The following is a 57,671-nucleotide window of genomic DNA, read 5'->3' as shown; positions in this document are numbered from 1 at the left end:
CATTTTGCTTTTATCTTTGCTTTCTTACCTGCAATTATTTTCCCGGTCTTCTTAAATAATTTAAGTTTAGATTGTTTAACGGTAATCGGAACTTTTACTTTTCTTCCGAGAGAAGAATAAACTAAAATATACGTCTTTCCTGCTCTTCTTGCTTTAATTGTTCCTTTTGAACTTACAGTTACGATTTTATTATTATAAGATTTAAACTTAACATATGAAGACGGCTTTGCACTTCCTTTTATACTCGTACCAAAACTTGTATATAAACTTATTTTCTTCTTGGATACCGACAATATCGGTGCTTTTACAGTAACGAGACATTTAGCGATTTTACCCGAAGTCGACTTTGCGTAAACATAACACTTACCTACTTTCTTACCGGTTATGACACCGGAAGAAGAAACTACAGCAATCTTTGTATTACTGCTGGAAAATGTGATTTTATCTGTAGAATAATCGGGAGTTAAACTTGCCTTAATTGTTTTCTTTTCAGAAAGATACATACTAGCAGATGAAGTAACACTAATACCTGTGCTTGGACACTCTGCCTTTTCCTTTGTAACATTAATTCCTTTATCATCAATAGTGACTAAAACACTTCCGTCCCTGTCTGTACGATAAATTTTAGAACCCACTTTTGTTAAATTGTTTATAGTCTCTTTTGTGGGATGTCCGTAACTATTCTTACCTACACCGATGATTGAGAAAGTCGGTTTGACTTTATTCAAAAAGGGAATTGAACTTGAAGTCTTAGCCCCATGATGAGCTACTTTGAGTACATCATAATGTTTGACTAAATTTTCATTTAATAAAATATTTTCTACACTGCTGGTCATATCACCTGTAAGAAGTAAATTTCTGCCTAAATAACTTACATCTAAAACAAGGCTGGCATCATTACCGGCTAAATCCGTCTCACCATATAGAACTTTGTTCTTTATTTCACCTACATTAAAAGCATAATCGGTTTTGACTTTGATAACATCTATGTTTTTATCTTCAAGTAATTTCATCAATTTGCCGTAAGTTTCTTTTGCCTCGGCATTTTCGCCTTCCATAACTGAAGAAATCATTACACCATTCTCGATATTTCCAAAGTGTTCAACGATTTTTATAGCACCGCCCATATGATCTATATCAGGATGAGTGATCACAAGCCTGTCTATTTTACTTACTTTTATTTTATTTAAATAGTTTATTACTTTATCTCCGCCAAGAGAATTACCGGTATCAACGAGCATATTTTCCGAGTTATTTTTAATAAAAATACTGTCGCCCTGACCTACATCAATGAAATGAGCTTTTAAAGAATTATCGTTTTGGGATAATGTTTGTGCCGACACAGAAGGTATTAGTATTAAAAATAAAATCAATATAGTCAATATAACGCTGAATATTTTATTTCTGAATTTCATAATCGTTTCCCTCATTGGTTTTTCGTAATAAAAAAGAGTGGATAAAATATCCACTCAAATTATACAATAATATTTTAATTAATAATTACTATTTTTCGTAAGTATAATATTCTGCACCTTTTTCTTCAAATTCCATTATAGCAGAAGTTGTTAATGGATGATAAATAAGTTGTTCAAATAAGTCACAGCTGATTGTAGCGGCATGAGAACCAACCATAGCTACATTGTATACTTGCTGTGTATTTTTAAAGCTTGCAGCTAAAACTTTTGTATCTTTACCATACATTTCGAATAGGTTTACGATATCACCTACAACACCAATACCGTCAGAAGAGAAGTTATCGATTCTGTTTACGTATGGAGCTACATAGTCAGCACCTGCTGTTGAAGCAAGCAGTGCTTGCTGAGCCGTAAAGATAGCTGTAGCAGTTACGTTAAAGCCTAATTCTTTTAGTACGCTTATAGACTTAAGTCCTTCACCTGTTACCGGAACTTTTACAAAGAAGTTTCCGCCTACTGCATCTCTTAGTCTGATAGCCTCTTTTACTATTTCATCACAAGTTGATTCTAAAACTTGAGCATGAAGTTCAAGGTCGGGACCGATCACGTCTCTGATCGCTTTTATTTTTTTATAAACATTTTCTCCGTTTGCAGCAATAATACTTGGATTGGTTGTTACCCCATGAATTGGAAAATATTGTGTAATAGTTTTGATACTTTCAATATTAGCATCATCAATTAAATATAACATATGTAATTTCTCCTTACTTTTTATAACACTTGTTTTTATGATAAGTGCATTATATATTATACTTTAATTAATTACAAGTAGTTTCGTGTAAAAAAAGAAAAAAAGGTTATGAAAATATAAGTAAATTTTCAAAAGGTAATTATGTTTACCCTATTGTAACCTTTACATTTATATAAATATTATAAAGATTATAATGTTGTCATAGTACTGCTTTGTGAATTTTTAATTTGATTTATTTTTTATGGTTTTAAAATGAAAGCAAATGTTCCGTCAGATTATTTATTATAAAATTTAACTTTTTTATGTAACTTTTACATCATGACATAATGTATATATTGTTAAAACCAAAGATTTAATATATAATAAATATACTAAATTTAAATACAAAGGAAGTATTAAAATGGCTGAACTAATAGAGCTTAAAAACTTATTAGACGATATAGATAAAGAACTTTCGGATATTGCTGGTTCTATAAATATTAAATCATTAAAAGACGAGTTGGTTAAAAAAGAAACTCTTATGAATGATGAAAGCTTTTGGAACGAAAATGATAAAGCGAATAAAATACTTAAGGAAGTAAAATCATTAAAATCTCAAATAAATTCATATTCTTCTCTAGAATATAAAAAAGATGATATAAGTGTACTTGTGGAAATGCTACAGGAAGATTTTTCACAAAATGAAGCGGATAGTGCAATGGAAGAATTATTGGAACTTGAAAAAGAGCTTAAAGTTTTCACCATAGATACATTATTATCGGGAGAATATGATTCAAACAATGCAATATTATCAATTCATCCGGGTGCGGGAGGAACAGAAAGCCAGGATTGGGCTGAAATGCTGCTTAGGATGTTTATAAGATTTGCTGAAAAAAGAAAATTTAAAATAAAAATATTAGAGCAGCTCCCGGGAGATATTGCGGGCATAAAAAGCGTTACACTTTTAATCAGCGGCGATAATGCATACGGATATCTAAAAGGAGAAAAAGGAGTACACAGACTCGTAAGGATATCGCCTTTTGACAGTAACAGCAGAAGGCATACGTCATTTGCATCCGTCGACGTTGAACCCGAAATAAAAGAAGATATAAATCTTGAAATAAACCCAAGTGATTTAAAAATAGATACCTACCGTGCAGGCGGTGCGGGAGGACAGCATGTAAATAAAACCGATTCCGCAGTAAGAATAACACATCTTCCAACAAAAATAGTAGTATCATGTCAAAATGAAAGAAGTCAATTTCAAAATAAAGAAACTGCAATGAAAATCTTAAAAGGAAAACTATATAAAATATTAATGGAAGAACATAAAGAAAAAATAGACGAAATTAAAGGCGACTACGGACAGATCGCATGGGGAAATCAAATAAGGTCATATGTATTTCATCCCTACAGCATGGTAAAAGACCATAGAACAAAAACTGAAACCTCAAATGTACAGTCAGTAATGGACGGAGATATAAATATATTTATAGACGCATTTTTAAAAATGTAATAAAAAAGAGAAATGATTATAGTCTTTAATATCATTTCTCTTTTTTAATATTACTATTCTATGACACTATAATAATACTTTTAAATACGATAATTTTCTATACTATATAACCAACTATCAACTAATGCATTAAATATTTGTGGCTGTTCAATTTGAAGATTATGCCCTGCCATATCTATAACAGAGAAAGAAGCTCTTTTGTAATCTCCCATTAAATTCCATAAATCATTATATCCGACACAATTATCTTGACGTCCGGTAATAAATAAAGCAGGTTTATTATATTTAATCTTATGAATTTCATTATCTACATCAAATGAAAAGTCATAATTTTCTTTTAGTAAATTTATAAAATCCTCATCTGATATTTTTAATCCAGGCTGTATTTCCTTTACATATCTATCATAAACTTTACGATCGACAATTACTCCGTACTCTAAAAAATCATTCTTATATTTATTATCAAGTTCATTTATAAAATTTTCATCTATAAATTTTACTTTTGAATTTGGTAGGTTTCGATTTTTCTCATTTGGTATTACCACAGGACAAAGTAACATAATGCCATCTACCTTTTTATTTAATTTAGACAAAACGCCTCTTGCCAAATAACCGCCGAAAGAATCTCCGATAATCAAGAATTTTTCACTTACTATATTTTCGATAAACGATAGTATGATTTCTAAAATTTTATCGGATGAAGCATATTTCAGTAAATCATCGGATTTACCCATACCAGGCAAATCAATATAAACACGTTTGTGATTTTTATGGTTTTTAAATATAGGTTCCAAGCAGCCTTTCATTTGATTTGAATCACACCCCAGTCCATGAAGTATTATAACAGGCTTACCTTCTCCGATGATTTCATAATGGATTTTTATATTTTTATATATGTAAAACATAATTATTTTCGCCTTTTAATATTTATTGAAATTTTAATATTATAAAAATTTATTTTATGTATTCTTAACTTCGCGCAATACTTTTATGAGAAACATCAGGATGAATTAATTTTTTCTTTTCGTACATTTTCTCATCTGCATGATTTAAAAGAATATCCATGGTATCACCGTCCGAAGGGTATGAAGAATACCCAATACAAAAACCTTTAAACTTCAATCCCTCATAATATTCCTCAAATTCAAATGATTCCAATTTGTTTTTTAGCTCCAAACCATTACCTTGTGCTGCTATTACAACGAATTCATCTCCCGATATCCTATAAGCATTACTGTTAAAGTTATTACATAAATTTGATAGATCATCAGAAAAACCTTTTAGATATTTATCTCCGATTTGATGTCCGAATTTATCATTTACAGTCTTAAAATTATTTAAATCCAAAAAAAGTATTTGAAATTTCTTATTATTTTTTATAAGCTCTTCACCATAAAAGAACAATGCCTCTCTGTTCAATAAACCTGTAAGAGTATCGTAATAAACTTTTTTTCCTAATTTTTTTATGCCGTAATCGGCGTTTATATATTCATATAAAATAATATAACTATTAAAAATCACTATCCCCATACAAATTATCGTAAGTATATAAAATAACTTAAAATTACTTATGATTGATACATTAAATAGATTTATACAAATAAATCCGGATAATGCCGTCCATCCCAAATAGTTATTTTTTTTATTATTTAACTGCCTTAGCAAAAAGATATATTTAGGTACGAACATTTTAGTATAGATAGGTTCACCAACAATAAATAGAGCAGTCTGGATCAATAAGGAGCTAAACACAAAATCAGACGGAAATAACCACAATGAAATTTGAACGGAAAAGAAAAATATCAAACTTGTAAATATCCATGTTGTACACATTATTTCAAGAACTCTGGTAACTGACTCTTTTAATAAAAAATTTAAAGGAATTAAAAATACGAACCCCAGCAAATTAAACATGCCGTTCCCATTTCCATAAAAACTGAATTTAGATAAAATACTTTGAATAATCAAAATAATCAAAATACTGCTTAGAGACATAACTATAAAAAACATTTTTTTAGAAACTTTTAATGTGGTCCATTTATACGTATTATATATATTTAAAAATACGATCTCAAAAACAATAATAAAATGAAAAATCAAAGTATATTTGTCCATAATTTCCTCTATTCTCAATATGTAATCAACATATAAAATATTTTTCTCTAAATAATTACATATATATTATACAACAAAAAAAGTGTACATAAATAGAGTTTTAGATATTAAAAATATAAACTTTAAACTCTTAGTATCAAATATAGTTTATTAAGATCCAAAAAAATAAAATAATATAAAAAAACTTTTTAATCATTGACATAATAAATCCTTGATGATATACTATTTAAGCATGTATCCGCACTGAATAAGGTAAAAAGAAGTTGATGATTCACACCTTGGACGGCGAGACAGGATAGTGGAGGTAAAAGATATGTATGCAATTATTAAAACAGGCGGTAAACAATACCGTGTACAAAAAGGCGACGTTATAAACGTTGAAAAAATCGTTCCAAAAAGAAAAAATCAAAAGAAAGTTACTTTTGATGAAGTATTGTTTGTAAACGAAGACGGAAATATGTTAGTAGGTGCACCTTTAGTAGAAGGCTATAAGGTAGAAGGAAAAATACTTGAACAAGGTAAGAGCGAAAAAGTTATTATCTATAAGTATAAAGCTAAGAAAGACTACAGAAGAAAACAAGGACACCGTCAACCATATACACAAATCGAAATAACCGGTCTTGTAAAAAAAGAAGAAAAAGCAGCTGAATAATGATTGATATCAGCATTGATATAAAATCTGATTTTATTGAAACGATTAAACTCAGCGGACACGCCGAAAGCAATGAAAAAGGAAAAGACTTGATATGCTGCAGTATTTCAACTTTAACTATATCCCTTATAAATGCTTTAACGGAAATAGCTAAGGCAAATATCAAAGCAGATATATCGGAGGGATTTACTTTAATAGAAGTAAATGAAAAAGATAAAGATAAAAGATTAAAATCCGATATACTTACAAAAAGTTTTATGCTTTCAGTTAAAGGAATCGAAGAAGAAAACCCTGAGTTTATAAAACTAAATATCACGGAGGAATAAAAATGATTAAATTTAATTTAGATAACTTACAACTATTCGCTCATAAAAAAGGAATGGGTAGTACAAAGAATGGTAGAGACAGTGAATCAAAAAGACTTGGTACTAAAAAAGGTGACGGTCAATATGTTTTAGCTGGAAATATCATAGTTAGACAAAGAGGAACTAGAATTTATCCAGGAGTTAACGTAGGAATTGGCGGAGATGACACATTATTTGCTAAAGCTGACGGAGTTGTTAAATTCGAAAGAAAAGGCAAAACAAGAAAACAAGTTAGTGTTTACCCTAAGGCTCAATAGAATATTTTAAATAATAAACTCCATACTAAGTGTGTGGAGTTTAATTTTTTATAAAGGAAAATAATTATGTTTGTAGATAAAGTTAGTATAAATGTTAAAAGCGGTAAGGGCGGAGACGGAGCAGTCGCTTTCAGAAGAGAAAAATATGTTCCGAACGGAGGACCTTCAGGCGGAGACGGAGGAAAAGGCGGAAATGTTATTTTTAAAAGTAACTCAGCTTTAAACACACTTGAAGCTTTCCGCTACAAAAGAAAGTTTGCCGCAGAAGCCGGAGAAAACGGCAGCAGGAGCAATATGAGCGGTAAAGACGGAAAAGATATAATAATAGAAGTTCCCGTAGGGACTGTTATTTTTGATTCGGCAACCGGAGCGCTTATATGTGATATGGTAGTAGACAATCAGGAAATAACGGTACTTAACGGAGGAAGAGGCGGCAGAGGTAACCAGCATTTTGCTACTTCGACAAGACAGTCTCCCAAATTCGCAAAACCCGGCGATGAAGCGGAAGAAAAAAATCTTATTCTGGAACTGAAAACAATAGCCGATGTGGGACTTATCGGATTTCCCAATGTTGGAAAATCCACGATTCTCTCTATGGTAACAAATGCCACTCCTAAAATAGCCAATTATCACTTTACAACGTTATCACCTAATTTAGGTATTGTTAAGTATAAAAACAGTGAAGAATTTGTTTTAGCAGATATCCCGGGACTTATAGAAGGTGCAAGTTCGGGGCAGGGGCTCGGACATCAATTTTTAAGACATGTTGAAAGAACAAGACTTCTCGTACATGTTCTCGACGCTTCGGGAGTAGAAGGAAGAGATCCCAAAAAGGATTTTGATATAATAAATAATGAATTATCTCTATATGCAGAGAAACTTAAAGAAAGACCACAAATAATTGTTTTAAATAAAACCGACCTTATTGATATTGACAATAAGGAAGAAATAATTAAAGATTTAACAACTTACTTTGAACAAAAAGGATATAAAGTATTTGACTCAAGTGCGGCAATGAATGACGGACTGGATAAAATAATGAATTATATAGTAGAGATACTGCCAACGATAGAAAGAACACCATTATTCTTTACAACAGAAGAAAAAGTATTATATGCACCAAAAGCAGAAAAAGAATACAAAATCGAAAAAGAAAACGGAACTTATTATGTTGAAGGAAAAATGATGAGAAGGCTTATAAATTCCGTTAATCTGGAAGACTATGAATCAAGTACCTATTTTCAAAGAGTTCTTAAAAACAAAGGTATTTTTGCAGAACTTGAAAAAATGGGTATTTCAGACGGAGACACGGTAAACATCGAAGGATTTGAATTTGAATATTATAAATAGGAAGTAGAAAAATGAATAGCAAAGAAAGAAGTTTATTAAAAAAAGAAGCAAGCAAGATGCAGCCTATAATACACATCGGCAAAGACGGAATGAGTGATAATATTGTCACTCAAGCCGATGATGCTCTAAAAGTAAGAGAATTAGTAAAAGGAAAAATACAACAAAACTCTCTTGAAGATGTAAGAGAATCAGCAGAGTATTTAGCAGAGAAGACAAACAGTGAAGTAGTTATTACAATCGGAAGTACTTTTGTACTTTACAGAAGAAATCCTGATAAGAATAAATATAACATCTAGGAGATAAAATGAAAGTTGGTTTTATCGGCGGAAGTTTCAATCCGATACATAACGGACATATTAACTTGGCGCTTGCGGGAAAAAATGAGTTTGATTTGGATAAAGTCATATTTATACCTAACAGTATAAATCCCATAAAAGAAAACAAAAGTAAAGTTTCTATAGAAGATAGAGTAAAGATGGTAGAACTTGCGATTGAAGATCATAGCGATTTTGAAATCGACACTTATGAAGTTGATAAAAAAGGTATAAGTTATACTATCGATACTGTTGAATATTTAAAAAATAAATATAATGATTTATATTTCATCGGAGGAGCAGACTTAATATTCGAACTTCATAAATGGAAAGATTATGAAAAGCTTTTAAAAGAAGTAGATTTCATTATTGCCGGCAGAAATCCGTATAAATCATCGGAACTTAAAGATAAAGTAAATGAATTAAACAATAAATATGATATAAATATAAACATATTAAAGAACTTCAAGATGATCGATTTGTCTTCCAGTGAAATAAGAAATAATATTTTATCAAATAACTCTTTAAAAATTCCTAAAAAAGTGGCAGAATATATTATAAAGAATAATTTATATTATGATGACTAAGGGAGAAAAAATGAAAGAATATACCAGCATAAAACAAACACTCAAAACACTTTTAAAAGAAGACAGATATATTCATACATTAGCTACACAACGTGAAGCCGTCAAGCTTGCAAAGAACTATGGAGCAGATCCTGAAAAAGCCTCTCTTGCCGCACTTTTACATGACTGTGCCAAAAATATGGAACCGGAAGCAATGATAGATATATTATCTAAACAGTATATCAAATTGGACGATATAGAAAGAAAAAATACTGCATTACTTCACGGAAAAGCCGGAAGAGTAATGGCAAAATTCAAGTTCAACGTAACGGACGAAGATATTTTAAATGCAATTGAATATCATACAACAGGCAAAGAAAATATGACATTATTACAAAAAATAATATTCCTTGCCGATGTGATCGAAGAAACCAGAAACTATGAAGGCGTGGAAGAAGTAAGAGAAGTAGCATATGAAAATCTCGATAAAGCAATCGTCATGTCTCTTAACAGAACTATTTTATCTATTCTTAAAAAGGGATATCTCCTACACCCCAATACCGTTAATGCAAGAAATTATTTAATAATGGAACGAGAAGAAAAAATGAAAGATTAAAAAGCCTTATAATGGCTTTTTTATTTTAAGGAGAATTTATGAGAGAAAACAAATATGACGACGAAAAATTTTTTAATAAATATAAAAACATGGATAGGTCTAAAAAAGGTTTAGCGGGTGCGGGAGAGTGGCATGAGTTAAAAAAAATACTTCCGGATTTAAAAAACAAAACTCTTCTTGATTTAGGATGCGGTTTTGGATGGCACTGTAAATATGCTCATGATAAGGGTGCTAAAAATATCGTAGGTATAGATATATCTTATAATATGCTAAAAGAAGCACAAAAGATAAATAATGCAGATAATATTAAATATGAATGTAAGCCGATTGAAAATATAGATTATGAAAAAGAAAGCTTTGATATCGTATTAAGTTCACTAGCGATTCATTACATAAAATCTTTTAATGATTTAATCAACAATGTTTATAATGTATTAAAAACAGGCGGATATTTTATATTTTCTGTTGAACATCCTATTTTTACTGCAGAAGGAAACGAAGAATGGATTACCGATGAATACGATAATAACTTGCATTGGCCGGTTGATAATTATTTCGATGAAGGAATAAGAACCACAAAATTTTTAGGAGAAGAAGTATCTAAATATCACAGAACAATGACTACCTATTTAAATACTTTAATAAATAAAAATTTTGAAATCATTAATATTATAGAACCGAAACCCGATCCGGATATGTTGAGTATACCCGGAATGAAAGATGAACTTAGAAGACCTATGATGCTCATAATAAAAGCGTTAAAAAAATAAAAGCCCCATAAGGCTTTTATTTTTTGCTTTCAATTACATTTATTAAAACTTTACTTATAAAATCAATATTCTTTTTATCAAAGACAATGTCTTTATTTGTATGTATTTTATCCATATAATATCCGATTATCCTTTTCTTTTTCAGTGCCGCTACACCTATGCTCTTTTTAAAAAGCATTTGGTCCGAAGGATAAAAAGTGTTTTTTGTACTTTCTATCAATACATTCTTTTTATAATGCTCTTTTTCTATATTTAAGTTCTCCTTTAAAACTTCAAATATTTTATCAAATTTTGCTTTTTTAGAGCATACAAACATAATATTATCCCCATCGGATACACAGTCAAAGTTAATTATGAGCTTATCGTCTAAATCCCTATACTTTTTCTTAAATTGCGACGAACCGACAAGTCCCACCTCTTCATTATCAAAAAAAACAAAAGCTACTTTATTTCTATCTTCTGTTTTTATGCCGTGCATTATACTCAATAAAGTTATTACCCCTGATGTATTATCATTTGCGGTATGTTTATTGGACTTCCCGAATATCAATAAATAAATATCTAAGAAAACAACAAACATATAAACAAACCTTGATATAAAAGCTTTATGAAATAAGAGGTTTGAAATAAAGGCACATGCAGATGCGGTGACTACCATTAAAAAAGCCAAAAACAAAGAATATAAGATATATATGAATATATTCTTAGGCGTTATAAAATTAGGGAAAGGAAGCACTGCACAAGTATCATAATGAGCTGTTAGAATGATATCCGCATCACTTATATCCCCTACTGTAATGTTCCTGCTTTTGATTATTTTCCCATGATTATCTATATTAAATTTAATTTCAAATTTATTAAAAATAGTTTTGAGATATTCAATGAATTTACTTTTATCATTATAGCTTTTTCTTATCTGATAATTATTAAAAATTTCTTGAATAATATTATACATAATAGTTCTCCTATGATTTTACTTATTATAACATACCCCAATATATACTTAAAAGATAAAACATATTCAAGCATATTAAAATCACCATTATTAAACATTTTAAATATTATAAAATAAAAGGAGGATTATATATGCAGGTAATTAACGAATTTGTGCCATACAGTAAAGATATAATCGGACAGAGCAGATTAAAAGAAAAAAGCAGTATCAAGCCGATCGTAAGTAATCAAGAAGATATTATAGACGATGTAAGCAAGGTTGCTATCATGGCGATAACATCAATGACGGGAATGGTAAAAATGGTAAGCGAAGCAATAATAAAAAGAATAAATGAATAAATACATATTAAAAAAACTAATAATAAATGATATAATGTATAAGCTGATTAAAATTTAGGAGAAAAATATAAACATGTACTTAATAGTTGGACTTGGAAATATAGGAAGTGAATATAACCTTACAAGACATAACATAGGTTTTGAAACAGTAGATTATATAAGTGACGAATACAATATAAAAATAAATAAAACAAAGTTCAAAGCCGACTATGGAAAAGGCAAGCTGGCAGGTGAAGAAGTGTTTTTGATCAAACCGAGAACATATATGAACTTAAGCGGAGAAAGCGTAAAATTATTTAAAGATTATTTTAAAATACCCGAAGAAAATATATTTGTCATATATGACGATATTGAACTTCCAAAGGGAAAGTTAAGGATAAGGAAAAACGGAGGCCCCGGGACCCATAACGGGATGAAATCCATAGTGAAAGAAATCGGGACAAAAAATTTCCCAAGGTTCAGAATGGGAGTGGGAAGTCCCGAACACGGAGACTTGGTAAACTATGTTCTAGGAAGATTCAGTGCAGAAGAACTTCCGGTTATAAAAGATATGGTTATCATGACAAGTAAGGCTATTTTTACTGCTCTGGATAAAGATTTAGACAAAGCAATGAATATGTACAATAAGAAATAAAATAAAGAAGAAGTGTATTCACTTCTTTTTATTTTTATATGATGAACTCCAATTTTAAATTGACTCTTAGCTAATAACCTTAATCACATATATAGTATCATTAATTTTATAATAAATATTATTTATGTTATAATATAAAAAATGGCATTTAAATCCTTACAAAAAAGATATACTTTAATTATAAGTGAGGTAAATCAAAATGAAAGAAAAATCATTTTCAGTGGACTCAAGTGATGGAAAATTAAAAATATCATGTTATATGAAAATACCGGAAGATAATATCAAGGGTATTGTTCAAATCGCCCACGGCATGGCAGAACATAAGGAAAGATATTATGACTTTATGGACTATCTTACAAATAACGGATATATAACCGTTATCAACGACCACAGAGGTCACGGAGAAAGTATAATCGAAGATAAGGACTTAGGGTATTTTTATGACGACAGCGGAGACATGATCGTCGAAGATTTTCATATCATAACTGAACATATCAAAGAAGAATATAAAGATATACCTTATTATATTTTCTCTCATAGTATGGGTACGTTAGTGGCAAGGAATTATTTGAAAGAACATGACAATGAAATAAATGGGATGATATTATGCGGTGCACCATATAAAAATCCAATGGCAAAAATGGGTCTAGGCATCTCATCGCTAATCGGGAAAATGAAAGGCGAACATCATAGAAGTAAATTTATCAATGGATTGGCTTTCAACTCATTCAATGATAAATTTGAAGAACCCATAATGAATAAATGGCTAAACAGTGACATATCAAAAGTCAAAGAATACAATAAAAACCCGCTTTGCGGATATATTTTTACAATAAACGGATTTAAAAATTTATTTAACCTGGTAGATAAGGCATTTAAAAAAGATGAATATAAAGCCAGAAATAAAAATCTTCCAATATTTTTTATAGCAGGAGAAGACGATCCGGTTATCGGCGGAGAGGAAAAATTTAAAGAAAGTATGGAGTTTTTAAGAAATCTGGGGTATACAAATATCTCAGCCAGATTATACTATGGACTAAGACACGAAATATTAAATGAAAAAAATCATATGGAAGTATACAAAGATGTTTTGGAGTTTTTAAATAATATTGATAATTAATTTTAATAAACAATTTACAAATTTTAAAATTCATGTTATTATATGAACTGAAAATGCTGCTATGGCTCAGGCGGTAGAGCACTTCCTTGGTAAGGAAGAGGTCACGGGTTCAAGTCCCGTTAGTAGCTCCATTTAAAAATCAATCTGTACTGATGTTTCAGTACAGATTTTTTTTACCAAATAAATTTCATACCATTATATGGTATTCGACTGACAAGCGATTGCTTATTTTGTTATTTTCAATTATGATTATCTTAACATAACGGAGGAACATTAATGAATTATAAAAAAATAGGAACATTTATTTGCAGTCTGAGAAAAGAAAAAAACTTAACTCAAAAGGAGCTTGCAGATAAACTCAATATTACAAACAAAGCAATATCAAAATGGGAGCGAGGAATAAGCTGTCCCGATATTTCTTTATTGATACCACTATCTGATATTTTAGATGTAACGACCAATGAAATATTAAACGGCGAAAGAGAAGAAATATCGGATATAAATGAAGATATAGATAGAAAAGTAAAAAAGACACTTACTTATATGGTTAACATATCAAGTGAAAAAAGTAAAAAATATTTAAATTATATATTTTTAGGTATTTCTTTTTCTTTGATTATAAGTATAATAATTTGTTTGATTTGTGACTATGTATTATATAATTCATTTTCATGGTCTCTTGTTGTATGTGCTTCATGTATACTTAGCTGGTTAATTATCCTCTCAATTTTTAAATCCAAAAAAAACAGATTTAAATCGGTTATTATAAGCATAACTCTGTCAATCATCCCTTATTTATTTACATTAAGCATAATACTTGAAAACAATTTAATATTTTCTCTTGGCAGTATTTTTGCTATACTGGGCATAGTATATATTTGGATACTATATTACTTATATATAAAAATGAAACATAAAAAATTCAAAATTACGGGGATAGCATTTTTATTACTGATACCTCTAAGTTTTTCTATAAACCGTATAGCGAATTATTTCTTAGGTCCTGATCCATTTGAGATATTCAACGTAATTTTAAATACATTCAGTGCTATAATAATAGCATTAATATGCTTTAAAATAAGTAGGAAAAGAAATGAAGATTAAAACAGAAAATAATTATAAAATTAGTATTTCTCTCATCCATATAGTATAATATATTAACTAAATCTATATAGGAGAAGGATATGGAAACAGAAAATAAGACGACGATAATAAAGAAAAGTGTTAAATCCGGGATTTCATTCGGCAGTGCCCTTGCAATGGTCATAAGCTATTCTACATGGCATTCTATAGGTTGGGCAATCATTCACGGATTATTAAGCTGGGTATATGTAATTTACTTTTTTATTGTTCATTATTAATTTATAAAATATATACTAATAAATAAAAAAGGAGATAATTTAAATATCTCCTTTTTTATTTATTATTTTGCTTTTACGGGAATCCAAATTTCGCTGTAATAATTGTCATCCTCTACACCCATTTTATACTCTGACGGATCACTGTACATTTCGATATTATATCCTGCAGCAATTTCATAATCTTTGCAATTAGACAACCACTGCGAAAAAATCTTCTTTTGCACATCCGGAATTGACGTAGAGCTTGCACCCTTACAAGAAAATACTGCCCAAGTATGTTTAGGAATAACTTTCGTTACAAATCCCTCAGGAATTTCTTTTATGGGCTCATAATTATCGGCAATAAGATATTCAAACTTATTACCCTCCATATTTTCATCGATAGAAATACCATAAACACTGCATACAATATCATTTTTGCCTTTTTGATAATATTCTGACCATAACTTAGGAACCTCTGTTTGAGCATCATCATACTTAAACACTTGTGATACCCCAATCACGGTAAACTGTTCCTTTTTTACTATTTTATAATCCATAGTATAACCTCCTTCCAAAGTAAAATTGATTTTTAATGAAGCGAAAGATTTTATCATTTTTTCGCCCTTTCTTACAGAAGTAGGCGTTGCACCATGGAAACGAGTAAATGCTTTTGTGAAACTATCCGGAGAATTATAACCATATTTTAAAGCTATATCTATGATTTTTTTATCAGTTGAAATAAGCTCGCTGCCGGCTAGCGAGAGTCTTCGTTTTTTTATATAATCTCCGACAGTAAATCCGCAAAGCATGGTAAATCCTTTTTGGAAATAAAAAGGTGAAATCATTGCTTTCTTTGCAATATCTTCGATTGTAATTTCTTCGGTTATATTATCCTCAATATAATTGATTGCAGTACCGATACATTCAGTCCACTCCATGATAAATACCTCCTGTCTGTATTTATATCTTACTATTATTAGAAAAAGGTCTCCCGATTTTCTGTGCTTTGTTTTGTCTATTAAATAAATAATATAAATATTTTAAATTATAATATATCAAACATACTTTAATTATAAGTCATTTAACGTTTTATTTTTATTAATTGAACAAAATACATTTTATCTTTAGTTATTTTTATAAAAAAAACATCTTTCGATTGAAAGATGTTTAAAATCATACAAATGGTGGGGGAGAATGGATTCGAACCATTGTAGGCTGAGCCAACGGATTTACAGTCCGCCCCCTTTAGCCACTCGGGCACTCCCCCATGAATATGCTATAATATTTTATTATATTATTTCCCTTTTGTCAAGAGATTACTCATTTATATAGCTTTTAATTAAAAAATGCACCTGAAACAGATGCATTTTTATAATATTATTTATTCCCAAGGTTTTAAAATTACCTTAATTGCCTCTCCGGTCCTCGTCATTTCTATTCCTCTTTTTATTTCAGATAAAGGAAGCGTATGAGTAACAAATTTATCAGCAGGTATAGTACCGTCTACTATCAAATCAAGTGCATGCTTAAAGGAATCGGGTGAGAAACTATATCCTCCGCATATTTGAAGTTCTTTATAATGTATTAAATTACTGTCAAAACTTACATGACAGTTATCATGAGGAAGTCCTCCGAATAATAGAACTTTTCCTCTAGGTCTTACATAGTGTGTTGCTTCCTCTTGCACAGCACCCACAGGACAAGCCGTTATAGCTACATCTACCCCATCTCCGTCGGTTTCTCTATTAACTATTTCTTCTAAATTTTCCGTTGTAGGATTTACGAATAAATCTATAAAATCAAATCTTTTAGCTTTATCAAGTCTGGGTTGATTTACTTCCGATAATATAACCTTTTTAGCACCTCTGATCTTAGCCATTGCGCTATGTAAATTACCTAAAGGTCCTGCCCCGATTATAAGGACGATATCACCCTTTGTTATATTGATAAAATCATGAGTGGAATAAACGCTTGCCAATGTTTCGGAAAGCGGTGCTAAATCCAAATTAAAATCGTCCGGAAGTATATGTAAAAATTTCGGATTAGTGCCAACTTCGGGAAGTGCTACATACTGTGCATATCCGCCGTAAAAATCCATTCCCGGTACAACAATATTTTTACACTGGTTGCCTAAATTTTTGTCAGATGTACAAAATTTACATTTTCCGCAAGTAATACCCGGATTTAACATTACTTTCTGACCTTTTTTATAATATTCACTGTCGCTCTCTTCAACTATTCCTGCAATTTCATGCCCAATTACAAAAGGAGGTTTGACCTTGTGATGTCCCGAATTAAAAGTTCTGATATCAGAACCGCAAAGTCCTACCGATATGACTTTGATTAATACACCATTTTTAGGACACGACGGAGTCTCCACTTCTTCATAATCAAAATTTCCGGGTCCTTTATAAAGTATTGCTTTCATTTTCGTCTCCTTACAATTAATTTATCTTATATTAAGTTTAATATTATAATTATATAATCGCAATACTGAAAATATTTTCACTAATTGTAAACGTCATCTGATTTTAAAATAAAAAAGCACGCTCAGAGGGCTATATGAGCATGCTTTTGAGGTGTAAAACCTGTCTGACCGATTATATTTAAAACATAAATATCCAGACAGTATCATTTATTCTTCTTCAGGTTCTTGGAGTGCATCAAAGCCTTCTTCTCCGGTCCTGATTTTAACTACATTATCAAGTCCGTAAATAAAGATCTTTCCATCTCCGATATTTCCTGTATATAAAGCTTTTTTAGCTGCTTCGATAACGGTTCTTACAGGTACAGCCGCAACTACTATTTCGACTTTTAGTTTTGGAAGCAATACCGCATCTACTTCACTGCCACGATAATAGCTTTTTCTTCCCTTTTGAACACCACATCCAAGTACGTTGGTTACCGTCATTCCCGTAACCCCGACTTTTTGCATTGCTGCTTTAAGTGAATTGAACTTGTCTTTATTAATTACGATTGTAATTTTGCTTATACCCGAAGCCGTCTTAGTTACTTTGATTTGACTGTCCTTTTCTTCTACAGGTATATCTTCCATTTTTGCTGCCGGAACAGGTTCACTTGATGAAGCAAGGCTGCCTTCATCTTCCAATGAATAATAGAAATCTCCTGCGGGAGCAAAATCCGCATAAGAACTTACCAATCCGTGTTCGGTTATATCCAATCCTAAGATTTCTTCTTCTTCGCTAGCTCTAAGCCCTACAGTCTTTTGAATAAGCTTGAATGCTATAAACATCGTAACTCCAACATAAATAATGACAGAAACGACTCCGAGTAATTGAATTAAGAACATATGTATACCGCCGCCGTAGAAAAGACCTCCGTCCAATGCGAATAGTCCGGTAAGTAATGTACCCGTAGCACCACAGCATCCATGAACTGCAATTGCACCGACAGGATCATCTATTTTAAGTTTATGATCTATAAATTCAACTGCAAATACTACCAATATACCTGCTATAGCTCCGATAAATAAAGCTCCTGCGGGAGAGACCATATCACAGCCTGCAGTTATTGCAACCAAACCTGCCAAAGCACCGTTCAAAGTCATTGAAACATCCGGTTTTCCATATCTTACCCATGTAACGATTAATGTCATCAATGTAGCTGCAGCAGCTGCCATGTTTGTAGTTACGAATACACTTGAAGCGGATAACATAGCTTCGTCTGTAGACATAGCTACAGTAGAACATCCGTTAAATCCAAACCAACCCATCCAAAGGATAAATACGCCTAAAGCACCGATTGCGATATTATGTCCGGGGATAGCCTTACTTTTTCCGTTTTCATCATATTTACCGATTCTAGGTCCAAGTATCTTAGCTCCTACCAATGCTGCAACACCTCCGACCATATGTACGGCGGTAGAACCTGCGAAATCGTGGAAACCTAATTGACTTAACCAACCGCCTCCCCAAATCCAGTGTCCTGAAATAGGATAAATGATTGCACTTATGACCGCAGAATAAATAAGATAAGAAATGAATTTTGTTCTTTCAGCCATAGCACCCGAAACGATTGTAGCTGCAGTAGCACAAAATACTGTTTGAAAAATCACAAATGCCATTGTGGGAAAAGCACTGTCATAATTTCCTCTGATAAAGAAATCAAACTTCCCTATGACTCCTGCTATATCCGGTCCCATCATGATCCCAAAACCAATAACCCAGTATATGATTGTACCAAGAACAAAGTCCATCAAGTTTTTCATAATGATATTTCCGGCATTTTTAGCTCTGGTAAACCCCGATTCTACCATAGCAAATCCGGCTTGCATCCAAAATACCAGTATAGCTCCTAGCAATACCCAAATGGTATCGAGAGCATTAAATGTTGTCTCCATTTTAATTACCTCCAAATGTTATTTTTTATTTATATAAAAAAGCGTGTAATCATATAGAATATCTATACAATTACACGCCTTCGTGTCATAATTATTAAATTATATTTACTATTAAATTATTTTACACTGAACAAGATTTCTCCGTATGTAGGATATGGCCAGAAATCTCTGTCTACGATAGTTTCCAGTTCATCAGCATATTTTCTTACTTCTTCCATATTTTCAAATACATCTTTTCTGAATGACATCGCTCTTTCTTGTACATCTTCTATATTTTCAGCCTTTTTTAGTCCTTCTTCCAAAGTAGCGATAGCTTTATACAATGAAGAGTTAAGAGAGCTTACTTTCATTACCGTATCTTCTTCAACCGTGCTGTCAGCCGAAGGACAAACATCTTTCTTAACCGCTAGAGTCTCTGCAACTTCTTTTACGTATGATACACATGAAGGTAAAATTGAAGCTTTTGCCATATCCAAACAAGCTTTTGCTTCTATTGAAATTACATTTGAATAATCTTCTAAAAGAACTTCGGTTCTGCTTTCAACTTCTTCTTTTGTAAGAACTTTATGTTTTTCAAATAATGAAATATTTTCTTCTCTCTTATAATATGGGATAGCTTCCGCACAGGTCTTAAGATTAAGTAATTTTCTCTTTTCTGCCTCAACGACCCATTCATCCGAATATCCGTCCCCGTTGAAAATAATTCTTTGATGTTTAGTAAATGTATCTTTAATTAATTTTTTGATTGCTTCATCTGAATTATCCTTTTCAAGTACATCGGCAAATTCACAGAAAGCGTCAGCTACAATAGTATTAAGCATCATGTTTGAACATGCAACCGAATCCTGAGAACCGACCATTCTGAATTCAAACTTATTTCCCGTAAAGGCGAATGGTGAAGTTCTGTTCCTATCCGTTGTATCCTTAGTCAAATCGGGAAGAACCGTAGCACCAAGGTTAAATTTAGTTTTACCTTCGCTCTTATAATCATTATCTGAGATGATTGCATCTACAACACCTTTTAAATCATCTCCCAAGAAAATGGATATAATTGCGGGAGGAGCTTCATTCGCACCTAGTCTATGGTCATTACCTGCACTTGCAACGGAAATCCTAAGCAGATCCTGATGTTCGTCAACAGCTTTAACGACAGCCGCAAGAACTAATAAGAACTGCATATTTTGTTTAGGGTCATTTCCCGGTGATAATAGATTTTCACCTTCTTTTGTCGTAAGTGACCAGTTATTATGTTTACCGCTTCCGTTTATACCTTCAAATGGTTTTTCGTGAAGTAAACATACCAAACCATGTTTTTTTGCAACTTTTTTCATTATTTCCATCATGACTTGATTTTGATCACATGCTATATTCGTAGAAGTATAAACCGGAGCCAATTCGTGCTGAGCGGGAGCAACTTCGTTATGTCTGGTTTTAGCGGTTATGCCAAGTTCCCATAGAGTTTCATCCAAATCCTGCATATATTTCATTATAGGACCTTTTATAGGAGCAAAATAATGGTCATCCATTTCCTGTCCTTTCGGAGTCGGAGCGCCGAATAATGTTCTTCCTGTATAAATTAAGTCAGGTCTGTTTCTATACATTTCTTCGGAGATTATAAAATATTCCTGTTCTGCACCTACAGACGGATCTGCTCCGGAACATTCTTTGCCCAAAAGCTTTAAAAGTCTTACAACTTGATCGCTTATTGCTTCTATGGATTTAAGCAAAGGTGCTTTTTTATCAAGTACTTCGCCGTTATAAGAACAGAATATTGCAGGAATGCAAAGCGTATTATCTTTAATAAAAGCATAGCTTGTAGGATCCCAAACCGTATATCCTCTGGCTTCATTTGTAGCTCTGAGTCCCCCTGAAGGAAATGATGAAGCATCCGGTTCATCTTGAAGCAAATCTTTCCCTGAAAGTCTTATTACCACATTATCCCCTGCCGGCTCTATAAATGCGTCATGCTTTTCGGCAGTTAAACTGGTCATTGGCTGGAACCAATGTGTATAATGCGTACATCCGTTTTCCAGTGCCCATTCTTTCATTGCATGCGCAACCGCATTTGCAATTGTTATATCTAGGGCTTCACCCTCTTCTATAGTTTTCTTCAATATCTTATATGTATCGTTTGGTAGTTTTTCCTGCATGGTATCATCATTAAAAACTTTACACCCGAATAAACTCGCAACTCTATCCATAATTTATACATCCTTTCTCTACGTTAAATTAAATATTTATTAATTTTACAATATGAATTAATTATACATTTTTTTTCATAATCTTTCTACCATATTTTAAATCTTTATATTCCTTTTCACCTTTTTAACCTTTCCATTGAAATTTAATCAAACCTATCTTTATACAATTTTAATTTTAAAAAAGAAAAGGCGCCGTAAGCTTTTTGCCTACAGCGCCGTTGCTGTTATGAATGCATAATACTACGCAAGTTAGTATTTGTCAAGTATTTTTTTCAATTTTTTAAATATTTTGAAAATTCAAATTTATTTACATTTTAAACTTGATTTTTATTTTAAATAAGTGTATACTGTTTTCACTGTAAAATTAAATAACCGGACAAAGGAGTCCAATAAACATGGAGTTATTCTGTGTTTATTGGGCTTTTTATTTTTTCATGGGGGTGTAAAAATGGTATTTGATGAAAGATATAAAGAAGGAAATGTAAGAATTCCATCCGGATGTGCAATAAGCGGGATATTTCATAAAGACGGAAGAAAGACCGACGGAAGAGATATTATAACTTCTATTGAAGTTATGCATGAAAGAAGCAATGGTTTGGGCGGCGGATTTGCGGCATATGGTATTTATCCCGAGTATAAGGATTACTATGCTTTTCATGTGTTCTTTGACGATAATATAGTAAGAAAGGAATGTGAATCTTTCTTAGACACTCATTTTGATGTTATTGACTATGGGATAATCCCAACAAGAAAAATAGATAAAATCACGAACGAACCTTTGATTTACAGATATTTTCTGTTTCCCAAAGAATCAAAATTAAAATCATCACAATTGGATGAAAAAGAATTTGTGGTAAAAAGCGTTATGAATATAAATACAAATATGAATGGATGCTATGTCTTTTCAAGCGGGAAAAATATGGGCTCATTTAAAGCCGTAGGATATCCCGAAGATGTGGGCGAGTTTTATAAACTAGATGATTACAAGGCATATTCATGGACGGCACACGGAAGATACCCTACCAATACACCGGGATGGTGGGGAGGAGCACATCCGTTCAGCCTGCTGGATTATTCTATAGTACATAACGGAGAGATTTCTTCATATGACGCAAACAGAAGATTTATTGAAATGTTCGGATATAAATGTAATCTGCTTACGGATACAGAAGTAATTACATATATGATGGATTATTTATTAAGGAAAAAGGGACTTACATTAGAAGAAACCGCAGAAGTAATCGCAGCTCCTTTTTGGGATACTATAGAAAAAAAAGATAAAGAAGAAAGAGAGCGTCTTACCTATCTAAGAACTATGTTTTCCAGCATGCTTATTACCGGACCTTTTTCTATAATGCTGGGTTTTGACGGAGGAATAATGGCTCTTAACGACAGACTTAAACTTCGTTCAATGGTAGTCGGAGAAAAAGGTGAAGACGTATATATAGCAAGTGAGGAGAGTGCAATAAAAATTGTACAAAAAGATTTTGATAATATCTACTCTCCCGCAGGAGGAGAAGCGGTAATCGTAAAATTAAATGAGGGGGTTGAATAAAATGGGAATAAATTTTATACATCCACAGTTTGAAGTGGTTAGAAATCAGGATAGATGTATTAAATGCAGAGTTTGCGAGCGTCAATGCGCAAATGAAGTTCATTTTTACGATGAAGACAGCAAATTGATGCTCAGCGATGAGACCAACTGTGTTAATTGTCACAGATGTGTTGCGCTTTGTCCTACAAAGGCATTAAAAATAGTAGAGAGCGATCATACTTTCAAACCTCATGCAAACTGGACCGGGGAACATATAGAAAATATATTCAGACAGGCAGACAGTGGAGGTGTCCTTCTTGCATCAATGGGAAATCCAAAAGAATATCCCATTTACTTTGATAAAATGCTTATCAACGCTTCTCAGGTTACAAACCCTTCCATAGACCCTTTAAGGGAGCCTATGGAAACAAAGGTAAGCCTGGGAAAGAAAACAGTTGAAATCAAAAGAGACAGTAACGGAAAAATCATCCCCAATACTCCTCCTCAAATAAAACTTAATGTACCAATAATGTTTTCTGCCATGTCATATGGTTCAATAAGCTATAATGCTCATGAAAGTTTAGCAAGAGCGGCAAGCGAACTTGGAACTATGTATAACACAGGTGAAGGCGGACTTCATGAAGATTTTTATAAATATGGTAAGAATACGATCGTACAGGTAGCCTCAGGAAGATTTGGTGTACATAAGGATTATTTAAACACAGGTTCAGCCATTGAAATAAAAATGGGACAGGGCGCTAAACCGGGTATCGGAGGCCATCTTCCGGGAGAAAAAATAGGCCCGGATATTTCAAAAACCAGAATGATACCCGAGGGAAGCGACGCTATAAGTCCCGCACCTCATCATGATATATATTCCATAGAAGATTTAAGACAGCTTGTATTATCCCTTAAGGAAGCGACAAATTATGAAAAGCCGGTAATCGTAAAAATCGCCGCCGTACATAATGTAGCTGCCATAGCAAGCGGAGTTGCAAGAAGCGGAGCTGATATAATCGCAATAGACGGTTTCAGAGGAGGAACAGGTGCGGCACCTACAAGGATAAGAGATAATGTAGGGATACCGATAGAATTGGCCCTTGCCAGTGTAGACTCAAGACTTAGAAACGAAGGAATAAGAAATAACGTTTCGCTCGTAGTAGGCGGAAGTATAAGAAGCAGTGCAGATGTAGTAAAAGCAATAGCACTCGGTGCCGACTGTGTATACATTGCAACATCGGCTTTAATGGCTCTTGGATGTCATTTATGCAGAAACTGCCACAGCGGTAAATGCAACTGGGGTATCGCCACTCAACGCCCCGATTTAGTAAAAAGATTAAATCCGGATATAGGATATAAAAGAGTAGTTAATTTGGTTACGGCGTGGGAACATGAAATAAAAGAGATGATGGGCGGAATGGGTATTAACTCAATCGAAGCGTTAAAAGGAAACAGGTTAATGCTAAGAGGCGTAGGTCTAAACGAAAAAGAACTTGAAATACTTGGAATAAAACATGCGGGAGAATAGAATTGAAAAGAGTATATGTTAACGAAGAATGGTGCTTAGGCTGTCATTTATGTGAATATAATTGCGCTTTTGCAAACAGCAATGAAGACAGAATGGTCAAAGCACTTAAAGATAAAAACATCAGACCCAATATAAACGTAGAGGAAAATAAAGATATACACTTTGCAGTTTCATGCAGACACTGCGATGATGCGATTTGCTTAAAAAGCTGTATCAGCGGTGCACTTACAAAAAAAGATGGGTTGATAAGCGTAAATAAAGAAAAATGTATTGGTTGTCTAACCTGCGTTTTAGTCTGCCCTTACGGAGCTGTACATCCCGACGAAGAAAATGGTGTGGTAGATAAATGTGAATTTTGTACTAATAATTTAAAAGGCGAACCAAACTGCGTAAAAGGTTGTCCCAATAATGCCATTGTATTCGAAGAAAGGGGTTAAATATGAGCAAATATGTAATTATAGGAGGTTCTATTGCTGCTATAGGAACAATAGAAGGAATAAGAAGTATAGATAAAGACGGTGAAATAACACTTATCAGTGATGAAAATCATTTTATCTATTCTCGCCCTTTAATTTCTTACCTAGTTCAAGGTAAAACAGACTTAAAGAATATGAGATATAGAGATGATGATTTTTATAATAAAAACAATGTCAGTGTGATAAAAGGAGTCAGGGCTTTAAAAATCAATCATCAAGACAAATACATATCCCTTAGTAATAATGAAAGTATCCCTTATGAAAAATTAATGATTGCAACAGGCTCTTCTCCTTTTATCCCTCACATTGAAGGAGAAGAAAAAGTAATAAATAAATTTACTTTTATGTCCCTTGATGATGCACTAAGTTTACAAAAAGCAATAAATAAAGACAGCAAAGTATTGATTTTGGGAGCAGGGCTTATAGGGCTCAAATGTGCCGAAGCGGTAAATGATAAAGTAAAAAGCGTAACAGTAGTGGATCTTGCGGGTAGGATTCTTCCGAGCATACTAGATAATAAAGGATGTAAAATCGTTCAAAAACATATAGAAAAACAAGGCGTTAAATTTGTTTTAAACAATAGCATAACCGGTATAAATGAACATCAGGCGACACTAAAAGATAATACTGTAATTGATTTTGATGTTTTTGTAGTGGCAGTGGGAGTAAGACCGAATATATCATTGGCAAAAGAAATAGGAGCAGAAGTCAACAGGGGCATTATAACAGATAAAAAAGGAATGACAACAATAAAAGACATTTATGCTGCGGGAGACTGCACCGAGAGCTATGATATAACCGGAGAACAAAATATTATTCTAGCGTTACTTCCAAATGCTTACTTTAAAGGGGAAACCGCAGGGATAAATATGGCAGGAGGGAAAAAGTCATACAATAACGCAATGCCAATGAACTCACTCGGATTGTTCGGACTTCATATGGTAACGGCAGGAAATTATGACGGAGAAGAATATATTATTGAAAAGAATAACTATTATAAAAAACTTATATACAAGGACGGACTTTTAAAAGGATATATTATTATTGGAGATGTAAATAAATCCGGAATTTATACATATTTAATAAGGGAAAAAGTAAAATTAAATGATATAGATTTTGATTTAATTAGAGATAATCCCGGGCTTATTGCCTTTTCCAAAGAATACAGAGGGACTACTCTGGGAGGGAAAAAGTTATGATGGAAATAAACGCAAAAGGACTTGAACATAGAGAAATAAATTTGGAAATAAAAGCATGTGCCATAAAAGACAGGGATATTAACATAAAGGAAGTAATGGGACAACGATTTATCGGCTCTGCACTATCAAAAACTAATCTTACAATAAACGGAGTTCCCGGAAATGCAGTCGGAGCATACCTGGACGGTGCAAAAATTATCATAAACGAAAATGCACAGGACGCTACCGGTGATACTATGAACGACGGAGAAATCATAATCCACGGTTCAAGCGGGGATGCTACGGGATATGCAATGAGAGGCGGAACTATATATGTTAAAGGTGACGTCGGTTACAGAGCCGGAATTCATATGAAAGCTTATAAGGATAAAAAACCGACAATAGTAATCGGAGGAAAAACCGGTTCGTTCCTCGGCGAATATCAAGCGGGAGGAAATATAATAATTCTTGGATTAGGATATGAAAAAGGGAATATTCCTTTGGGAAATTTTTGTGCTACGGGAATGCACGGAGGAAAAATATTTTTAAGAACCGAAAATCCTCCCCAAATAGAAACTGATAAATTGATTATTAAAGAAGCGGACACTAAAGATATAAATGAAATAAAAGAATATATAAAAAAATTCAGTTCTTACTTTGACAAAGATTATGATAAAATAATAAAAAGCAAGTATTATGTGATCATACCTAATACAAAAAGCCCTTATAAACAATTATACACTAATCATTAGAAGGAGTAGTATATGAACAGTATAACAAAGGAAGTAATTAACTTTGTCAGAGAAAACGATATAAAGTTCATTAGATTAGCATTCTGTGATATTTTCGGGGTGCAAAAAAATATAGCTATAATGTCAGATGAACTTGAAAATGCCTTTGCAAACGGAATTTCTTTTGACGGATTTTCAATCGATGGATTTTTAAATGACAAAAGCAGTCATCTTTTACTATATCCGGATCCTTCTACACTATCTATCTTACCATGGAGACCTTCGGAAGGAAGAGTTGCAAGATTTTTTTGTGATGTAAAATATCCCACAAGTGAATTATTCGAAAATGATTCAAGATATATTCTAAAAAAAGCAATTAATAAAGCAAAGGATATGGGGTATTTAGCAAAAATCGGAGCGGAATGTGAATTTTATATTTTTGAAACCGATGAAGAAGGACATCCTACTATGATACCTTATGACGAAGGAGGATATTTTGATGTATCTCCTTTGGATAAAGGTGAAAATATACGTAGAGAAATTTGTCTTACACTGGAGCAAATGGGAATCACTCCGATAAGCTCTTACCATGAAAGAGGTCCCGGACAGCATAGGATCAAATTCAGATATGGGGATCCGCTGACGGCAGCAGATGATTTCATTACATTTAAATGGATCGTAAAATCCATAGCAAATAAAAACGGAGGTTATGCGACATTTATGCCTAAACCTTTAAAAGAACTATATGGCAGCGGACTCCATGTAAGCCTTCTATTATTTAAAGACGGTAAAAATATATTATCTGAAGGTCTTCATAAATCAGATGAAGCTAAATCTTTCATAGCTGGCATAATGAATAGAATAAATGAAATAACCGCTATTTTAAACCCGACAAGGAATTCATATAAAAGATTTGGAGAATTTCATGCACCTAAATATATTACTTGGTCAGAAAAAAATCCAAATACATTGATTAAAGTCACTACATTTAATAAAGATAAAGCAAAATTTAAATTAAGGTCGGTAGACCCGACTGCCAATCCATATCTTGCATTTGCCTTGATTTTACTGGCAGGTTTAAAAGGTATAGAAAACAAAGAAAAAATAGATAAGAGTGCAAATATTAAATCTATTATGGAAGAAGATTTGCCGGCAGAAGTAAATATGCTTCCTCAAAACTTTAAAAGTGCTTTAAAAATATTTGAAAACAGTACATTTACAAAAGAATGTTTAGGAAAAAATCTAGTTTATAACTTTACGGAAAAAAGAAAAAAAGATTTAAAGATAGATGAAGATATACAAGAACTAAAGTATTTTTTAATGGATTAAATAATAAATTATATTTATAACAGGGGGTGATTATTTGGATAAAATATTAATAGTATCTGCAAATGAAAAATCAAAAGATACACTTTGTGAATTATTAAAAGAATACGATGATATCCAAATAGTTACCACGACTTCCGCATCAAAAGCAAGGAGATATGCCTCAAATAATGAATTATCAATAGCCATAATCAACACTCCTCTCAGAGAAGAATTCGGTACCGAACTTAGTATGGACCTATCAAGATTAAATATAGGGACATTATTAATCGTTAAAAGTGAAGTATCCGAAGAAATAAGTGCAGATGTAGAAAGTTTCGGAGTATTGGTCATATCAAAACCTATTATAAAATCTCTTTTTTATCAATCATTCAGACTGCAAATGTCGGTAAAGAACAGACTTATTTCTTTAAAAAAAGAAAATGACAAGCTAAAAAATAAAATTGAAGAAATAAAAATTGTGGACAGGGCTAAACTAGTACTTATAGAGAATGAGAACTTAAGTGAAAATGAAGCACATAAATATATAGAAAAAGAAGCTATGAACCGCCGATTAAGCAGATATCAAATAGCTAAAGAAATCTTAGTCAAATACAATATTTCTTGACATATCAACTCTTATATTATAAAATATTTTTTAATTCAAGGAAGAATTAACATACGTAGATTAAAAAAGACTTATGTATGTAACATAAGTTTTTTTAATGCAAAAAGGAGATAAAATGATCAGAGACATAATATTTCTTATAATAGGATTTATACTTCTTATAAAAGGAGCAGACTTATTTGTGGAAGGCTCCAGTTCGGTAGCAAAACTATTAAAAGTACCTACAATCATTATCGGACTTACTATAGTCGCAATGGGAACAAGCGCACCGGAAGCAGCTGTCAGTATTTCCGCAGCCCTCAAAGGACAAAATGCGATCGCTATAGCAAATGTGGTAGGTTCAAATATATTTAATCTTTTAATCGTAGGCGGAGTATGCGCGGTCATTACACCAATAATAGTTAAAAAAAGTATTATTAAAAGAGAATATCCATTTTCGATTATAATAAGTATACTATTACTGTTTTTCATTTCCGATTTTATATTTGGAAATAATAATATTACTCTCGGAAGACTTGAAGGTCTTATCCTATTAGTATTATTTGTACTATTTATTATATATATGGTCGTTTCTGCTATTAAAAACAGAGAAGAATTAGATGAAGATTTTATAGTTCTTTCACCTACAAAAAGTATATTATATATACTACTGGGACTTTTAGGTGTAATATACGGAGGAGACGCAGTTGTTGACTCTGCTTCTTCAATAGCGTCCAGTTTAGGTTTAAGCGCAAATTTGATAGGGCTAACCATAATAGCTCTTGGGACAAGCCTTCCGGAGCTGGTTACGAGTATTGTTGCCGCAAGAAAAGGTGACAGTGATATGGCTCTTGGAAATATAATAGGGTCAAATATCTTTAATATATTGTTGATTTTAGGTATGGCATCATTCATTCATCCGATAGCAGTTTCAATGGAATCTGTATTTGATTTAATTATACTTTGCATAGTAAGTATAATCACTTATTTCTTCTGTATATCTAAAGATAAAATAAGTAAAAAAGAAGGATTTGTAATGATTTTAATGTATTTGATTTACATGATTTACATTATAAACAGATAACACTTCAATAAATAATAAAAAAAGACTTCATAATTGAAGTCTTTTTATTTACGCTTCTTCAATTTGTTTTAAAGTCATTTTTACCGCAGTATCCAAATCTTCATGGAGACTGAATAATCCCCTATTTCCGACAATATAAATATCTACCCCGGCTTCTTTATATTCCTTAAAATGCTCTTTATTTACTACCCCATCAACTTCTATTAAAAAATGCAAATCTTTTTCTTCTCTGATTTTAACTAGTTGATTTATTTTGTCTAAAGTTCCGGGTATAAAATCACCGCCCGCAAACCCCGGTTCTTCCGTCATTACAGTGATTTTATCTACTTCGGATATATAAGGCAATAAAGTTTCCGCGCATACTTCCGGACTCAGTACCACACCGAATTCTTTGTTTCTTGCATGTAAAAACTTACTAGTTCTAAATGCTTCATTAATAAGTTTTTCAGAATGAATACTTACACAGTCCGCACCGCAGTCGACCATTTCTTCCAAATAGTAAAAAGGATCAACGAGCATAACATGAGCATCTAATTTTGCGGAAGTTACTTTTCTTACAGCCTTCATAAAAGGAGGTGTGAAAGAAAAGTTTTTAAAATATACTCCGTCAATTATATCAACATGATAAGAATATACATATGGATTAAGAGTTTTTATTTGACTTTCTATATTAAGTAGGTCCATACACATAAGAGATGGGCTTATTTTATATTTCATTTTTTACCTCCCTAAATATATTTATAATATATCATAAAAAAATTATAAAGCACAAATATAATTATATAAAGAAAAAACTGATTTAAAATAAATCAGTTTAATTATTGTTTATGATATCTTTAATTTCATTTGCGGCTCTATTTATATCATCATTTACTACTATGTAATCATATTTATTTTTAAATAATATCTCTTCTTTAGCCGTCGCAATTCTAAGTTTCAACTGTTCGTCGCTTTCGGTTTTCCTGTTTGTAAGTCTTTCGATGAGTTCCTCTTCACTCGGAGGCATTATAAATATTAATATCGCCTTATCGTTTTGTCTTTTTATTTGCATAGCACCCTGAACATCTATTTCAAGAATTACATTATATCCACCGTCAAGCATTTCATCAACTTTTTCTTTAAGTGTACCGTAGTAATGATTAAATACGCTTGCAAACTCATAAAAAGCTTTCTTCTTTATTCTCTTTTGGAATTCTTCATTGCTCAAAAAATAATAATTAACGCCTTCTTCTTCACCTTTCCTCATAGGTCTGGTTGTTGCGGAAATCGATATTTTTATATTTTCTTCTTTCTCAAGTTCTTTACAAATAGTACTTTTGCCGCTCCCCGAAGGTCCCGAAATAACAAATAATTTTCCCCTCATCAATATCTCCTATTATTTAAAATTTAATACCATAATATAATCTTCATTATTTTCTTTTATTATATCAAATCCCAGCTTTTTATACAAATCAAGAGCATAATTTTCTTTGTTTACACTTAAAGAAACTCTTTTATAATTATTATTTTTAAGTACTTTAAGGTGTTCTTTAAGTAAAGAAGTACCCATACCTTTATTTCTGTATCCTTTTAAAACAGAAATAGCAATCTCCGGAGTCTTATCATCAATATTCCCATAGCCCTTTACTTCCCCATTCAATATCCTGCTCCAAGATAAAGCAACGATTTTATTATTATATTCACATCCTAAAACAATATCATCGTCTTTTCCCACTCCTTCAATATAATTATAAATTTCTTTATTATATATTATACTCTTATCTAAGGGTGTACTGCCGTCGGGGATATAAATAGTATTATATAGAAATTTTTCCAATATATGTATATCCGGTTTATCTATTAACCTTATTTCATACTTCATTATTATTCGATATTTTGAATTTGTTCTCTTATCTTTTCAAGTTCGCTTTTTATTTCAACTACGGATGAACTAATTTCAAAACTGTTTGATTTTGAAGCTATTGTATTCGCTTCCCTGTTTATTTCCTGAAGCAAGAAATCCAGTTTTCTTCCTATAGGTTCTTTCTTTTCTATTATAGTTAAGAAGGATTTAAGATGATTATCTAATCTTACCAATTCTTCGGTTATATTTACTTTTTCTGCATATAAAGCAATTTCGGTTGCTAATCTGTCGGAATCGATTACTCCGACTTTATATTTTTCTATATTATCATTGAGCTCCTTGGCATAATTCACCGGTATATCATGAGCCAATTCAGAGATTTTTTCAGTCTCAGAGCCAACAATATCTATCCTTTTTATGAAATCCAGCTTAAGGGCTTCGCCTTCAAGTCTCCTGCTTTCAACCAAGGTATCTACAGCCTCATTTATTGCTTCCTCAAAATACTTCCATTGTTCTTCCAAATCAATTTCAGCTTCTTCCGTTTTTATAACTTCGGGATATCTTGCTATGGTAGTAATTGTAATATCGTTTTTAATATCGGAAAAATTACATCCGATTTTATTTAAAATATCATAATACTCTTTAGCAAGGTTTTCATCATAAACCAAAGAAACATCTTCACTTCCGAACTTTTCTGTCTTAATAAAGACATCAATTCTTCCTCTGTTTACTTTCTTGCTTATAAGATTTCTTACTTTTTCTTCAAAAGCAGAATATTTCCTGGGTAATCTTATATTAAAATCTCTATATCTGTGATTTATGGTTTTAATCTCAACATCTATTACCAAAGCTTCGCTTCTGTATTCTCCTCTTCCGAAACCTGTCATGCTTTTCATAATACTTTCCCCTTTTCTATAACTCCAATATATCGTCTATTCTATTAAATATTTCATATACTTGATCTATTTCGTTAACATTGTTAATACTGTTCCTGATTTTAGCGCTGTTCTTTATACCTTTGATATACCAATATAAGTATTTTCTAAATTCAATTACTTTCTTTTTATCCTTTGAATATTTTAAATGTATTTCAAAATGCTTTCTTGCCGCATCTATTTTATCTCTGAGAGAATACTCACTTACTTTTTTACCTGAAATACACTCATTGAATTGAGAAAAAATAAATGGATCATAATTTGCACCTCTGCCTATCATAACACCGTCAGCACCGGTATAATCCATTTTTTCTTTTGCCTTAAGATAGTTATCCAAATCACCGTTTGCAATAAGCGGGACGCTTGCTGTCTCTTTAGCTTTTTTTATTCCGTCATAATCAACCTCCCCGGTAAAAACCTGTTCTCTCGTCCTCCCGTGAACGGTTATCATATCCGCACCGCCGTCTTCGATAGCTTTAATAATATCCTCAATGATATTTTCGTTGAAACCGAGCCTAACCTTAACACTGACAGGTTTACTTGAAGCTGACTTTACTTCTCTGACTACCTTATTTGCTTTATCCAAATCCTTTAATAGAGCGGAACCATCTCCGTTATTTACTATTTTTTTCATCGGACATCCCATATTGATGTCAATGAAATCAAAGGCGGTATCATTTATATATCGTTCAGTGATTTCCCCCATTATTTCGGGCTCACTTCCAAATATCTGAATACCCGTCACGGAATCCTTATGTTCAAGCTCATTGGTTTCCATTAAAGGAAAAGTATTCTTGCTTTTATAATATAGACCTTTGGCACTGACCATTTCACTTATAAAAATCTTACATCCCATTTCTCTCATAAATAATCTATATGGCAGGGTCGTTACCCCTGCCATAGGTGCCAAGATAGCTTTATTTATTTTTAGTAAGTCTTCAAAATAATTATTTTTTATTTTTGTCATAAATAATTTTTAGTCCTTTTAATGTTAATAATGGATCAAATACATCAATCACATCGGTTTCCGGATATATTATTTTTCCATATCCGCCGCAGGCAACGACTTTTATGCCTTCTGTGTTCAACTCTTCTTTCATTTTCTTTATTACATATTCTACTTGACCGATATATCCATATACAAGTCCTGCCTGCATACTTGTTATCGTATTGCTTGCAAGTATGCTTTTAGGTTTTTCTATCTCTATTTTAGGAAGTTTTGCGGCACCTTTCCAAAGTGCGTCCGCAGAAATTTGAATTCCCGGAGAAGTAACCGCATAAGAAAATACACCTTCTCTGTTTACATAATCATATCTCGTTGCTGTCCCGAAATTTACCACGATAACCGGGCATTTATACAAATTATAAGCAGCAGCCGCATCTACGATCCTGTCGGCTCCTACCTCTTTGGGATTATCTGTCCTTACATTGATACCGGTTTTGATTCCGCTTCCAACCATTAAAGGCTCCACACATAAATATTTCTTTATAGCATTAACAAGGTGATAATTGACATCAGGTACAACACTTGAAATTATTGCACCCTTAAAATCTTTGATATCGATATTAAAATGTGCAAAAAAAGTAATGATCAGTGTTCCTATTTCATCACTGGTCCTATCCTGCTTTGTAATATACCTAAATTCGTGTATTAACTTATCATCTTTAAAAATACCAAGCTGAGTCGTAGTATTACCGACATCAATAACTAAAATCATTTTCTCTCTCCTATTGCTCTGCCTTAATATTAGGATTTTTCTTTATATAAACAGCCATGACTGCAAGAGTAAATATTCCCATTACAGCTGCTTCTATCAACATTGAAGAAGATATTATACCTATAAGTAAAACTTTGAACGAACTTCCCACTGTCTTTGCAATTTCGGTTCCGTAAAGAAAATATAACATCGGCATTACAAGCGCAGTATTTATGATTGCACCAAGTGCACCTGATAAAAATGAAGCTATACTGCTTGCTTTTACTATACTCTTAGTCAGCTTGTAAATATAATACGGAACTACACCGATAAAAATTCTTGGTAAAACCGATACCAGCGGATTAATAAAGTAAGGGTCCAATATACCCGCAGGCATTAAAATCGCTTTTGATAAAGAAACCAACCCGGCAAGTGCTCCCATAAAAGCACCTTTAACGGGACCGTAAATCAAAGATGTGATTACTGTTGGAATAAAACAAAGAATTGCAACAGACGCCATACCGGCAGGAATCATACCCGCAGTGTAAGTGAAGAAAATTGTAATCCCGAACATAATACTTAAAAAAGTAAACTCTTTTGTGTCTTTAAATAATCTATTACTCATAATTAACCTCCGTTCTCACTCCTCATCTACTATATATAAAGGATGCAAGACGATTTTTTTGTAGTTAAGAACATTATATCATCACCCATTTTATTGTCAATAAAAAATCTTTTTTCGGCAAAAAAAGATAATTTCTTATAATATAAATGTATTTTTAAATAAAAATCTTTTATTATCTATTGTAATTATTCATAAACTTACAAAAAAGAGCATATTAATATGCTCTTTTCATTATTATTTAATTATAATACTATAATTTTCTTTTCTTGGTTTAGCTTCTTTAACATCACCTTTTGAATACCCTAAAGCTAAAGCTCCCACTCCGACAACATCATCACTAACTCCCCATTCATTTAACAGTTCTCTTCCCTCTTTTGTGTTAAACATTTCATATTCCCTGTTGATCCAGCAAGTCGATATCCCGAGAGAATGTGCGGCAAGCATCATAGTGCCAAGAGCCAAACTTCCGTCTTGAATATGTGTACTTACATTTTTATCTGCAAGGACTATTATAATAGTTGGAGCACCATAATAAGGATTTGAATTTGTACCCATGATTTCAGCATTCATATTAACAAACTTATCTATGGTTTCTTTATTTTGAACTGCTACTATTACCGGAGACTGTTTCCCCATACCCGATGGTGCATACTCACCAGCTTTTAATATTAACTTTAAGTCATCTTCACTTACTTGTTTGTCCAAATAACTTCTTACACTTCTTCTTGATAAAATATTTTCTATAACTGCATTGCTCATAATTATACCTCCTATGCTATTTATCAATATTATAAACCCCAAATATTAAATTAAAGTGAAACTTATGCAATAAAAATTTATTTTGTTTACTGATTTAATTCTACATGTGTTTACAACGAAAATAATATTATAGTACTAAACAGCACTTAAAAGGTATGTAGTTGTATTTAAGATAATTGGTAGAAATAGGTTTTAAACTAAAATATAATTTACTATAAATCAAAAAAAATATATTATAGGTATTATATTTATAGCTATAACACTTTTGATAATCATTTTTTTATTAACATAGTAAAATAAAAAAGAGTAAAAAACACTCTTTTTTATATCAACTTATTTATTTCTTTCAACATGATACTGCTGTTAAGCGGTTTTGAGAGATATCCGTTCATGCCGGCAGTTATTGCCGCATGGATATCTTCAGAAAATACATCTGCTGTCATAGCTAAAATAGGAATAGTTTTAGAGTCTTTTCTTTCTAAATTTCTAATTAATTTTGTGGCTTCGTATCCATTCATAACAGGCATTTGAATATCCATTAAAATAATATCATAATAATTTTCTTCGCAAGACTTAAACATATCCAAACATTCTTTTCCGTTTGAAGCACATTCAATATTAGCTTTAGTTATAGATAATAACTCCGCTGCGATATCTCTGTTAAGTTCATTATCTTCGACAAGTAATATATTTTTATTTGTAAAATCATAATTATTAGTTTTCCTGCCCAGATAATCTTCTTCATTTGTTTTAAGAACATATTTTTCAAGTGCTCTGTAAAGAGTTGAACGGAACAATGGTTTTTGTAAAAATCCATTCACTCCCACAGCTTTATTCTCTATTTCGCTCCAGTCATATGCTGAAACGATTAAAATTGGGATATCATCATTTATTGAAGCTCTGATTTTCTTCGCCGTTTCTATACCGTCTTGATCCGGCATCATCCAGTCAAGGATTACTATATCAAAATCTCTTTTCTCATCATGAGCTTTTATTACTTTTTCAACAGCATACTTACCGCTGTCTACCCACTCTGCTTCTGCACCTAAGGTCTTTAGACTGCTGACTGTATATTCACACATAATTTCATCGTCATCAACTACGAGTACATTTATATTAGGTAATGTGTAATCTTTTATTTTTATCTATTTTAAGAGGAAGAGTCACGATAAATGTTGTTCCCATGCCCACTTTGCTTTTTACTTCGATAGTTCCATTCATTATGTCTACTATTTTTTTAGTAATAGCCATCCCAAGTCCGCTACCTTCGGTTTTATCGACTCTTCCGTCTTTCTCACGAGTAAAGGAATCAAAAATATTATTTAAAAATTCTTCTTTTATACCTATTCCCGTGTCAGTAAACGTAAACATTAATTTGGAATAGTCAGGATCACCCGTGTATTCTTCTTCAACATCTACAGTAATACTTCCTTTTTCAGGTGTAAATTTAGTAGCATTAGATAAAATATTGATAAAGCATTGACGAAGTCTCAATGCATCAAAGTAAAAGTCTTCATGTACTAAATTACGAATTCTAATAGAAAATGATTGTTCTCTGGATTTTACCATTGGCTGAAGAATAGATACTACATTTTCCAATACTTCGGGTAAAGACGCAGAGTCATTCCTTAACGTCATCTTTCCGCTCTCAATTTTGGACATGTCCAAAACATCATTTATAAGTCCAAGCAAATGTTGTCCGGATATAGATATTTTTTTCAAACAATCATTTACTTTATCGGTATTTAAAATATTCATTTGTGCTATTTCCGTCATACCCATGATAGCATTCATCGGAGTTCTTATATCGTGAGACATACTTGAAAGGAACTCTGATTTTGCCCTATTGGCATTTTTCGCTTCTTTTAATGCTTTTTGGAGCTCAACGGATTGTTTTTCAAGCTTTGTTTGCATTTTTCTTAAATCCGTTAAATCGGTCACATCTATGCATACAAATAAATAAACAGGTTCTTCTCTGATCCAATCTATACAATCTGCATTTATCTGCATCCATATATTTTCACCATTATTATCTTTAAGTTTTGCTAAAAAACGTATGTGATTACCGGCTTTTATATCTATTAAGTGATTTTTTATTATCTGCCTGTTAAAGTCAGACATCATATTGTAATGTTCATTTTTATAATTAAGTAATTTATCATTTTTATCCTGAATATCCAAAAGCTCAAGTTCATTATCATTTTTTATAATACCTTTAAAAATCAATCCCGGCAAATTATTGGTTGTTATAAGCTGAGTTTTCTGGGTTTGAACCAAATCATCTATATTTGTTATAACAGTATAAGATACCTGTTTGCCATTAATTATTTCATCGGTAAAAGTTGCATTCATCCTTACCCATACATGTCCCTTTTTACCCTTGACTGGAAGCCTGGTTATAATACTATAATCACTTTTCCCGCTGTTAATAGTCTCAATTACTGTCTTCGTAATTTCTTCAAGCTCATTTAAATATCCATGTTTTTTATAATAAATATCAGGACGATTTTTAAATTTTACTTCATATTCATCTTTTGGATAACCAATCAAATCATAATAATAATCGTTAGCCCAAACGGTTGTGAAGTATTCATCTAAAAGGTGTTTGCTTACACTGACTTTCATAGTACCCATCAGGTTATTATATTCTTCACTTAACGGCAGCGATTTATCTGTTTCATTTGTATTATGTTCCATAATATATTTCTCCCATACACGGATAAACAACTAATTGTAAATATCTATGTTAAATATACAAAGTTTCTGTGTTCATGTATATATAGCTTTATTGTAACAAATACTTTAATATATATCAAGAAAAGATATTATTTAAATTTATCAGGTGGATATTGTGAACAGAGCATTTTATGAAATGATGTATGAATATTATTCTACGCAAATATTATTTGGACATTTAAAATTTGGAGAAAAGTTACCTTCCATTGAACACTTATGTTATAAATTTCAGGTTGCACCTCAAACTGCAAGAAATACATTATATAAACTTAGGAATAATGGATTTATAGAAATTTCAGCAGGTAAAAAAGCAACAGTGATTTATAAATCTACAAATGAAGAAATAAAAAGTTATATAAATAATTATTATTTAAAAAGAGTTGATTCAATAACGGATATAAATGAGATTGCACCTTCAATGATAAATCCAATATTAAAAAAAGGACTATAAATATCTGGAAAAAGAAGATATGAATATTTTATATAATACTATTTTAAATACCGATCCCAGAGATACATATTTATCATTTACTATGGGGAGTGCAATACTTGAAAAACTCGGAAACAAATTAGCAATGAATTTATTTAATGAAATAATTTTATTTTATAAATTTCCCTATTTCGATGGTATAAATTATAACTTTTATTCTTTTATGGAAGATAACGATATAAACGTTCAGGATAGAAAAAATTACAAAGATGCAATTGATAATATATTGAAGAGCTGTAAAAATCACAAGACTGATGAGTTTTTAAAGAATTATTTTATATTCGAAGATATCTTACTGGAAGACATACAAAAATATATCAAATATCCAAATGATAAATCAAAAATATCTAATGAACAAATACCTTTCATATGGAATATATATAGAGACAGACCGCAAAAATGCTATTCAGTCGCAGAAAAGATAATAGGAGAAATTTTTTATGGAACTTATAAAATAAATTCCTATTTACCTTCATTTAAAAAAATGGAAGAAAAATATAACGTTTCTTTTAGTACAATAAGAAGAACGATTAACCTTTTAGGTACATTAGGTATAGTTAAAACTATTCCGAGAAAAGGCACAAAGGTAAGTATAGAAAATATAGATTTAGATAATTTTAATAATAAGGTTATAAACAAAAATATCAAATTGGGCTACGAAAGTTTGGAAATTTTAAAATTAAACGCATTGGAAATGAACGAGCTGATTTTTTCAAAATTTTCAAATGATGATTTTGATAATATAAAGAAAAAAATAATCTCTTTAGATAATAAAAAATCACTCGATATAATATTTGCTTATTTATCCTCTATTATATTATTTTCGAAATCAAAATTTATTAAAATGGTTTATACACGTTATTTTGCTTTGATTCTTTGGCTTTATCCAATTAATATCATATATGAGGAAAAAGAAACAATCGATATAAACCATATATTAAAAATACTGGATAAAAGAGATTCAAATGCTTTTTCAAATATAATGGTAAAGATTTTAGAAAATGTACAAGATATAGCAAAATCAGTCCTACAAAAAAAAGAGTAAATTATACTCTTTTTTTATTTTCATTTATTACTTCAACTTCTTCAATGAACATCAATACAAATACTGCTATAAGTCCTATCAAAGCAAACAGAACAGCTTTAACAAAATAGATATGAGTCAATATACTTCCAATCAATGCTCCGACTATAAAAAATAATATTATTCCATAATACTGCAAACTATTTTTAAGTATTCGTTTATCTTTTGTTTGCTTATAGTTATATAAGTGTTCCGTAGCACTTCTCAAATTTCCGGTACACATAGTAGTTGCGTAAGCATTTCCGTTGACTTTCCTAAAGCTTTCAACCTGAAGCGAGCATACGAAAGATATCAATATATTGCTCAGCATATCAAATCTTCCTGAAGGTATAAAACCTACTATGAGAAGCGCAATGATTTCTATTATTATTACAATTTGTCTCCAGTGAATGTTTTCATTATATTTATGTCTTTTTTTAATCATCTCCGCCCCTATTATACCTACAAAAAATGCAAGAATGGGAAGCAGATAAAAAGCCGCTTCTTTAAATTCTCCTTCTGCAAAATTCACTCCGAGAAGTACGATATTCCCAGTTTGAGCATTTGCAAATACTTTTCCCCTTGAAATATAAGTATATGCATCTAAAAATCCTCCTACTACGGCGAGGATCATACCTATTATATATGTCTCCGACATTTGTCTTTTTCCGGTCATAATTATCCCCTAAAAAGTCTTTTATTTATGATATGTTTCATTGTTGTTTATTTTAAAACATCTGTATATCTGTTCAAGAAGCATTACTCTGAATAATTGATGCGGAAAAGTCATTAAAGAAAATGACATTTTTTTATTCGCCCTCTTTAACACTTCTTCACTAAGCCCCAAACTTCCTCCTATTATAAAGGTGAAATCACTCTTTCCGGATATACTTAAATCATTTAATTCCTTTGCAAAATCAATGGATGTACTCTGTTTGCCTTTTATATCCATGGCAAAAATATAAGAATTTTTTGGTATCTTATTTATAATATTCTCCCCTTCTTTATTTTTCGCCAAAATATCCAAAGAGCTATTACCGGTTAACTTCTCATCATTTAACTCAATGATTTTAACTTTAGCAAATCTTGAAATCCTCTTTAAGTATTCACTTTCTGCTTCTTTAAGATATTTTTCTTTTAATTTTCCTACACATATTATATTAACATTCATCTTTTTTCTTCCATAATATTTTTATCAAAGTATAAATTTCATTCTTATCATTACATATTTTAACATTAGTATAATATTGCTCATCCTCTACTATATCTTTTGTATAGACATATGGTTCATCATCAATAGTAATTTGCTTTTTATATGTCAGCTGGATTTTATAAGGGATATATTTATCTAATATTTCTTTATCGATATAATCATAAAAATAAGAAAAATATAATGTATTATTGACGTGATTATTTATATCCAAATCAGACCTTCTAATTTGCAAAGGCTTTTTTTCTACATCAATAAACACTTTATCTTCTATATTGTCTACTTCAAAACCCTTCCCCTTTTCTATCTCATGAAGGTCATATACCTCTGCGATTTCTTTTGTTACTTTTTTTATCTTCAAAGTATCCTTTTCAACAAGCAGCCATCTTGTCTTTGCTTCTATCATGACATTATCATTTTCATCTTTTAGGAAAAACATCCTATTCCCGTAAAATCTGTTGAATGAATAAGGATATGTTTCTATCTTTACTTTATCTCCGATTTTACCATATTTATAAATGTTCATATCATAATTCAATAATATCCATGTAAAATCACTGGTCCTTTCTATACCTAAAACTTCATCCTGCCTTAAAAATATATCTTGGAACCATCTGGCGGCTTCCATCGGTTTAAGCATATTATTATTATCTGCATTTGAATATTTGACCCTGTGATTTTCAGTTATATACGATTTTAATTGTTTCATTTTTGCTCCTAACATTATGTTAAAATTCTTCTGCCTTACATTATACTACGTCTTTTCTATTTTTCAAATTATATAAACATACTTTATTGTCTTTATACTTTTTATATGGTAAAATTTTTCCGGAAGGACTGACATATATGGACAACTTGATTTTCAGCTTGAATGCTACATTACCGATTTTTTTAACAATGGTAGTAGGCATTATTTTAAAAAAGTTAAATATATTCAATGATAACTTTTTATCTTCATTAAATAAATTTGTATTTACCGTAGCTTTGCCGATTCTATTATTTCAGGATATAAGCTCAACGGATTTTATTAAAAATTGGGATACTAAATTTGTAATATTTTGCTTTATAGTTACTTTGCTATCTGTGGCAATATCATATTTAGTTTCCATGTTTTTAAAAGATAAATCAATACAGGGAGAATTCGTGCAAGCCTCATATAGAAGCTCGGCTTCAATTATAGGAATAGCATTCGTACAAAATATATATGGAAATATAAGTGTAGCTCCTCTTATGATAATAGGAGCTGTTCCCTTATATAATATAGTTGCAGTAATAGTATTATCTTTCTTAAAACCTACTAAAGATAAACTTACTTTTAATACAATTAAATCAACGATTAAAGATGTAATTACAAACCCTATAATACTCGGGATACTCATAGGTATGATATGGTCCATACTAAAAATCCCCAAACCTACGATTTTGGATAAAACACTTATAAGCCTTGCCAACTTAGCAACGCCTTTGGGATTAATAGTAATCGGCGCCGGCTTTAATTTTAAAAAAGCATTTAATAATATTAAACCTGCACTGATATGCAGTTTTTTAAAGTTATTAGCCTTTTGTGCATTATTCCTTCCTCTGGCAGTATATATAGGTTACAAAAACGAATATCTTGTAAATATACTGGTTATGCTTGGTTCCGCAACGACCGTAAGCTGTTACATTATGGCAAAAAATATGGGACATGAGGGTATACTTACTTCCAACGCAGTCATGCTTACAACAATGCTGAGTTCTTTTACCCTTACCGGCTGGCTGTTTATATTAAAAAGTATGGGATTAATATAATGTTTCACGTGAAACATAAATAAAAAAGAGACTAAACAGTCTCTTTTATTTTAAACTTTACACTTTACACTTTTATTAAATTTTGCTCGTGATAAAGTAACTATCCTTTTACACTGGATACATTCAAGTTTAACATCAGAGCCTATCCTTACTATCTCCCATTTATTGGTCCCGCATGGGTGTCCTTTTTTCATCATTACAATGTCATTTACCAGATAATTTTCCATAATATAATTCTCCTAATCAAAACAGAATATATCCTATATAAAAGTAACTTGCAAATAAGGAATCTCTCAGTGCTATATTAAGAGGTGAATCCTTTAAAAATATTGCAATAACAAATAATATACTTATTATCACAAGGTTTAAAAGAAGCCCTTTTAAAAATCCAAATACAGCTCCTCCTATTGTATTAAAAGTACTGATAACAGGAAGTTTTGTAACTAAATTTAATACCTCTACCAACAAAGAAATAACTACAAAGGCAAATATCAATAATCCAATAAATGAGATAAATGAAACTATAGACGCCGTAGTTATATCCACAACTGTCGAATTTGCATTTCCCGCAGCTTGAACACCATTGTTCCATAAGTTTTCAAAAAACTTGATTACGGAATTAGGGACTTCACCGAGGTTCAAACTGTTAAACCATACGCTTACACTATTTGAAGCATCACTTACCCCGCTTGGAACGCTGGGAAGAGTATCTTTAACTTTAAAAAAGTTATGTATAGTGTTTTCTATATTAGTATTATTTATAAGCCAGCCCGAAAGGACCGGAGTAAAAATCTTCGCGACTATAAAACTTAAAACAATAGTTACTAAAGAAAATACACTTTTAACAAGCCCCTTATAAGCTCCGAGTATAATACATATACCAATAATTACAATTATTAAAATATCAATCCATGTCAGCATAATATTTTCCTTTTAAAGAAGACTTATTTATCTTCATTTTTAGGTTCTTTTTGCTCCTTTAAATTTTCCTTTAATATACTATTTACAATTTCCTCAGCTAACTTATCTTCTTTTTCATCTAAATCTTTTGTTATAGTGGTCGTATCCGTAACCAAGGCTTCTTCTATTTTGTCGTTATCATTAGAAATTTCGTTTAGTTCACTTTTCTTGTATGATAATTCATCATCAATTTCTTCTGTTACTTTTTCGCTGTCCTCTTCTACTTTTTCTTTTTTCTTTAGTTTTCGCTTATTCTTTTTTTCTTTCTTTGCTTTTTTATCTTTTTTATTCGGTTTAGATTCTATATTGTTTTCTTTATCATCTCTTTTATTTTTTCTTCTTTTGCCGCCATTAATAGCATATCCCAAAAGCTCTCCTATGAAATAAGAAATACCCATTACCGCATAATTCACTAAAAACAGTATATATCCGCTGCCTTTAAACATAGCCATAAATAGTGTAATTGGCTTATTGAAAAATATAAGAGGTCCGCCAAGGAAAAAGAAATGAGTCCAGCCCTGACTTTCCATAGGTACAAGTTTACTTACACCATATGATATACCGGTATATAATAATATTGGGAATAAAGCGATCAAAACAGCTAAGAACAATTTCCCTACTTTGTCCATGTCCCCGCTTACTGCAACTTTAAACCCGCATATCAACCATATTATTACTTCTGCAATAAGCATTATCATTGCTATAACTACATTATTAACACTAACTATCATTCCTACAATATATATTATAAAACATAATAAAAGCTGTAGTCCGTTTACCAACATCGCCGTACCAAAGTATTTAGTTTCTTTTTTTGTCATATTATTTATCCTCTATATTAAAAAGTTCTAAAAGTCTCGATAAATCTTCATTTGAATAATAATCAATTACAATACTTCCCTTATTACCTTTATCATTTAGCTTAACTTTTGTTCCAAATGTTAAAGACATCTTGTGTTCCAAATCTACAATATAGGGATTTTCCTTTTTTTCTTTAATTGTTTTTTTAGGTTTATCGTTTTTATTACCTTTAAATTCCTTACTTAATTTTTCACTTTCTCTGACAGATAAGTTTTTACTTATAATTTCCTCTAAAAATTCATCTCTGTATTTTTCATCGACCGAAAGGATCGCTCTTGCATGCCCTGCCGATATTTTATTATCTCTTATGGCTTTCTTTATATCTTCCGTTAAAGAAAGGAGCCTTAAAGTATTTGCAACGCTTGCTCTGCTGGTGCCAAGTCTTTTTGCTATATCTTCCTGCGTCATTTTAAAACTCTCTTTTAACTCATTATATGCTTCAGCTTTTTCTATTTCATTTAAGTCTTCTCTTTGAAGATTTTCAATCAAAGACACTTCGCTTATTTCCTTTTCGCTGTAATCTTTGATTATTACAGGAACTTCCTTTAGCCCCGCAAGGATAGAAGCTCTGTATCTTCTCTCTCCCGCAACGATGACATACTCGTTATCCTCTTTTACAACAAGCAAAGGCTGAATAACACCGTGTTCCTTAATCGAATCGGATAATTCTTTTATTTTCTCTTTATCAAAATGTTTTCTTGGCTGATTTGCATTTGCCTTAACTAAATTAATATCTACTTTTTTTATATCATGCTCGTTATTTTCACTGAAAACACCATCTACATCTTCCTGAGGGATGAGTGCAGAAAGTCCTTTCCCGAGACCGCCTGATTTTTTTTTCATATTATTCCCCTTTTTTAAGTAATTCTTTCGCTAAATTCATATAAGCTTTTGAACCTTTTGAAGAAGGATCATATTCCACAATCGTTTGACCGAAACTTGGAGCTTCGGCAAGTCTTATATTTCTTGGGATAATCGTTTCGTAAACTTTATTTCCAAAAAATCTTTTTACTTCTTCAACTACCTGAGTTGAAAGATTAGTCCTATTATCAAACATCGTAAGAAGTACACCCTCTACTTTTAAATATGGATTTATACCTTTCTTAACAAGATTGATAGTATTCATCAGCTGACTAACTCCTTCAAGCGCATAATACTCACATTGTATAGGTATAAGAACACTGTTTGATGCACAAAGAGCATTGATTGGAAGCAGTCCCAAAGAAGGAGCACAATCTATAATAACATAATCATAGCCAGCAATCAGCGAACTTATATGTCTTTTTAAAATCGTTTCTCTCTTCGGCTTACTTGCTATTTCAATCTCAGCACTTGCAAGATCTATACTTGAAGGTATCAAATCTAAATTTTCAACTTCGGTATTTATAACGACATTACTTCCGTCTACATCGTTGACAATAATGTCATATGTACTGTATTCAAGCTTAGTTCTATCTATATCCAGTCCGCTGGTAAAATTGCTTTGAGGATCAAGATCTATCCCAAGGACTTTTTTATCCATTTTAGCAAGACATGCAGATAAATTAACTGCGGTTGTTGTCTTACCAACGCCTCCCTTTTGATTAAATAATGATATTATCTTTGTCATATTTCTTACTTCTTCCCTATTATATTTTTACTTTCTACATTGTAACACAGAAAAAGTACCCCTTCAATAAATTTAATATTAAAAAATGTTTCACGTGAAACATTAAAATTTATATAGTAAATAAAATATTATATATTATAATATTTTAAGCTTAATTTAACTTGAATTTATTTTGAAAATTCAAACATTTATCTTTAAATAAATAACTGTTTTCATATTATAATTCATATAATCAGCAATTTAATTTTTATTAAGATAAGAATATTCTAATCACCTTGATATTTAACAATTTTTTCTCATTTTTTATTGATTTTTATGTTTACAAAAAAGACTTTTTGCATTAATATATATATAAATTAAAATACAGTTTACTTTTTAGAAGATAGCAAGGACTTTATCTTCGATTTTTTTATATTATAAGGAGGCAATCATGGGTAAAATTTTAAAAGAAGGACTAACATTCGACGATGTGTTATTAATACCGAGAAAAAGCGATGTTATCCCTTCAGAGGTAGACACATCAACATATTTAACAAAGAAAATCAAACTTAATATTCCACTAATGAGTGCGGGAATGGATACTGTAACAGAATCAAAGCTTGCTATAGCGATGTCAAGACAAGGCGGTATAGGTATTATTCATAAGAATATGACTATTGAACAACAAGCAGCCGAAGTTGATAAAGTAAAAAGAAGCGAACACGGGGTTATTGTAGATCCATTCTTTTTATCACCTGAACATGTAGTTGAAGACGCAAATGAAATCATGGCAAGATATAAAATTTCGGGAGTGCCTATTACAGATAAAACAGGTACACTTGTAGGTATCATTACAAACAGAGACTTAAGGTTTGAAAGAGACCCTAAGAAAAAAATAAAAGATGCTATGACTAAAGACAACTTGATCACAGCAGCCGAAGGTACGACTTTAGAAGAAGCTGAAAAAATACTTAAGAAAAACAGAATTGAAAAACTTCCTATAGTAGATAAAAACTTTAAATTAAAAGGTCTTATAACAATTAAAGATATCGAAAAGAAAATCCAATATCCAAATGCTGCAAAAGACGAACAAGGAAGACTTCTTGCAGGTGCGGCAGTCGGAACAGCAGCAGATACAATGGAAAGAGTTCAAGCATTGGTAGATGCAAAAGTTGATGTTATTGTACTTGACACAGCTCACGGACATTCAACGAATGTTTCTGACTGGTTAAAGAAAATCAAAAAAGTTCATCCTGATTTACAAATCATCGCAGGTAATGTTGCAACAGGAGAAGCTACAGAAGATTTGATAAAAGCAGGAGCGGATGCAGTCAAAGTCGGTATGGGACCGGGTTCTATTTGTACTACAAGAGTTGTTTCAGGAATAGGTGTACCTCAAATCACAGCGGTAATGGACTGTGCGGAAGTAGGTAATAAATACTCAGTTCCTGTAATTGCCGACGGAGGTATCAAATTCTCGGGAGATATCACTAAAGCTATTGCGGCAGGAGCAAGCACTGTAATGCTTGGAAGTATGTTTGCGGGAACGGAAGAAGCTCCGGGCGAACTTATAATATATCAAGGAAGACAATTTAAAGCATACAGAGGAATGGGTTCCGTTGCGGCTATGTCACAGGCAAACAACTCTTCAGACAGATACTTCCAAAGCGGACAAAAGAAACTTGTTCCGGAAGGGGTTGAAGGCAGAGTTGCATTCAAAGGAAATATCGCCGATAATGTATTCCAATTAATAGGCGGTCTTCGTGCAGGAATGGGGTACTGCGGATGCGGTACCATCGAAGAACTTAGAAATGATGCAAACTTCGTTAAAATAACAGCTGCGTCACTTCAGGAATCTCATCCTCATGATATTTCAATAACAAAAGAATCTCCAAACTATACAAGAGAATTTTAAGGAAAATAAAATATGAGCAAAAAAAATGAATTAGTAATAGTTTTAGATTTCGGAGGACAATACAATCAGCTTATCGCCAGAAGAGTAAGAGAATGTAATGTTTACTGTGAAATAAAACCATACACTATTTCTCTGGAAGAATTAAAAGAACTAAATCCTAAAGGAATTATTTTTACCGGAGGTCCTAACAGTGTATACGGTGAAGATTCCGCAACATATACAAAGGAAGTATTCGAAGCAGGTATCCCTATCCTTGGAATATGCTACGGTTCTCAGTTAATGGCACATAAGCTTGGAGGAACAGTTGAAACTGCTCCGGTAAGCGAATACGGGCATACCGAAGTTGAACTTGATACCTCTTCCCTACTCTTTGAAGATATAGATGAAAAAAATATTTGCTGGATGAGCCATACGGATTATATATCCAAGGAGCCTCAAGGTTTTAAAGTTACAGGAAAAACTCCGGTTTGCCCTGTAGCAGCGATGGAAAACAAAGATAAAAATCTATACGCGGTTCAGTTCCACCCTGAAGTCATGCATACAAAAAAAGGAACCAAAATCATAAGTAACTTCCTATATAATATTTGTAAATGCAGCGGCGACTGGAAAATGGATTCATTCGTAGAGGATACAATTAAGAATATAAAAGAAAAAGTCGGAAACGGTAAAGTTTTATGCGCACTATCTGGAGGAGTCGACTCTTCCGTTGCTGCAGTAATGTTAGCAAAGGCAGTAGGCAAACAACTAACATGTGTATTCGTAGACCATGGTCTCCTTCGTAAAAATGAAGGTGATGAAGTCGAAGCGGTATTCGGTCCCGACGGTCCATACGATCTAAATTTTATAAGAGCTAATGTACAACAGAGATTTTACGATAAACTTGCAGGCGTAACAGACCCGGAAACTAAAAGAAAAATCATTGGTGAAGAATTTATAAGAGTATTCGAAGAAGAAGCTAAAAAAATCGGAACCGTGGATTTCTTGGTTCAGGGAACTATATATCCTGATGTTGTGGAAAGCGGATTAGATAAAAGTGCGGTAATAAAATCACATCACAACGTAGGCGGACTTCCCGACTACGTAGACTTTAAAGAAATCATTGAGCCTCTGAGAGATTTGTTTAAAGACGAAGTTAGAAAAGCAGGAAAAGAACTTGGTATTCCGGAATACTTGGTAATGCGTCAGCCATTCCCGGGACCGGGACTTGCCATTAGAATAATCGGAGAAGTAACCGAAGAAAAAGTAAAGATAGTTCAGGATGCAGATGCAATTTACAGAGAAGAAGTGGCAAAAGCAGGAATAGACAAAGACCTAGGACAATACTTTGCGGCACTTACAAATATGCGCTCGGTAGGTGTAATGGGTGACTTTAGGACTTACGACTATGCAATAGCACTTAGAGCAGTAATGACTTCGGACTTTATGACAGCGGAAGCAGCAAAACTTCCTTGGGAAGTCCTTCACAAAGTAACAACAAGAATAGTAAACGAAGTCGACCACGTAAACAGAGTACTGTACGACTGTACGAGTAAACCACCTGGAACGATTGAGTTTGAGTAGAATAAATAAAAGCACTTCAGAATATGAAGTGCTTTTTAATGAGATAAAGTAGTATATGTCGGAATTTGTCTTTTTATGTAAACGTTGTATAATAAAAAAATAATAATATTTATCAAGGATTAAATATGTCTATTAAAGAAAAATTGGAAAATGATTTAAAAAATAAAGAAATATCAGATTTATCTATTGTCGAAAAATATATTTGTTTTGGTGTTCCAATTATTTTTAAGAATAACGAAGAAAGATATTATGAATTATTACAAGACCTTAGAAATCATTTTACTCTAAATTCAATGAGAAATATAATTATAGTCGGATCTTCAAAATTAGGATTTAGTATTGCTCCAGGTAAAAGATTTAAAGATATTTCAGATGATTCAGACATTGATGTTGCCATAATAGATGAAGAATTATTTGATACCTACTGGGAAAAATTATTTGAGTTTAATATAAAATTAAAAAGTAGAAGTAATCAAGAGGAACTTAATTATAGAAGATTTTTAGAGTATTTTTTTAAAGGATGGCTAAGACCAGATTTATTTCCATTTAATTATAAGGGGAAAAACGAGTGGTTCGATTATTTTTCTAATATATCATACAAAAAATATGACAAAAGAAAAGTAACAGCAGCAATATTTAAAAATTAATACTTTTTTAAAAAATATCATGAAAACAATATAAGAACATGGAGAAAGGAAATAAAAAATGCAACAAAGTAATACAACGGGAATTGCAACAAATAAAAAAATTATTGATCTTTATCAAGATATGAATGAAAATAAACTAATTCTACAACCATCATTTCAAAGAAAATTAGTATGGAATAATAAACATAAAGAAAATTTTTTACAAACAATATTAGGACAATATCCATTCCCTGAAGTCTATTTTGCAGATGGAAATATTGATACTGAGAATATTCAAGCAACAAAACAAGTCATTGATGGGCAACAAAGGCTAAGTACTATCTATCAGTACATAAGCAATAATGATGATTTAGTATTAAAGAAAATAAAAAAATTTAAAGATTTAAGTCAAACAAAAAAAGAATGTTTTTTAAATTACACAGTTGTAGTAAGAGATTTAGGTAAACTTTCTGATATTCAAATTAAAGAAATATTTAGTAGAATTAATTCAGTAAATTATGCTTTAAATGCAATGGAAATTAATAATGCTTTATATGAAGGTGAATTTATTACAACAGGTAAAGAAATAATTAAAACTAAATTACTGGAAAATTTAGATGTATTAAGTGATAGCGAAATATCACGAATGAATGATTTAGAATTCATTATAATATTAATGACCACTATAGAGATAGGTAGATATTTCAACAGTAATCGAGAAATCGAAAGTTATATTAAAAAATTTGAAGACGAATATCCTAATAAAAATATAATTAAAAAATGCTTTATAAATGTATTAACTTTCATTAATAAATTAAACTTACCTATTGATTCTTTATGGTACAGAAAATCATCTATATTTACATTAATATCAGAAATAATGTTTTAAATTTATAGACATGATAAGTGTTTGCCAGACACAAATATAGTATGTGAAATTTTAATTAAATTAGAAAAAAAAATATTACAATCAAAAAGTAATGGAACTATGGATAAATATTATGAATTTTATAATTACATATATCAGGGTACATCAAGCCGTAAAGGAAGGAATGTTCGAGGAGAAATTCTAAGAGAAGAAATAAAACAACTATTTTAATAAATTTATCTTAAAAAAATTAAAATGCAAAAGTATAAATAATTTTTTTAAATATTAAAGAATTTAATAAAGCACTTTTAATTAATTTGTTTTTATTTAAGCTTAATTTACTTCCTCCCGAATATTCAGAATATATTGAAAATAATGTCGAAATATGCTATTATAAAGGGCAAAAAGAGGATATTTTATAACATTTTAAAATGTCTAAGGAGGAAATTATTATTATGTCAGAAGTAAAACAACCCGCAAGTGCCCTATCATCACCTAGATTTTGTAATATGGGGACTTTTATGAGAATGGATAAAGTGGACAGTGCAAAAGGTCTTGACTTTGCGATTGCAGGTGCACCTTTTGATACCGCGAGCTCATTCCGTTCAGGATCAAGATTTGGACCAAATGCAATCCGTAACATCTCTGCAATGATGAAACCTAATAATGTATTGATGCAAGTTAATATCATGGACGGTCTACAAGGAGGAGATATCGGTGACTTCCCTGTCATTCCCGGATATATCCATCCTACTTATAAAGCGATTGAAGAAGGAGTAAAAGGAATAATAGACGAAGACGCTGTTCCTATAGTGCTCGGAGGAGACCATTCCATAACTTTAGCGGAACTTCGTGCAGTAGCTAAAAAACATGGTCCCGTGGCATTGGTTCATTTCGATTCTCATTCGGATTTATGTGATGAAGTATTCGGAGAAAAATATAACCACGGAACACCTTTCAGAAGAGCATTGGAAGAAGGTTTGATCGACCCTTCACATTCCATTCAAATCGGTATGAGAGGTTCGTTATATGACCCTGATGAACATAAAATGGCTGCAGAACTTGGGATGTTATTGATTCCGGGACACAAAGTTAGAGAAATGGGAAGTAAAAAATTACTTGAAACAGCTCTTGAAAGAGTTGGAGATAAACCTTGCTTCTTAACATTCGATATCGACTTTGTAGACCCTGCATATGCTCCCGGTACGGGAACACCCGAAGTAGGCGGCTTTACTTCTTGGGAATCTCTTGAAATGGTAAGAGGGCTTAAAGACCTTAACTTTATCGGAATGGATTTGGTTGAAGTTCTACCTGCTTACGACCATGGAGAAATCACAGCTTATCTTGGTGCAAATATAGTATTTGAATTCTTGTCAATTCTAGCAACAAAGAAAAAATAGAAAGGGCAAGAGTGATAAATGGAAAATAATACAACAACAAAAGTAGTCTATGATCCGGACATGCCTTCAAATGAGCTGGATAATATAACATTTAAAAAAGATAAATTTCTAAAAAGTCTTATAAGACTCATCATTTGCTCTGTTATAGGTATACTGGTATTCTTTGTGTCTGTTCCTCATAACGGAGACAGTGAAATCATATTTAGTATAGTTTATAACTGGCTTATAGGGCTAATGGGTAATTTTGCATACTGGGTAATCGCATTAATAGTAGGAGGAAACCTATTTGCTCATATTTATTATAAGTACATAAAAAAGGGCAAATGTACATCCACATTTGCTGGAGTATATGAAAATGATACTATACTTCATACTATCCTATACTCTTTAGGGTTTATATATGTATTCTTATACGCGATGAAAATGAACATCGCCGGTTTCGTCGGTCCCGAATTCATCGTTGGAGACGCAACGGGCGGAAGTGTTGTACCCCCTATCGTTCTCGGTGTACTCGGGATTATCATAGTGGGAGCGGTATTCATGCCTTTCTTACTTAACTACGGAATACTTGAAATAGTAGGAGCATTATTGGAGCCTTTCATGAGACCTTTATTCAAAGTCCCGGGAAAAGCAGCACTTGATGCAGTAGCTTCATTCGTAAGCTCCTCATCTTTAGGCGTTCTCATTACAAACAGACTTTGGAAGAAAAATGCCTATACAGATAAAGAAATGGTTGCGATAATGACGGGCTTTAGTGCCGTCAGTATAGGTTTTGCATACCTTGTTATAAATACCGCAAACCTAGGACACTTATTCTTAAAGATATACGCAATCAGCTTCGTGCTTGTTTTCATTATGGAAATCATCATGGTTCGTATACCTCCTATCTCAAGAAAGAAAAATGTTTATTACAACGGAAGAGAACAAAGCGAGGCAGAAAGAAAAGACGGTGCCAAAGCAAGCCTTTCAATATTCAAAACAGGTTTCAGCCGTGCCGTAAAAAGAGCAGGCATAGCAAACGGCGTAGCAACTGACATAAAACTCAGTGTAATGGACAGTTTGCTGATACTGCCTCAAGTCCTTACCATGCTTTCCGCTATTGGTGTATCGGCATTGATTTTAGCGGAGTACACTCCTGTATTTCAGTGGCTTGGTAATATATTTAAACCATTACTGCTGATATGTCAGGTTCCGGATGTTTCCTTGATTGCACCTTCTATCCCTGTTGGTATCGCGGAAATGTTCTTACCCGTACTTGTTATGGGAACAAAAATAACACTAATCAGCGAGCCTGCAAGAGTATTTGTTACACTTGTATCTATAGTACAAATCATATTTTTCTCGGAAACCGCAACGGTTATGCTTGCAACTAAATCTCCGATTAAATTTTGGGAAATAATAGTTTGTTTCTTGGAAAGAACTGTTATTGCAATACCTCTTGCGGCAATCGTTATTCATTTATTCTTTTAAATATATAAATATAAACAGCAGTTCTATACTGCTGTTTTTTTATTGTGAAAATAATTTTTTTAAATTTTTATATTTTTTTCTTGACCTTGAGTTAGCTCTAAGTGATAAGATTGGAAATCGAAGGAGAGTGAATAAAATGAAAAAAGATGTATTTAAAATGTTAAGAAATGCAGAAAGAGTTGATTTACATGCAGATTATTTTAAACCTGCTGTAGATGAAATGATGAGAACAAGATGTTTATGTTTTGATGTTAATAATATTAGACCCGATGGTGATATAAATTCTATATTTGAAGAAATATTCAATGATTCTATGGATACCAAAAGAATCCTAACACCATTTCAGCTTGATTTCGGAAATCAAACCAAATTAGGAAAGGGCGTATTTATCAATCATAGTTTTGTCGGTTCAGCTGCCGGCGGGATAATCATAGACGACGATGTTCAAATAGCACCGAAAGTAACAATATTGACAGTAAACCATGACCATTATGAAAGAAATATTTGTATATGCAAAACCGTACATATCAAAAAAGGTGCATGGATCGGTTCAGAGAGTACTATATTACCCGGTGTCACAATCGGAGAAAATGCAATAGTAGGTGCGGGCTCGGTTGTAACAAAAGATGTTCCGGATAATTGTGCGGTTGTTGGAAACCCTGCAAAAATAATTAAAAAATTAGATTAAGATTAATAATATTTTGCTTGACTTGGAGTTAACTCCAAGTGGTAAAATATTACTATAATAAGTATTTACATCTTGAGAAACAAAAATGTAATTAGACAGCCATATCAATATATTCAGTCAAATAATAAAGATACCTAAAATAATTATAAAAATATTATGATAGAATTACCATATAAAGTATTTTTGTATTTTAGAGGAGATTAGTGTTGAGCTATTTTAAAAAGCTTAGTGGAGTTTTATTGATATGTTTAAGCAGTCTGGGCATTTTATTATTTACTTTTATGATTATAAATGAATTGCTGAAATACTTTGAATTTGGGAGTATTGATGGTGGTTTAAGTGTATTTGCTTTTTGTATAATATCTATTATCATTTTTATTTACCTTTTAATATTAGGTATAAAATTAGTCAAAAAAAATAGTAAAGAAGAAAATATAATCTATGATAAAAGTGAATATAAAATAAGTCACTCTGACAAAAATTCAGATAACATAAAAAATATCAATAATCAAGTATTTATAAAGGATAATGATATACATATTGGGAAATATAATGATTACGCACCCAAAGATTATATAAAATACGGAATTATTTATCTCTTTATTATGTTACTTGTTGCTGTTATTCTTTTAATTGGATTCACCTTTTTTTCCTTAATATACTTACCGAAAGAGATAAGAAACATAATATCATGTTTTACAGTGATTTTATTTGGTATAGTTTTAGTATCATTATCATTTAAAATAGGAATTCTTATAAATTCCATGCTTTTAACATTTGCAATGGATAAAAATAAAAAATTATATTTATTTGATTATAATTCAAGAGAATTTAAAAGTCGTACCAAAATCAATATAGTAAGCACGGGAACTATAAGTAATATATTAGCTATTATAAGCTACATATTTAACAGCAAACAAAATGCTGAAATCATAAATAAAATAGATAAAAACCATATCATTGAAAACATTATGTCTTCAGGAAACATATATACATACGGACAGGAAATAAATTCTGTAGAAAAATTATCTATTAATAAAAATAACTGCAAACTCATCTTAAAACTTAAAAGAGAAGATGAAAGTACATATAAAAGAAAAATAGTAATTCCCAAAAGTTATGATAATTTTGATGAATTATTATCGGTTTTTAAAAGACTTGAAATGTATAATTAAAATATAACAGACAAAAAGAGGTAAATAAAATGAAAAGCAAAGTCTATTTCACAAAAAAAATCACACCTGAAAAAATGGTGGAAATGTACAAAGTTATGGGCAGAGAATTAAAAGGAAATATTGCGGTAAAAGTCCATAGCGGCGAAGTCGGAAATCAAAACTTCTTAAGACCGCAATTTATGAAGGACATAATCGATTATGTAGACGGTACGGTCGTTGAATGCAATACTGCATATGAAGGGAAAAGAAATACTACAAAAGCACACTGGGAAACCATGAAAGAACATGGATGGAGTGAAATGTTTAAAGTAGACATAATGGACGAAAATGAAGATATTAAAATCCCTGTCAGAGGCGGAAAGATCCTTGATAAGAATTATGTGGGCAAAAACTTAGAAAATTACGACTCATTACTTGTCCTTTCTCATTTTAAAGGTCATCCTATGGGTGGATACGGCGGAGCACTGAAAAATATTTCCATAGGTATAGCTTCAAGCAAAGGAAAAGCATATATTCACGGAGGCGGTACTTTTGAAGATATGTTTAAAGCCGATCATGACTCTTTCTTGATTTCAATGGCAGATTCGGCAAAATCCATAATGGATTATGAAAAAGATAATATTGCATTTATAAATGTAATGTGCAATATGTCTGTAGACTGCGACTGCTGTGCAGTAGCGGAAGATCCTAAAATCAAAGATATTGGTATATTATCATCTCTCGATCCCGTTGCGCTCGATCAGGCATGTGTAGATTTGGTATATAACAGTGAAGATGAAGGGAAAAAAGATTTAATAGAAAGAATAGAATCAAGGAACGGACTTTTAACTATTAAAGCAGCAAGTGAAATTGGCATAGGTTCAAGAGAATATGAAATAATAGATATAGATAAATAACAAATAAAAGCAGGTAAACTATACCTGCTTTTCTATTTTATAAATTTAAATATTACACCAAGAACTACCCCTATTATAATTCCTATAGAAAAATATGATTTTAATCCTTCATTTGTAGTAACTATATCCGGATGATATTTTTTTAAATAAATAAGAAATAAATACGAGCCTTTTTTTATTTCTATAGTTTCACCTTTGTAAGTATAAATATATATTTTATTCGGTGAATAACTGATTTTACTATATGACGCCGCGACATAATGAACGGAGCTTATATCCTGCCATTTTGTATATTCTCTCAGTGTGCTTATTCCCTCTTCATCAGCTACTATATTTATTTTTCCCAAATATAAATAATTTAATATTACCAAAGGTATAACAAAAACAAATGCTAGTATAAACATAAGCAGTATACCTATATATTTAATATCAAAAAGCCAAATCATACACATTAT

The 57,671-nt window shown here is 31.7% G+C and carries 62 protein-coding genes and 2 tRNA genes (2 of these 64 only partly in view); 35 read left to right on the top strand and 29 right to left on the bottom strand.

Going from position 1 to position 57,671, the window contains the following annotated elements:
- Both ANASTE_RS08625 and ANASTE_RS08620 read right to left on the bottom strand, forming a co-directional pair.
- Positions 1–1,415: the 5' portion of an Ig-like domain-containing protein gene (locus tag ANASTE_RS08625; RefSeq protein ID WP_039945461.1), read on the bottom strand. It extends 298 nt beyond the left edge of the window; only the first 1,415 of its 1,713 coding nucleotides appear in the window; the start codon lies at positions 1,413–1,415; the stop codon falls past the left edge of the window.
- A gap of 88 nt (positions 1,416–1,503) precedes the next feature.
- Positions 1,504–2,166 carry a transaldolase family protein gene (locus ANASTE_RS08620; RefSeq protein ID WP_007050623.1) on the bottom strand — a complete coding sequence of 221 codons (663 nt, stop codon included), beginning with the start codon at positions 2,164–2,166 and terminating at the stop codon, positions 1,504–1,506.
- A gap of 400 nt (positions 2,167–2,566) precedes the next feature.
- Here ANASTE_RS08620 and prfB point away from each other — a divergent pair, with 400 nt between their 5' ends.
- A complete protein-coding gene (gene prfB / locus ANASTE_RS08615; RefSeq protein ID WP_007050622.1) occupies positions 2,567–3,661 on the top strand; it encodes a peptide chain release factor 2 in 1,095 nt (364 codons plus the stop codon).
- Positions 3,662–3,741: 80 nt separating this feature from the next.
- Here the strand turns inward: prfB and ANASTE_RS08610 are convergent, their stop codons facing one another.
- On the bottom strand, positions 3,742–4,566 hold the full coding sequence (locus ANASTE_RS08610) for an alpha/beta fold hydrolase (protein WP_007050621.1): 825 nt from the start codon (positions 4,564–4,566) through the stop codon (positions 3,742–3,744).
- Between the two features lie 64 nt (positions 4,567–4,630).
- A complete protein-coding gene (locus ANASTE_RS11500) occupies positions 4,631–5,776 on the bottom strand; it encodes a GGDEF domain-containing protein (RefSeq protein WP_007050620.1) in 1,146 nt (381 codons plus the stop codon).
- Between the two features lie 313 nt (positions 5,777–6,089).
- Between ANASTE_RS11500 and rplU the strand changes: the two genes are divergently transcribed.
- The 8 genes from rplU to ANASTE_RS08565 all read left to right on the top strand — a co-directional run bounded on the left by rplU (position 6,090) and on the right by ANASTE_RS08565 (position 10,666).
- Complete coding sequence (gene rplU, locus ANASTE_RS08600; protein ID WP_039945458.1) at positions 6,090–6,428, top strand: 50S ribosomal protein L21; 339 nt, start codon at positions 6,090–6,092, stop codon at positions 6,426–6,428.
- Positions 6,428–6,754: a ribosomal-processing cysteine protease Prp gene (locus tag ANASTE_RS08595; RefSeq protein ID WP_007050618.1), complete on the top strand. Its 327-nt coding sequence runs from the start codon at positions 6,428–6,430 to the stop codon at positions 6,752–6,754. Before rplU ends, ANASTE_RS08595 begins: the two co-directional genes overlap by 1 nt.
- Positions 6,755–6,756: 2 nt before the next feature.
- On the top strand, positions 6,757–7,050 hold the full coding sequence (rpmA, locus tag ANASTE_RS08590) for a 50S ribosomal protein L27 (protein WP_007050617.1): 294 nt from the start codon (positions 6,757–6,759) through the stop codon (positions 7,048–7,050).
- Positions 7,051–7,116: 66 nt separating this feature from the next.
- Positions 7,117–8,400 carry a GTPase ObgE gene (gene obgE, locus ANASTE_RS08585; protein WP_007050616.1) on the top strand — a complete coding sequence of 428 codons (1,284 nt, stop codon included), beginning with the start codon at positions 7,117–7,119 and terminating at the stop codon, positions 8,398–8,400.
- 11 nt (positions 8,401–8,411) lie between these two features.
- Entirely contained in the window at positions 8,412–8,696 is a 285-nt protein-coding gene (locus ANASTE_RS08580) for a YhbY family RNA-binding protein (protein WP_007050615.1), read from the top strand.
- A gap of 8 nt (positions 8,697–8,704) precedes the next feature.
- Positions 8,705–9,301 carry a nicotinate (nicotinamide) nucleotide adenylyltransferase gene (gene nadD / locus ANASTE_RS08575; protein WP_007050614.1) on the top strand — a complete coding sequence of 199 codons (597 nt, stop codon included), beginning with the start codon at positions 8,705–8,707 and terminating at the stop codon, positions 9,299–9,301.
- A gap of 10 nt (positions 9,302–9,311) precedes the next feature.
- Complete coding sequence (gene yqeK, locus ANASTE_RS08570; RefSeq protein ID WP_039945779.1) at positions 9,312–9,896, top strand: bis(5'-nucleosyl)-tetraphosphatase (symmetrical) YqeK; 585 nt, start codon at positions 9,312–9,314, stop codon at positions 9,894–9,896.
- A gap of 38 nt (positions 9,897–9,934) precedes the next feature.
- On the top strand, positions 9,935–10,666 hold the full coding sequence (locus tag ANASTE_RS08565) for a class I SAM-dependent methyltransferase (RefSeq protein ID WP_007050612.1): 732 nt from the start codon (positions 9,935–9,937) through the stop codon (positions 10,664–10,666).
- A gap of 16 nt (positions 10,667–10,682) precedes the next feature.
- Here ANASTE_RS08565 and ANASTE_RS08560 read toward each other — a convergent pair whose 3' ends face one another.
- The gene (locus ANASTE_RS08560; RefSeq protein WP_007050611.1) at positions 10,683–11,621 is read right to left on the bottom strand and encodes a M28 family peptidase; all 939 of its coding nucleotides are present in this window, start codon (positions 11,619–11,621) and stop codon (positions 10,683–10,685) included.
- Positions 11,622–11,752: 131 nt separating this feature from the next.
- Between ANASTE_RS08560 and ANASTE_RS08555 the strand changes: the two genes are divergently transcribed.
- The 6 genes from ANASTE_RS08555 to ANASTE_RS12115 all read left to right on the top strand — a co-directional run bounded on the left by ANASTE_RS08555 (position 11,753) and on the right by ANASTE_RS12115 (position 15,074).
- On the top strand, positions 11,753–11,959 hold the full coding sequence (locus tag ANASTE_RS08555) for a hypothetical protein (protein WP_007050610.1): 207 nt from the start codon (positions 11,753–11,755) through the stop codon (positions 11,957–11,959).
- 73 nt (positions 11,960–12,032) lie between these two features.
- Positions 12,033–12,593: an aminoacyl-tRNA hydrolase gene (gene pth / locus ANASTE_RS08550; protein WP_007050609.1), complete on the top strand. Its 561-nt coding sequence runs from the start codon at positions 12,033–12,035 to the stop codon at positions 12,591–12,593.
- Between the two features lie 199 nt (positions 12,594–12,792).
- Positions 12,793–13,713, top strand: coding sequence for an alpha/beta fold hydrolase (locus ANASTE_RS08545; RefSeq protein ID WP_007050608.1), 921 nt, complete (start codon positions 12,793–12,795; stop codon positions 13,711–13,713).
- A gap of 55 nt (positions 13,714–13,768) precedes the next feature.
- A tRNA-Thr gene (locus tag ANASTE_RS08540) sits at positions 13,769–13,844 on the top strand.
- Between the two features lie 145 nt (positions 13,845–13,989).
- Positions 13,990–14,817: a helix-turn-helix domain-containing protein gene (locus ANASTE_RS08535; protein ID WP_007050607.1), complete on the top strand. Its 828-nt coding sequence runs from the start codon at positions 13,990–13,992 to the stop codon at positions 14,815–14,817.
- Positions 14,818–14,897: 80 nt separating this feature from the next.
- Positions 14,898–15,074, top strand: a complete 177-nt coding sequence (locus tag ANASTE_RS12115; protein WP_007050606.1) for a hypothetical protein — start codon at positions 14,898–14,900, stop codon at positions 15,072–15,074.
- 62 nt (positions 15,075–15,136) lie between these two features.
- Here ANASTE_RS12115 and ANASTE_RS08530 read toward each other — a convergent pair whose 3' ends face one another.
- From ANASTE_RS08530 to ANASTE_RS08510, 5 genes are all read right to left on the bottom strand, one after another.
- Positions 15,137–15,994, bottom strand: coding sequence for an AraC family transcriptional regulator (locus ANASTE_RS08530; protein ID WP_007050605.1), 858 nt, complete (start codon positions 15,992–15,994; stop codon positions 15,137–15,139).
- Positions 15,995–16,238: 244 nt separating this feature from the next.
- A tRNA-Tyr gene (locus ANASTE_RS08525) sits at positions 16,239–16,323 on the bottom strand.
- A 114-nt stretch (positions 16,324–16,437) separates the two neighbouring features.
- Positions 16,438–17,484 carry an alcohol dehydrogenase catalytic domain-containing protein gene (locus tag ANASTE_RS08520; RefSeq protein WP_007050604.1) on the bottom strand — a complete coding sequence of 349 codons (1,047 nt, stop codon included), beginning with the start codon at positions 17,482–17,484 and terminating at the stop codon, positions 16,438–16,440.
- A 207-nt stretch (positions 17,485–17,691) separates the two neighbouring features.
- Positions 17,692–19,416 carry an ammonium transporter gene (locus ANASTE_RS08515; RefSeq protein WP_007050603.1) on the bottom strand — a complete coding sequence of 575 codons (1,725 nt, stop codon included), beginning with the start codon at positions 19,414–19,416 and terminating at the stop codon, positions 17,692–17,694.
- 116 nt (positions 19,417–19,532) lie between these two features.
- Positions 19,533–21,617 (bottom strand): glutamine synthetase III family protein, encoded by a 2,085-nt coding sequence (locus ANASTE_RS08510; protein WP_007050602.1) that lies wholly within the window; start codon positions 21,615–21,617, stop codon positions 19,533–19,535.
- A 448-nt stretch (positions 21,618–22,065) separates the two neighbouring features.
- On the opposite strand from ANASTE_RS08510, the gene ANASTE_RS08505 reads away from it, so the two are divergent.
- The 8 genes from ANASTE_RS08505 to ANASTE_RS08470 all read left to right on the top strand — a co-directional run bounded on the left by ANASTE_RS08505 (position 22,066) and on the right by ANASTE_RS08470 (position 30,060).
- Complete coding sequence (locus ANASTE_RS08505; protein ID WP_039945453.1) at positions 22,066–23,172, top strand: class II glutamine amidotransferase; 1,107 nt, start codon at positions 22,066–22,068, stop codon at positions 23,170–23,172.
- A gap of 1 nt (position 23,173) precedes the next feature.
- On the top strand, positions 23,174–24,679 hold the full coding sequence (locus ANASTE_RS08500; protein ID WP_039945451.1) for a glutamate synthase-related protein: 1,506 nt from the start codon (positions 23,174–23,176) through the stop codon (positions 24,677–24,679).
- A gap of 2 nt (positions 24,680–24,681) precedes the next feature.
- A complete protein-coding gene (locus ANASTE_RS08495; protein WP_039945449.1) occupies positions 24,682–25,116 on the top strand; it encodes a 4Fe-4S dicluster domain-containing protein in 435 nt (144 codons plus the stop codon).
- Positions 25,117–25,118: 2 nt separating this feature from the next.
- A complete protein-coding gene (locus tag ANASTE_RS08490; protein ID WP_007050598.1) occupies positions 25,119–26,354 on the top strand; it encodes an NAD(P)/FAD-dependent oxidoreductase in 1,236 nt (411 codons plus the stop codon).
- Positions 26,351–27,085 (top strand): GltB/FmdC/FwdC-like GXGXG domain-containing protein, encoded by a 735-nt coding sequence (locus ANASTE_RS08485; RefSeq protein ID WP_007050597.1) that lies wholly within the window; start codon positions 26,351–26,353, stop codon positions 27,083–27,085. The genes ANASTE_RS08490 and ANASTE_RS08485 overlap by 4 nt, the downstream gene beginning before the upstream one ends.
- Positions 27,086–27,097: 12 nt before the next feature.
- Positions 27,098–28,393 carry a glutamine synthetase family protein gene (locus ANASTE_RS08480; protein ID WP_007050596.1) on the top strand — a complete coding sequence of 432 codons (1,296 nt, stop codon included), beginning with the start codon at positions 27,098–27,100 and terminating at the stop codon, positions 28,391–28,393.
- 34 nt (positions 28,394–28,427) lie between these two features.
- Entirely contained in the window at positions 28,428–28,997 is a 570-nt protein-coding gene (locus ANASTE_RS08475) for an ANTAR domain-containing response regulator (RefSeq protein WP_007050595.1), read from the top strand.
- Positions 28,998–29,112: 115 nt separating this feature from the next.
- Positions 29,113–30,060, top strand: coding sequence for a calcium/sodium antiporter (locus ANASTE_RS08470; RefSeq protein ID WP_039945447.1), 948 nt, complete (start codon positions 29,113–29,115; stop codon positions 30,058–30,060).
- Between the two features lie 48 nt (positions 30,061–30,108).
- Here ANASTE_RS08470 and ANASTE_RS08465 read toward each other — a convergent pair whose 3' ends face one another.
- The 10 genes from ANASTE_RS08465 to ANASTE_RS08425 all read right to left on the bottom strand — a co-directional run bounded on the left by ANASTE_RS08465 (position 30,109) and on the right by ANASTE_RS08425 (position 38,616).
- Positions 30,109–30,777 carry a beta/alpha barrel domain-containing protein gene (locus tag ANASTE_RS08465; RefSeq protein ID WP_007050593.1) on the bottom strand — a complete coding sequence of 223 codons (669 nt, stop codon included), beginning with the start codon at positions 30,775–30,777 and terminating at the stop codon, positions 30,109–30,111.
- Between the two features lie 97 nt (positions 30,778–30,874).
- On the bottom strand, positions 30,875–31,423 hold the full coding sequence (gene gmk, locus ANASTE_RS08460; protein ID WP_007050592.1) for a guanylate kinase: 549 nt from the start codon (positions 31,421–31,423) through the stop codon (positions 30,875–30,877).
- Positions 31,424–31,435: 12 nt separating this feature from the next.
- Positions 31,436–31,921 (bottom strand): GNAT family N-acetyltransferase, encoded by a 486-nt coding sequence (locus ANASTE_RS08455; RefSeq protein ID WP_007050591.1) that lies wholly within the window; start codon positions 31,919–31,921, stop codon positions 31,436–31,438.
- A gap of 2 nt (positions 31,922–31,923) precedes the next feature.
- Entirely contained in the window at positions 31,924–32,799 is an 876-nt protein-coding gene (locus tag ANASTE_RS08450; protein WP_007050590.1) for a YicC/YloC family endoribonuclease, read from the bottom strand.
- Positions 32,800–32,815: 16 nt separating this feature from the next.
- Complete coding sequence (gene dusB, locus ANASTE_RS08445; protein WP_007050589.1) at positions 32,816–33,805, bottom strand: tRNA dihydrouridine synthase DusB; 990 nt, start codon at positions 33,803–33,805, stop codon at positions 32,816–32,818.
- On the bottom strand, positions 33,786–34,556 hold the full coding sequence (locus ANASTE_RS08440) for a type III pantothenate kinase (protein WP_007050588.1): 771 nt from the start codon (positions 34,554–34,556) through the stop codon (positions 33,786–33,788). Before ANASTE_RS08440 ends, dusB begins: the two co-directional genes overlap by 20 nt.
- 10 nt (positions 34,557–34,566) lie before the next feature.
- A complete protein-coding gene (locus ANASTE_RS08435; RefSeq protein WP_007050587.1) occupies positions 34,567–35,160 on the bottom strand; it encodes an ECF transporter S component in 594 nt (197 codons plus the stop codon).
- Positions 35,161–35,394: 234 nt separating this feature from the next.
- Positions 35,395–35,919, bottom strand: coding sequence for a nitroreductase family protein (locus ANASTE_RS08430; RefSeq protein WP_007050586.1), 525 nt, complete (start codon positions 35,917–35,919; stop codon positions 35,395–35,397).
- A gap of 323 nt (positions 35,920–36,242) precedes the next feature.
- The gene (locus tag ANASTE_RS12245) at positions 36,243–37,001 is read right to left on the bottom strand and encodes a response regulator (RefSeq protein WP_007050585.1); all 759 of its coding nucleotides are present in this window, start codon (positions 36,999–37,001) and stop codon (positions 36,243–36,245) included.
- Between the two features lie 34 nt (positions 37,002–37,035).
- Positions 37,036–38,616 (bottom strand): PAS domain-containing sensor histidine kinase, encoded by a 1,581-nt coding sequence (locus ANASTE_RS08425; RefSeq protein WP_007050584.1) that lies wholly within the window; start codon positions 38,614–38,616, stop codon positions 37,036–37,038.
- A 154-nt stretch (positions 38,617–38,770) separates the two neighbouring features.
- Between ANASTE_RS08425 and ANASTE_RS08420 the strand changes: the two genes are divergently transcribed.
- Together ANASTE_RS08420 and ANASTE_RS08415 are read left to right on the top strand one after the other, a co-directional pair.
- The gene (locus ANASTE_RS08420) at positions 38,771–39,106 is read left to right on the top strand and encodes a GntR family transcriptional regulator (RefSeq protein WP_039945442.1); all 336 of its coding nucleotides are present in this window, start codon (positions 38,771–38,773) and stop codon (positions 39,104–39,106) included.
- Between the two features lie 19 nt (positions 39,107–39,125).
- Positions 39,126–40,190 carry a GntR family transcriptional regulator gene (locus ANASTE_RS08415; RefSeq protein ID WP_007050582.1) on the top strand — a complete coding sequence of 355 codons (1,065 nt, stop codon included), beginning with the start codon at positions 39,126–39,128 and terminating at the stop codon, positions 40,188–40,190.
- 1 nt (position 40,191) lies between these two features.
- Here the strand turns inward: ANASTE_RS08415 and ANASTE_RS08410 are convergent, their stop codons facing one another.
- From ANASTE_RS08410 to ANASTE_RS08400, 3 genes are read right to left on the bottom strand one after another with little or no spacing between them, the layout of a single operon-like run.
- Positions 40,192–40,884 (bottom strand): YoaK family protein, encoded by a 693-nt coding sequence (locus ANASTE_RS08410; RefSeq protein WP_007050581.1) that lies wholly within the window; start codon positions 40,882–40,884, stop codon positions 40,192–40,194.
- A 21-nt stretch (positions 40,885–40,905) separates the two neighbouring features.
- Positions 40,906–41,379, bottom strand: coding sequence for a 23S rRNA (pseudouridine(1915)-N(3))-methyltransferase RlmH (gene rlmH, locus ANASTE_RS08405; RefSeq protein ID WP_007050580.1), 474 nt, complete (start codon positions 41,377–41,379; stop codon positions 40,906–40,908).
- Entirely contained in the window at positions 41,369–42,127 is a 759-nt protein-coding gene (locus tag ANASTE_RS08400; RefSeq protein WP_039945440.1) for an acyl-[acyl-carrier-protein] thioesterase, read from the bottom strand. Before ANASTE_RS08400 ends, rlmH begins: the two co-directional genes overlap by 11 nt.
- A gap of 137 nt (positions 42,128–42,264) precedes the next feature.
- Between ANASTE_RS08400 and ANASTE_RS08395 the strand changes: the two genes are divergently transcribed.
- On the top strand, positions 42,265–43,209 hold the full coding sequence (locus ANASTE_RS08395; protein WP_039945439.1) for an AEC family transporter: 945 nt from the start codon (positions 42,265–42,267) through the stop codon (positions 43,207–43,209).
- Between the two features lie 50 nt (positions 43,210–43,259).
- Here ANASTE_RS08395 and ANASTE_RS08390 read toward each other — a convergent pair whose 3' ends face one another.
- Genes ANASTE_RS08390 through ANASTE_RS08370 form a run of 5 tightly spaced genes read right to left on the bottom strand, consistent with a single transcriptional unit; the run spans position 43,260 to position 46,639 of the window.
- Complete coding sequence (locus ANASTE_RS08390; protein ID WP_007050576.1) at positions 43,260–43,436, bottom strand: DUF951 domain-containing protein; 177 nt, start codon at positions 43,434–43,436, stop codon at positions 43,260–43,262.
- Between the two features lie 16 nt (positions 43,437–43,452).
- Positions 43,453–44,130 (bottom strand): CvpA family protein, encoded by a 678-nt coding sequence (locus ANASTE_RS08385; protein WP_007050575.1) that lies wholly within the window; start codon positions 44,128–44,130, stop codon positions 43,453–43,455.
- Between the two features lie 23 nt (positions 44,131–44,153).
- Positions 44,154–44,990: a hypothetical protein gene (locus tag ANASTE_RS08380; RefSeq protein WP_007050574.1), complete on the bottom strand. Its 837-nt coding sequence runs from the start codon at positions 44,988–44,990 to the stop codon at positions 44,154–44,156.
- 1 nt (position 44,991) lies between these two features.
- Positions 44,992–45,873 carry a ParB/RepB/Spo0J family partition protein gene (locus tag ANASTE_RS08375; RefSeq protein ID WP_007050573.1) on the bottom strand — a complete coding sequence of 294 codons (882 nt, stop codon included), beginning with the start codon at positions 45,871–45,873 and terminating at the stop codon, positions 44,992–44,994.
- A gap of 1 nt (position 45,874) precedes the next feature.
- Positions 45,875–46,639 (bottom strand): ParA family protein, encoded by a 765-nt coding sequence (locus ANASTE_RS08370; protein WP_007050572.1) that lies wholly within the window; start codon positions 46,637–46,639, stop codon positions 45,875–45,877.
- A 430-nt stretch (positions 46,640–47,069) separates the two neighbouring features.
- Between ANASTE_RS08370 and guaB the strand changes: the two genes are divergently transcribed.
- The 9 genes from guaB to ANASTE_RS08325 all read left to right on the top strand — a co-directional run bounded on the left by guaB (position 47,070) and on the right by ANASTE_RS08325 (position 57,216).
- Positions 47,070–48,533 (top strand): IMP dehydrogenase, encoded by a 1,464-nt coding sequence (gene guaB, locus ANASTE_RS08365; RefSeq protein ID WP_007050571.1) that lies wholly within the window; start codon positions 47,070–47,072, stop codon positions 48,531–48,533.
- A 12-nt stretch (positions 48,534–48,545) separates the two neighbouring features.
- Positions 48,546–50,093: a glutamine-hydrolyzing GMP synthase gene (gene guaA, locus ANASTE_RS08360; protein ID WP_007050570.1), complete on the top strand. Its 1,548-nt coding sequence runs from the start codon at positions 48,546–48,548 to the stop codon at positions 50,091–50,093.
- Between the two features lie 125 nt (positions 50,094–50,218).
- A complete protein-coding gene (locus tag ANASTE_RS08355; RefSeq protein WP_007050569.1) occupies positions 50,219–50,740 on the top strand; it encodes a hypothetical protein in 522 nt (173 codons plus the stop codon).
- A 58-nt stretch (positions 50,741–50,798) separates the two neighbouring features.
- Positions 50,799–51,608 carry a DUF262 domain-containing protein gene (locus ANASTE_RS08350; protein WP_007050568.1) on the top strand — a complete coding sequence of 270 codons (810 nt, stop codon included), beginning with the start codon at positions 50,799–50,801 and terminating at the stop codon, positions 51,606–51,608.
- 434 nt (positions 51,609–52,042) lie between these two features.
- Entirely contained in the window at positions 52,043–52,987 is a 945-nt protein-coding gene (gene speB, locus ANASTE_RS08345) for an agmatinase (protein WP_039945432.1), read from the top strand.
- Positions 52,988–53,005: 18 nt separating this feature from the next.
- Complete coding sequence (locus ANASTE_RS08340) at positions 53,006–54,457, top strand: YjiH family protein (protein ID WP_007050565.1); 1,452 nt, start codon at positions 53,006–53,008, stop codon at positions 54,455–54,457.
- Positions 54,458–54,593: 136 nt separating this feature from the next.
- Positions 54,594–55,145, top strand: a complete 552-nt coding sequence (locus ANASTE_RS12300; RefSeq protein ID WP_039945429.1) for a DapH/DapD/GlmU-related protein — start codon at positions 54,594–54,596, stop codon at positions 55,143–55,145.
- A gap of 701 nt (positions 55,146–55,846) precedes the next feature.
- The gene (locus ANASTE_RS11975; RefSeq protein WP_148344975.1) at positions 55,847–56,320 is read left to right on the top strand and encodes a hypothetical protein; all 474 of its coding nucleotides are present in this window, start codon (positions 55,847–55,849) and stop codon (positions 56,318–56,320) included.
- Positions 56,321–56,349: 29 nt separating this feature from the next.
- The gene (locus ANASTE_RS08325; RefSeq protein WP_007050562.1) at positions 56,350–57,216 is read left to right on the top strand and encodes a DUF362 domain-containing protein; all 867 of its coding nucleotides are present in this window, start codon (positions 56,350–56,352) and stop codon (positions 57,214–57,216) included.
- A gap of 32 nt (positions 57,217–57,248) precedes the next feature.
- Here the strand turns inward: ANASTE_RS08325 and ANASTE_RS08320 are convergent, their stop codons facing one another.
- A protein-coding gene (locus ANASTE_RS08320) for a hypothetical protein (RefSeq protein ID WP_148344974.1) crosses the window boundary here: on the bottom strand, positions 57,249–57,671 show its 3' portion. Its footprint extends 309 nt past the window's final position; only the last 423 of its 732 coding nucleotides appear in the window; its start codon lies beyond the right edge, outside the window; its stop codon occupies positions 57,249–57,251.

It is taken from the genome of Anaerofustis stercorihominis DSM 17244, from assembly GCF_000154825.1.
In the GTDB taxonomy this organism is placed as follows: Bacteria; Bacillota; Clostridia; order Eubacteriales; family Anaerofustaceae; genus Anaerofustis; species Anaerofustis stercorihominis.
The sequence above is the reverse complement of the archived record's forward strand: the minus strand, read 5'-3'. Positions and strand labels throughout refer to the sequence as shown.

Bases quoted from the DNA above. Each gene is read 5' to 3' on its own strand.
- rpmA (WP_007050617.1), top strand. From the start codon at position 6,757: ATGATTAAATTTAATTTAGATAACTTACAACTATTCGCTCATAAAAAA.
- ANASTE_RS08390 (WP_007050576.1), bottom strand. From the start codon at position 43,436: ATGGAAAATTATCTGGTAAATGACATTGTAATGATGAAAAAAGGACAC.
- yqeK (WP_039945779.1), top strand. From the start codon at position 9,312: ATGAAAGAATATACCAGCATAAAACAAACACTCAAAACACTTTTAAAA.
- ANASTE_RS08510 (WP_007050602.1), bottom strand. From the start codon at position 21,617: ATGGATAGAGTTGCGAGTTTATTCGGGTGTAAAGTTTTTAATGATGAT.
- ANASTE_RS08450 (WP_007050590.1), bottom strand. From the start codon at position 32,799: ATGAAAAGCATGACAGGTTTCGGAAGAGGAGAATACAGAAGCGAAGCT.
- nadD (WP_007050614.1), top strand. From the start codon at position 8,705: ATGAAAGTTGGTTTTATCGGCGGAAGTTTCAATCCGATACATAACGGA.
- obgE (WP_007050616.1), top strand. From the start codon at position 7,117: ATGTTTGTAGATAAAGTTAGTATAAATGTTAAAAGCGGTAAGGGCGGA.
- ANASTE_RS08520 (WP_007050604.1), bottom strand. From the start codon at position 17,484: ATGAAAGCAATACTTTATAAAGGACCCGGAAATTTTGATTATGAAGAA.
- ANASTE_RS08385 (WP_007050575.1), bottom strand. From the start codon at position 44,130: ATGCTGACATGGATTGATATTTTAATAATTGTAATTATTGGTATATGT.
- ANASTE_RS08620 (WP_007050623.1), bottom strand. From the start codon at position 2,166: ATGTTATATTTAATTGATGATGCTAATATTGAAAGTATCAAAACTATT.
- guaA (WP_007050570.1), top strand. From the start codon at position 48,546: ATGAGCAAAAAAAATGAATTAGTAATAGTTTTAGATTTCGGAGGACAA.
- ANASTE_RS08400 (WP_039945440.1), bottom strand. From the start codon at position 42,127: ATGAAACAATTAAAATCGTATATAACTGAAAATCACAGGGTCAAATAT.
- ANASTE_RS08415 (WP_007050582.1), top strand. From the start codon at position 39,126: ATGAATATTTTATATAATACTATTTTAAATACCGATCCCAGAGATACA.
- ANASTE_RS08490 (WP_007050598.1), top strand. From the start codon at position 25,119: ATGAGCAAATATGTAATTATAGGAGGTTCTATTGCTGCTATAGGAACA.
- ANASTE_RS08430 (WP_007050586.1), bottom strand. From the start codon at position 35,919: ATGAGCAATGCAGTTATAGAAAATATTTTATCAAGAAGAAGTGTAAGA.
- ANASTE_RS08500 (WP_039945451.1), top strand. From the start codon at position 23,174: ATGGGAATAAATTTTATACATCCACAGTTTGAAGTGGTTAGAAATCAG.
- ANASTE_RS12300 (WP_039945429.1), top strand. From the start codon at position 54,594: ATGAAAAAAGATGTATTTAAAATGTTAAGAAATGCAGAAAGAGTTGAT.
- ANASTE_RS08515 (WP_007050603.1), bottom strand. From the start codon at position 19,416: ATGGAGACAACATTTAATGCTCTCGATACCATTTGGGTATTGCTAGGA.
- ANASTE_RS08480 (WP_007050596.1), top strand. From the start codon at position 27,098: ATGAACAGTATAACAAAGGAAGTAATTAACTTTGTCAGAGAAAACGAT.
- ANASTE_RS12245 (WP_007050585.1), bottom strand. From the start codon at position 37,001: ATGTGTGAATATACAGTCAGCAGTCTAAAGACCTTAGGTGCAGAAGCA.
- ANASTE_RS08410 (WP_007050581.1), bottom strand. From the start codon at position 40,884: ATGACCGGAAAAAGACAAATGTCGGAGACATATATAATAGGTATGATC.
- ANASTE_RS08465 (WP_007050593.1), bottom strand. From the start codon at position 30,777: ATGAAATATAAAATAAGCCCATCTCTTATGTGTATGGACCTACTTAAT.
- ANASTE_RS08565 (WP_007050612.1), top strand. From the start codon at position 9,935: ATGAGAGAAAACAAATATGACGACGAAAAATTTTTTAATAAATATAAA.
- ANASTE_RS08610 (WP_007050621.1), bottom strand. From the start codon at position 4,566: ATGTTTTACATATATAAAAATATAAAAATCCATTATGAAATCATCGGA.
- prfB (WP_007050622.1), top strand. From the start codon at position 2,567: ATGGCTGAACTAATAGAGCTTAAAAACTTATTAGACGATATAGATAAA.
- ANASTE_RS08555 (WP_007050610.1), top strand. From the start codon at position 11,753: ATGCAGGTAATTAACGAATTTGTGCCATACAGTAAAGATATAATCGGA.
- rplU (WP_039945458.1), top strand. From the start codon at position 6,090: ATGTATGCAATTATTAAAACAGGCGGTAAACAATACCGTGTACAAAAA.
- speB (WP_039945432.1), top strand. From the start codon at position 52,043: ATGTCAGAAGTAAAACAACCCGCAAGTGCCCTATCATCACCTAGATTT.
- ANASTE_RS08485 (WP_007050597.1), top strand. From the start codon at position 26,351: ATGATGGAAATAAACGCAAAAGGACTTGAACATAGAGAAATAAATTTG.
- ANASTE_RS08435 (WP_007050587.1), bottom strand. From the start codon at position 35,160: ATGAGTAATAGATTATTTAAAGACACAAAAGAGTTTACTTTTTTAAGT.
- ANASTE_RS08470 (WP_039945447.1), top strand. From the start codon at position 29,113: ATGATCAGAGACATAATATTTCTTATAATAGGATTTATACTTCTTATA.
- ANASTE_RS08425 (WP_007050584.1), bottom strand. From the start codon at position 38,616: ATGGAACATAATACAAATGAAACAGATAAATCGCTGCCGTTAAGTGAA.
- ANASTE_RS08395 (WP_039945439.1), top strand. From the start codon at position 42,265: ATGGACAACTTGATTTTCAGCTTGAATGCTACATTACCGATTTTTTTA.
- pth (WP_007050609.1), top strand. From the start codon at position 12,033: ATGTACTTAATAGTTGGACTTGGAAATATAGGAAGTGAATATAACCTT.
- ANASTE_RS11500 (WP_007050620.1), bottom strand. From the start codon at position 5,776: ATGGACAAATATACTTTGATTTTTCATTTTATTATTGTTTTTGAGATC.
- ANASTE_RS08545 (WP_007050608.1), top strand. From the start codon at position 12,793: ATGAAAGAAAAATCATTTTCAGTGGACTCAAGTGATGGAAAATTAAAA.
- guaB (WP_007050571.1), top strand. From the start codon at position 47,070: ATGGGTAAAATTTTAAAAGAAGGACTAACATTCGACGATGTGTTATTA.
- ANASTE_RS08580 (WP_007050615.1), top strand. From the start codon at position 8,412: ATGAATAGCAAAGAAAGAAGTTTATTAAAAAAAGAAGCAAGCAAGATG.
- ANASTE_RS08375 (WP_007050573.1), bottom strand. From the start codon at position 45,873: ATGAAAAAAAAATCAGGCGGTCTCGGGAAAGGACTTTCTGCACTCATC.
- ANASTE_RS12115 (WP_007050606.1), top strand. From the start codon at position 14,898: ATGGAAACAGAAAATAAGACGACGATAATAAAGAAAAGTGTTAAATCC.
- ANASTE_RS08325 (WP_007050562.1), top strand. From the start codon at position 56,350: ATGAAAAGCAAAGTCTATTTCACAAAAAAAATCACACCTGAAAAAATG.
- ANASTE_RS08595 (WP_007050618.1), top strand. From the start codon at position 6,428: ATGATTGATATCAGCATTGATATAAAATCTGATTTTATTGAAACGATT.
- ANASTE_RS08340 (WP_007050565.1), top strand. From the start codon at position 53,006: ATGGAAAATAATACAACAACAAAAGTAGTCTATGATCCGGACATGCCT.
- ANASTE_RS08355 (WP_007050569.1), top strand. From the start codon at position 50,219: ATGTCTATTAAAGAAAAATTGGAAAATGATTTAAAAAATAAAGAAATA.
- gmk (WP_007050592.1), bottom strand. From the start codon at position 31,423: ATGAGGGGAAAATTATTTGTTATTTCGGGACCTTCGGGGAGCGGCAAA.
- ANASTE_RS08560 (WP_007050611.1), bottom strand. From the start codon at position 11,621: ATGTATAATATTATTCAAGAAATTTTTAATAATTATCAGATAAGAAAA.
- ANASTE_RS08350 (WP_007050568.1), top strand. From the start codon at position 50,799: ATGCAACAAAGTAATACAACGGGAATTGCAACAAATAAAAAAATTATT.
- ANASTE_RS08535 (WP_007050607.1), top strand. From the start codon at position 13,990: ATGAATTATAAAAAAATAGGAACATTTATTTGCAGTCTGAGAAAAGAA.
- ANASTE_RS08380 (WP_007050574.1), bottom strand. From the start codon at position 44,990: ATGACAAAAAAAGAAACTAAATACTTTGGTACGGCGATGTTGGTAAAC.
- ANASTE_RS08455 (WP_007050591.1), bottom strand. From the start codon at position 31,921: ATGAAGTATGAAATAAGGTTAATAGATAAACCGGATATACATATATTG.
- ANASTE_RS08440 (WP_007050588.1), bottom strand. From the start codon at position 34,556: ATGATTTTAGTTATTGATGTCGGTAATACTACGACTCAGCTTGGTATT.
- ANASTE_RS08505 (WP_039945453.1), top strand. From the start codon at position 22,066: ATGGTATTTGATGAAAGATATAAAGAAGGAAATGTAAGAATTCCATCC.
- ANASTE_RS08370 (WP_007050572.1), bottom strand. From the start codon at position 46,639: ATGACAAAGATAATATCATTATTTAATCAAAAGGGAGGCGTTGGTAAG.
- rlmH (WP_007050580.1), bottom strand. From the start codon at position 41,379: ATGAATGTTAATATAATATGTGTAGGAAAATTAAAAGAAAAATATCTT.
- ANASTE_RS08530 (WP_007050605.1), bottom strand. From the start codon at position 15,994: ATGGAGTGGACTGAATGTATCGGTACTGCAATCAATTATATTGAGGAT.
- dusB (WP_007050589.1), bottom strand. From the start codon at position 33,805: ATGACAAAAATAAAAAATAATTATTTTGAAGACTTACTAAAAATAAAT.